The following is a 56,281-nucleotide window of genomic DNA, read 5'->3' as shown; positions in this document are numbered from 1 at the left end:
ACCGACCGCGGGAACCTCGCCTACCGGGACCTCACCGGACTCGCCGACGGGTTCGCCCAGATCCTCGCCGGCTGCCACACCCTCCTGCGCCCCGGTGGGGTCGTCGTCGTGACCGCCCGACCGTGGCGCAAGCACGGGGAACTGGTCGACCTTCCGTCGGCTGTCATCGGCGCCGGCGTCCGCGCCGGCCTCACCCCTGTGGATCGGTGCGTGGCGCTGCTCGCCGCCGTCCGCGACGGCGGGCTCGTGGCCCGGCCGTCGTTCTTCCAACTCCAAGCCGTCCGTAAGGCGCGGGCCGCTGGCACCCCGATGCACCTGATCGCACACGAGGACGTCCTCGTGTTTGTCAAGAGCCAGGAGCTGGAAGCCGGGGTGGTGGCGTGACCGCACCTACCCACCGCTACCTGTCGCTGGGTGCCGGTGTGCAGAGCTCCACGCTCCTGCTGTTGGCTGCCCAGGGCAGGATCCCACCGTTCGACGCTGCAGTCTTCGCCGACACGTCGTGGGAGCCGGCCGCCGTCTATCAGCACCTGGACCGGCTGTCCGGGATCGCGGAGCGGGCCGGGATCGAGGTCGTGCGCGTCAGCGTCGGGGACATCCGCGCTGACGCGCTCGACCCGGCCCACCGCTTCGCCAGCATGCCCCTGTTCACCCTCGGGCCGGCCGGCGAGCGGGGCATGGCCCGCCGGCAATGCACCGCCGAATACAAGATCAAACCGATCAAGGCGGAGGTACGGCGCCGGCTCGGCTACCCGCACCCCAGGCGGGTGCCGGCCGGTGTCGCCGCGGAGATGGCGATCGGGATCAGCCTGGACGAGATCGGCCGGGCACGCAGCGCCGACGTCGCCTACATGCGGAACGTCTTCCCACTGCTGGACCTGGGGTGGCGGCGCGACGACTGCCTGCGGTACCTGCGCCGGCACGGTCTCGGGGACACCCCGAAGTCGTCGTGCGTGGGGTGCCCGTTCCACGACGACGGCTTCTGGGCCGCCCTGCGGGAGGACAGCCCGGCCGAGTGGGCGGACGCGGTCGCCTTCGACCGGGCGATCCGCCACGGTTCCGCCCGCGCGAACGCCGCCGGGCAGCCGCTACGCGGCCAGTTCTTCCTGCACCGACAGCGGGTGCCACTCGACGAGGTGGTACTGCGTCCACGCCCGCGGAAGGCGGACTCGCCGAGCTGCGGGCCGTGGACCTGCCCCCACGACACTCCCGTGCCCGGCGGCGCTGACCGTGGGGAGGTGGCGTGACCATTGCCCACCCAACCTCCCCACGGATCGGATCGCTCTGCACCGGCTACGGCGGCCTCGACATGGCCGTCGAGCTGGTGCTCGGCGGCCACCTCACCTGGTACGCCGAAACCGACCGGCACGCCACCACCGTCCTGGCCCACCACTGGCCCCACGTGCCCAACCTCGGCGACATCCGCACCCTCGACTGGAGCAGCGTCGCACCCGTCGACATCCTCACCGCCGGATTCCCCTGCCAGGACATCAGCAACGCCGGCAAACGCGCCGGCATCACCGGAGAGCACTCCAGCGTCTGGAACCACGTCGCCACGGCCGTTCGCATACTTCGACCCCGGTTGCTCTTCGTGGAGAACGTCGCCGCGCTCCTGCGACGCGGGTTCGACGTCGTCCACGCCGACCTGGCCCAGATCGGGTACGACACGAGCTGGACATGCCTACGCGCATCCGACATCGGCGCAGCCCACCGCCGGGACAGGCTATTCCTGCTGGCCACACCCACCGTTCGGCTGGGAGGGGGTGCGGACGCTGCCGACACCGTGCGCCCGTGATGGGAAAGGGCCCGGTCACCAGTACGGGCTGCCTGACCTGATCGAGGCGTCCGGCTCCACCCGTGGCCTGCTGCCCACCCCGAGGGCCAGCGACACTGGTACTCCAGGACGGCGAGCGGGGGCCGGGTTCCGGCCCCCGCTGTCGCAGGTCCTGCTGCCCACCCCACGGGCCACCGATGGAACGAAGGGCTGCCCCGCGCAGCGCGGCTCACACGGCGACCTGACACTGCCTTCGGCGGCCGTGCGGGTACCGGCCCGGACCCTGCCCACCCCGCGCGCGTCCGACGCGCGCGGGCCTGGCCAGCACGGCGACGGCGGTGCGGATCTACGCACCACCGTCGCCGGGCTCGGCCAGCCCGACGCAGGCCGGTGGGGCGTCTACGCCGCCGCTGTGGCCCGCTGGGAGCTGCTGCTCGGCCGGCCCGCGCCGGAACCCACCCAGCCGGGCCAGCACGGCAAGCCCGTCCTGGCGCCGCGGTTCGTGGAATGGCTCATGGGCCTCGACGAGCACTGGGTCACCGACCCCACTCTCGGGCTGCCGCGCACGGCCGCGCTACGGGTCCTCGGTAACGGTGTCGTTCCCCACCAGGCTGCCACCGCGTTGCGGCTCCTGCTGTGCCCCCTGCGGTGAGACGTGCCCGCGTGACCAGCGGTCGCCGCAGGTGGAACACCCTATGAGGAGTTCTCCGCCTGGCCTACCTGCTCGGTGCTGTTCTCAGGTGGTGCGCCCAGCCAGGTGCGGACCGTCGCGATCTCTTCGTCGGAGAACGTGATCTCGGCAGCGTCGGCGCGGTTGAGAACGTTGCCGACGAACGCTGCTGCGATCTCGTCGGCTGTCGGTGGGGGTTGGCGGTGCAGAGGGCAACCGCCGAACGATGTGCCCCGCACGACAAACCCGACGGCGTTGCGGCTGATAGGCAGACCCTGTTCGCGAAGCTGGTCACGGGCCCAGCTGGTGCATTGCGTCCAGTTGAACCGCTGGGATCGGGCGTATTCGGCGAGTGTCCGGTAGATCGCCGGCCACCAGGGTTGCGGCATTCGCGGCAGATCGAGCTGGTGGCCCAGGCGCTCGACGGGATCCGGCAGGGCGACGCGTTGCGGCGTCGCGGTGGCGGTCGTCGGAGCCCGGTGGCGGCGGGTGTCCCAGAGCAGATGCTGCGACATCCGCAGGTTCGACAACGTCAGGCTCGCCACGGCCCGGGCGAAGCTGCCGAAGCCGAACCAGTTGCTGTCGCTCACCGAAGGACCGAGCTGCGTCCGCAGCCGGGAAGCGAGCGAAGCCATGTTCATCGGCTCGGTCGCTGCGGTGTACTCGTAGGTCACGATCGACCGGAAGGCCTCGTACGCCTCGCTCTGACCAGCGTCAGGGGTGTCACCGTCGGCGAGGTTCACATGCTCGTCGAACCTGTCCTCCACCTCGCTGTCGGCCTCGTCGTCGAGGTCGACCGACTCGCCCTGCACCAGTGCCAGCAGGTGCTGGCTGTCGAGAACCTGGTCGGCGATCGCGGTGAAGGCCTCGGCCGCGTCGGCCGGTGACACGATCATGGTTCGCCGGTCGGAGCGGCGTAGGCGTTGCAGCAGCGGGGTCATGTCGGAGTCGCCGGAAGCGATGACGAACTCCTCATAGCGGGTGTCCGCGGACAGCGCGTCAACGGCGTCGACAACGATCCTGATGTCGGCCGCGTTCTTCGTGCTGCTGTAGCGAGGGCAGTCGATCACATCGAAGCCGGCGCGGACGAACGACGGCCGGAACTTCGAGAAGTACAACCGCGTTTGCTCCCCATCCGGGTCTGCGCGGTACACCCAGCCCGCGGGGTTGAGGTAGCAGCGCAGGACCAACCAGCGCCGTACGCCATCCGTCGTGGCCGTTGTCGCTAGCCGGCGCAGCCATCCCCCCGGATCTTCGGCGAAGTGAACCGCCACGTCCGGGTCCAACTTGTAGAGACCGCTGAACACGTTGTCGAAGTCGAGGTAGAGCGCCGCCCGAACGTGATCCACGAGCGCAACCTACCAACGCTGAGCAACGACGCCATCACCCCGCCTTCACGGCAGTACATGTGATGGCGGGGTGATGGCGTCGTTGCGAGCGAAGTCCGCACCTGCCCGACCAGACCTCGCTCTCCTTTCCCCTTCGAGACTCGGGAGTTATCGCCGTGACCACGCACGACATCGATCCCACAGAACCGTCCAGCACCCCCGCCAGCGGTGGCGGGGTGTGGACCGAGGAGCGCATCCGCGCGCTCGGCGCGATCACCGACCTGCCCACCGCCGGACGTGTCTTCGGCCTGGGACGCGCCCTGTCCTACGACCTCGCCCGCACCGGCGACTTCCCGGTGCCGGTCCTGCGGGTCGGCGCCCGATACAAGGTGCCCGTCGCCGGGATCCTCACCGCCCTGGGTCTGTCGCCGACGTCCGGCGACTTGACCCTGGGCGGGATGCGAAGCGTCGATCACCAGGACGAAATCAGCAGCATCGACCCGCCGTACACCGGCGGCGACAGGAAGAAGGAACCGTGACCCGCACCCGCAGCCCCGAAGGGGCCCTCACCAAACGCTGCACCTGCACCGACCCCGACACCGGCAAGAGGCTGGGGAGCCGGTGCCCGAGACTGCGCCGGCCGGGCGGCGGCTGGCACCCCACCCACGGGGTGTGGGGCTACCAACTCGAACTGCCCGTCCGACCCGCGCGGCCCCGCCGGCAGCTACGCCGGTCCGGCTTCGACAGCCGCGACACCGCCGCCACCGAGTTGCGGCACGCCCGCGCGCTGCTCGATGTCGCCGACGGCGACACCCACGTCGCGGCGCAGATCGGAGACCTGCTGCACTCCTGCCAGCCCGGCACCCCGCTGCCCGACCGCGACGCGGTTGCCGCCCGTGTCCGCGCCGGCGTGCCCGCCTCCGTGCCGACCACCACCGGCGAGTACCTGAATGCGTGGCTGGACGGACGGCGGGGACTGGCGGAGAAGACGGTGCGCGGCTACTCCGACCACATCCGCCTCTACCTGATCCCCCACCTCGGTGCCATCCCGATCCAGAGCCTACGGACGGCCCACATCGAGGGCATGTTCACCGCCATCGCGGTCAAGCAGGACGAGATCCGCGCCGCCCGCGCGAGCAGCGACCCCGAGATCCGGGCGAACGTGAAGGGCGTCCGGCCGATGGGCGCATCGAGCACACACCGGCTGTACGCCACGGTGCGCAAGGCACTCAACGACGCCGTCGTCCGCGCAAAGCTGATACCCACCAACCCCGCCCTCGGCGTCGAGTTGCCCACCGCGAAACGACCCAAGGCGCGGGTCTGGACCGCCAAGGCGGTCGAGCACTGGCAGTCCACCGGCAGGCGTCCCAGCCCGGTCATGGTGTGGATGCCGCAACAAGCCGGACAGTTCCTCGACCACGCGCAACGCCACGACATCGTCCTCTACGCGATGTTCCTGCTCATCCTGCACCGAGGCCTACGCCGCGGCGAGGCCTGCGGTCTCCGCGACCACGACGTCGACCTCGACGCCGGCTACCTCACCGTCGTAGAACAGATCACCACCGTCGGCTACACCCCCATCGTCCGGCCGGTGAAAAGCGACGCCGGCGACCGGGTCATCCCCCTCGGCCCGAAAACGATCACCGCCCTGCGCTCCTACCTCGACATGCGCCGCCGCTGGCAACAGGTCAACGACACCGGATGGCCCGACAGCGGCCGATTCTTCGTCCGCCCCGACGGCAAAGCCTGGCACCCCCAGACAATCAGCGACCGCTTCGACCACCTCGTCGCCACCGCAGGCCTGCCACCCGTACGGCTGCATGACCTGCGGCACTGCGCCGCCACCTACCTGCGCCACGGCGGCGCCGACATGAAGGAGGTCCAGGAGACCCTCGGTCACTCCACCATCGGCCTGACCTCCGACACCTACACCACCGTCATCCTCGAACTCGAACGGGGCAGCGCCGACGCCGTCGCCGACCTCATCCCGCGCAGCGGCACGGCCGCATAGCGTGAGAGACGCACGTCCAGTACACCGACGCCCTACGAACTCGCCCGGTTGAGGGGCCTATGCGGCTTCCTTGCCCGCCACCCCCCGGCCTGACAGCATCTGCGCATGGGCATCTTCGACTCCGTCGCACGTGGCATGGGTAGCCTCCGCCCGCTGTCCGACGAGGAACTCGAAGACGAGCGCGAAGCGCTACGACAGCGCTACGTGTCCAGCAACAATGTCGGCGAGGCGTCGAACCTCTACAACCAGCTGCACCGCTACGACGAAGAGATGACGCGCCGCGCCAACGAGGCGTACGAGCGCGACAACCCGGACGCAACGACCAGGCGCCGCGAACACGGCTGGTACCTGCCCAATGGCGACTAGCGATCGCCCTGCCGGGCCTCGGCCCCGTCGATCTCGGCCATTGGGGCTGTCTCGCTAACGGAGACCTCTCTGCTGCCAACGCCCTGACACAGAGAGGTGCCGTCAGATCCACACTCCCCGACCGCCCACCTGTCAGGTTCAGCGGGGCTTGCGGCCGGTAGTGGAGGCGAACTGGTAGCCGCGCACCAGCACTGCCGGGTCGGCCATCAGCTCGGCGAACCGGTCTAACTCTTTGTGGGCCAGGTCCTCGGCGAGGAGCCGGTCGCGTAGCTGGGTGGCGTTGTCGGCGTACAGGCGGCAGCCGGCGCTGCCGCCGGCCCAGGTCTCGGCGACCCAGCGGGTGTGGACCTGCTCGAAGCCGTTGGCGAGCAGGACGGAGGGAATCTTGTCGCCCCAGTGCAGGTCGACCCCGCGGCCGGCGAGGATGTCGAGGATGGTGTGCACGACGCGGGTGATGAGTTCGTTGTCGCTGTCGGCGGGGGCGTGCGCGGACACGGGCGCGTAGACGATCTCTCCGAGGACGAGGTGCCCGCCGGGGCGCAGCGCGTTGATCATCTGGTGGAGCAGCAGGTGCCGGTTCGGTAGGTGTTCCAGGACGCAGCGGGCGGTGGCGATGTCGATGGTGCCGGGTTCGACCGGCAGCGGCTGGGTGCGCAGGTCGCGTTGGTAGACGTCGAGCACGCCGGTGGGGTTGAGCATGCTGGTGTCGATGTCGACGGCGATGACCTTTCCGGTGCGGCCGACGAGTTCGCACAGGTGCTGGGCGATGGAGCCGGCGCCGGCGCCAACGTCGAGGGCGGTGTGCCCGGGGTTGACGCCCAGGCGGGTCAGGTCGTCGAGGGTGACCGGGTCGAGCATCTCCTGCAGGGGGTGGAGCTGGTGAGGGCTGTTGCGGAACTGGTAGCGCTGCGTGGGTGCGGTGGCCGTCATGGAGTGACTCCTTGGGTCGTCGTGGTGAGGCAGGGCAGGGGCGTTGTCAGCAGCCAGTGCTGTTGCAGCCGCGGGTACAGCGGTAAGGACGGCGTGGCTGGCCGGGGACGGGCGGCGGGTTCCCACCAGCGGCGGGTGGCGTGGCTGTGGGCGAGGTAGACGAGGTAGGTCTGCGCTCGCCAGCCGAAGGGACCCAGGTGGGCGGATTCGTAGGCGAGGACTTCCCCGGTGTCTGGGTGCAGGACGAGCAGGGCGCGTCGGTCGCCGCTGGTGGCGGCGACCGCGATGCCTGGGCGGCCGGAACGGTCGACCACGCGCCGGTAGTAGGTGAGCTGGCTCAGGCCGGCCAGCAGATCGAGGGTGGCGGCGCGGCCGTCCCGGCGAGGGCTGTACCAGGTCGACAGGTACGCCAGGTTCGTCAGCACCTCGGTGGGGTCGGCTGGTGAGGGCTCATCGATACGCAGGTCTTCCCGCAGCACGTCGGTGCGGGTGAAGGGGTCGATCAGCCCGACGCTGTAGAGGTCGCCGGGTTGCCACCAGTCGTGGGTGACCGGAACGACGCCGGTGGGGTGCTGGGTGGCGAGTTGGCCGCCCGAGCGGTCATCGCCGCGCCAGCGGACCACCTCCCGCACCGCCGCCCCGGAGCGGGCGGGGTTGTTCCACTGCCGGTAATGCACGAGGTCATACCGGCCCGCAGCGGTGTCGCACGCGCTGGCCCGCAGTCGTGCCGCCAGCGCCAGCAACGGAGCACGCGCCGGCTGCGGGTACGCCACCTGAGTTCCCTGGTGACCGGTGCTTCGATGCGCCGCTGCAAGCATGGGCTGCGGCGCCGCTGAGGTGGGACAGTGCACGGAACTGGGCTGGGCGGGGATCGGTGCTGGCGTCGTCACGGCGGGTATGGCGGTGGCGGCGAGCACCACCAGGGCCGCCATGGTCGCGGTGGTGGGGGTCACCGGTGTGCCTGCCCACGGTTGGGCAGAGCGGGTGAGACCAGGGCGAGGTGGTCGCGCAGCGCCTGCTCGGCCTGTCCGTCGCTGGTGGCGATGGGTCCGGTGAGGCGTCCGTCGGCGAGGACGTGGACGGTGTCGCTGAGGGTGGCGGCGGCGCGGGCGTGCGGCACGGCGGCGAGGATGGTGACGCCGTGGCGGGGCAGGTCCCGTAGCCCGTGGGTGACGTGTGCGGCCACGGTGGGGGCGAGTCCTTCGGTGGGTTCGTCGCACAGCAGCAGCCGGGGCGCGGTGCGCAGGGCGCGGGCGATCGTGAGCATCTGCTGCTCCCCGCCGGAGAGCTCGTGGCCGCGGTGACGCAGCCGGGCCGCCAGGGCCGGGAACATCTCCAGCAGTTCGTCCACCGCCCAGGCCCGGCTGTCCGGGCGGCGAGCGGTCGGGCGGGCGACGGTGAGGTGCTCGGCAACGGTCAGCGACGGCCACAGCCGTCGTCCCTGCGGGGCGAGGGCGACCCCGGCGCGGGCGGCGCGGACGGGCGTCCAGCCGGTCACGTCGCGGCCGTCGAGCAGAACCCGCCCGGTGGTGGGTCGCAGGTGCCCGGCGAGGGTATGTAGCAGGGTGGTCTTACCGGCGCCGTTGGGCCCGGCCACGGTGTGCACGGCGACGGCCGCCAGATCGACGGTGATGTGGTGCAAGACGGGGGTGTCGGGGCGGTAGCCGGCGGCGAGGTCACCGATGCGCAGCATCGTCACCCCCGGTGCCGAGGTAGAGGGCGGTGACGGCGGGGTCGGCGCGCACGGTGTCGGTGGGGCCGTCGGTGTGGCGGCGGCCGTGGTGCAGGACGGTGGTCCAGTCGGCAAGGGCGGCGACGACATCCATGTGGTGCTCGACGAGCACGACCGCCATCCAGCCGGGTAGACGCCCGAGGATGTCGAGCAGGCGGGTGGTGTCGGTGTCGGTGAGGCCGGCGGCAGGCTCGTCGAGTAGCAGCACGCGGGGTTGCCCGGCCAGGGCGACGGCGAGGTCGAGCATGCGGCGGTGCCCGTGCGACAGCGCGGCGGCCGGGTAGTCGGCGTACCCGAGCAGGCCGACGAGGTCGAGGGCTTCCAGAGGTGTGCGTTCGGGTTGGTGGCGGTGGTGCCAGCCGCCCATGCGCACGCAGTCCAGAAGGGTCAGGTTCGGGTAGACGCGGGGGTGTTGGAAGGTGCGGCCGATGCCGGCGCGGCCTCGCCAGGCCGGGCCGCGGCGGGTGACGACTTGGCCGTTGTAGGTGATGGTGCCGGCCTGAGTGCGGGTGGTGCCGGCCAGGATGTTCAGCAGGGTGGACTTGCCGGCGCCGTTGGGGCCGATGACGGCGTGGCGGTCGCCGGGGGCGACGGTGAACGTGTCCAGGTTGAGGACGGTCAGCTGTCCGTAGGCGTGGCGCAGGCCGGTCGCGACGAGGCCGTTGCCGTGGGCGCGGTCGATGTCACCCGGTTCGCGCTGCGACGGCACGCCGTCGGGGCTGATGCGTTGGACTGTCCTCACGGGGTGCTCCTGGTGACTGGCTGGGCCGGGCCGTCGGGCATGTGAAGAGCGGGACGGCGCCGACCGTGACGAGGAAGGGGCAGGCTGGCCAGTCGCGCGGGAAGAGCGGTCAGGCCGCCGGGCAGCAGGTACACCGCGGTGACGAACAGGGCGCCGAGGAGCAGGGGCGCGTGACCGGGCAGCCAGGCACCCACGACGTCGCGCACGGCGAGGACCGCGATTGTGGCGGCGGCGGCGCCGGGCAGCGACGTGGCGCCGCCGATGACCACGGCAAGCAGCGCGAGGGCGGCGGTGGTGAAGCCAACATCGGCCGGAGTGATCCACCGGTGGGTGTGGATGAGCAGAGCCCCGCCGATCCCGGCGAGCGCGCCCGCGCCGGTGTGCGCCGTCCACAGGTAGGCGGTGACGTGGTGGCCGCTGGCGCTCGCGCGGACCTCGTTGCCGCGCACGGCCGCCAGCAGCGTCCGCTGGCTGCCGCCGAGCAGTGCTACGGCGGCGGCGGTCGCGGCGATCGCCACGAGCGTGGCGTAGAGCAGCACCGTGCGGTCGGTAGTCAGCGGCGGCAGGCCGGGCAGCAGACGAGGGGCGGGGATCCCAGCGAGCCCGTCGGTGCCGCCGCTGACCGTGCGCCACTGGGCGGCGGTGATCGCGGTCAGTTCCGCGACGGCGAGGCTGAGCATGAGGAACACCGTGGCGCGGTAGCGGACGAGCACCGCGCCGACCGCCCCGGCGGTCAGTGCTCCCGCCCCGGCCGCCGCCAGCAGGTGCAGCGGGGCGAGGTCGGTGCCGGCGAGGGCGAGCCGGGCGGTGGTGTAGGCACCAGCCGCGTACGGGGCGACCTGGCCGAGCGTGGGCAGTCCCGCGTGGCCGGTGACCACCGCGACGCTGACCGCCAGCACCGCCAGCGGCAGCATCCGCGCGGCGGTGGCGTGCAGGTACGGAACCGGTGACACCGCCACCGCGCCCACCACCGCCGCTGCCAGGCCGAGCGCCGACCACGGGTGCGCGCGTCGTGCCAGCGCGCGCACGACCGTCGCCGCCATGTCGTGCCGTGGACCGCTCACGCCGACGCCCCTGTGGGGAGGCTGGTCCGGCGGGCCAGCAGCACCACGGCCATGGCGCCGATCAGCAGGTACGGGGCGACCGCCGGGAACGACGTCACGCCGACGGTCTGCACGACGCCCACGGCGAGGGCAGCGGCGAGCGCACCGGGCACGGAGCCGAGGCCACCGCAGACCACGATGATCAGCGACAGCAGCAGCGCGGTGTCGGCGGTGTGCGGGCCGACGCCGAGGATCGGAGTGGTCAACGCCCCGGCCAGGCCGGCGAGAGCCCCGGCGGCGACCAGGACTGCCGCGTCCACCAGGCGGGGGTTCACCCCGATGCCGGCAACCATCGCCCGGTCGTCAACCGTGGCGCGGATCAGCCGTCCGGCGCGGGTGCGGTGCAGCACCACGTAGCCTCCCGCGACGACAGCGACAGCGACGCCCAGCACGGCGAGCCGGTCGACCGGATACCGGTGCCCGGCAACCCAGACGGTCGCCTCCAACACCTCAGGCAGGCGAGGTCGCAGCGTGTCGGGGCCGTAGGCGGTGGTGAGCAGGTCGGCGCCGATGAGCGCGACACCGAAGGTGAGCAGCGCCTGGTCGAGGTGCCCCCGACCCCGCAGTGCGGCGGTCGCGGCGGCCAGCACCCCGCCGCCGGCGGCTCCCACACCGGCCGCCAATGCGACCGCCGCGGCAAGGCTTGGCCAGGTCCCCGAACTGGTGGCAGCAGCGACGTAGCCTCCGGCGGCGATCAGCGTGCCGTGCGCGAGGTTGAGCACACCCCCGGCGCCGAACGCGACGGTCAACCCCGCGGCGGCAATGGCCAGGAGCAGCCCGTAGGCGACGCCGTCGACGGCGGGTATCAGGTAGGCGTCCACGCGCACCGCACCCCCTTCTCGTGTGCTTGGTCTGGTCAGCTGGCGGGCAGGGTGGTGAGGTCCTGCACCAGGACGTTGGACAGCACTGGGCCGTCGTTACGGACCTCGCGCAGGTACCAGCGCTGCACCGGGCGGTGCTCGGTGGGGTGGAACTGCCAGTCCCCGCGAGGGGAGACGACCCGCCCGACCTTCCCGATCGCGGCGTTGAGCTTCTCCCCGGTCACCTCGCCGTTCACGGCGGTCAGCGCCCGGTCGAGGACGGCGGCGGCGTCGTAGGAGGCCATCGCGAAGGTCGTCGGCTGGCCCGGATGGCCGGCGGCGGACCAGGCGGCGACGAAGTCCTGGTTGGCCTGGTTGGCGAGGGTGGGGCTGTAGTTGAGGACGTTGCGGATGCCGGTGGCCGCCGGTCCCTGCGCGGTGAGCACGGACCCTTCGGTCAGGAAGCCGGCGGCGTAGAGCGGGACGTCGGCAAGGTCGGACTGGGCGTACTGCTTGACGAACGCCACCGCCGCGGCCCCGGCGTAGAAGGTATAGACGGCCTTCGGTTTGGTCTCCGCGGCCTTGTTCAGGTACGGCAGGAAGTTCTCCGTCGCCGGGAACGGCGTGAACAGGGTCTTCCCGTCGGGGTTGGCGAGTTTCCCGCCGAGGCGGGTGAAGGTGTCGGTGAAGCCCCGCAGTTCGTCGTAGCCGCCCTGGTAGTCCGGGCCGATCGCGTACACCTGACCGTCGCCGACCTGCGCCTTGACGTACTCGGCGATGGCGATGCCCGGCTCGTCTGAGTTGTAGGAGGTGTGCCAGGTGTAGGCCAGGTCGCGGGGCTTGCCGCCGACGGGTGCGAACGCTGGCCGGGCGTTCGCGCCGAGCAGGGGCATCTTCCGCTGCGTGGTGAGGGTCTGCACCTTGTCGACCGTCGCGCCGCCGACCAGGCCGGTCAGGGCGACCACCTGGTCGCGTTCGAGGAGCTTCTGCGCGGCGGGGACGGCCGTGGCGGGGCCGTCGCCCTCGTCGGCCACGACCAGGTCGATTTTCCGGCCGCCGAGTTTGCCGTCGTGGGTGTCGAGGTAGAGGCGGAAACCGCGCTGCATGTCCTCGCCGACGGCGGCGTAGGTGCCCGACAGTGAGACCAGCAGCCCCACACGGACCGTGCCGGAGTCGGTGGCGGTGCTGCTGCACGCGGCGCCGGTCAGCAGGAGACCCACAGCGGTCAGGGCGGCGAGCCCACGTCGCAGGCGTGGTCGGGGATCAGACATCGAAGATGCTCCTTCGTCAGGGGTGAGGGGCGGGTTCTGCGGGCGCTCAGGGCTGAGCGACCGCCGAGCGGGGCGTGGTCTGGGTGATGACGTGCTCGATGAGGGCGATGAGCAGCCGGCGGACGCTGTCGCGGTCGCGGGCGTCGATGTCGACGATCGGCACGTCCGCGGCCAGGGCGAGGGCTTCACGGATGGCCGATGCGGGGTAGGAGCGGGCACCGGGGAACTGGTTGACCGCGACGACGTAGGGCAGCCGGACGTGGTCGACGTAGTCGAGGTGCCGGAACGAGTCCTGCAGGCGGCGGGTGTCGACCAGGACCACGGAGCCGGCGGCGCCCCGGACGATGGCGTCCCACATGAACCAGAAGCGGTGCTGGCCTGGGGTGCCGTAGACGTAGACGGTGACGCCGTCGACGTCGAGGCGGCCGAAGTCCATCGCCACCGTGGTGGTGGTCTTGGCCGGCATGAGGGTCGTGTCGTCATCGGCGTTGCCGGCGGACATGCGGACCTCGGTGGTGACCGGTGCGATGTCGGAGACCGCGCCGACGAGGGTGGTCTTCCCGACGCCGAACGGCCCGGTGAGCACGATCTTCAGGCTCGGCGGCCCGCCGGCGGGTCGCCGGACGGTGAGGGCGGGTGCGGTCATCGCCGGCCGGCCGCCGCGGTGGTGGTGAGTGTGCCGGCGAAGGCGGGGGTGAGCTGGTCGCCGACCTGCTCGGCGAAACGGCCGAGTTCCTCGGTGACGAACGCGAGGTCGGCGTCGCGGGTGGCCAGGGTCAGCAGCGACGCGCCGGTGCTCACCGCCACCAGAATCAGGAACCCGTGCGCCAGCTCGGTCAGGTTGCCCCGCACCGCGCCCGCAGACAGGTCGCGGGCGGCGCCGTTGAGCAGGCTGTTCATTCCGGCCGCCACCGCGGCGAGGCGCTCGGCGGCGTCCCGGTTGAGCCCGTCGGTCCAGGCCAGCAGCAGCCCGTCGGCCGACACGGCCACGGCCTGGCTGATCCCGGGCACGCGGGCGACGAGGTTGGTGTTCAGCAGGTAACTCAGATCGCTCATGACTGGCCCTTCGACTGGGGAAAGCGGCGGTCGAGGCCGCGCTGGTAGGCCCCCGCCGTACGGGCTAGGCCACCCATTGAGCGGACCGGCGCGTCGGCAGCGGGCAGGGGCGGGGGTGTGAACGCGGACATGGGCTGCCGCTTCGGCAGGCCGTTGGCCGTGGTGGCGTCCTGTCCGGGCAGCCCGCGCGCAGGGGTGGAGGGCATGTGCACCGTGGCTCCCTCGACGAACCACGCCGGAGCCGGCAGGTGTCGGGCTGTCTCGTCGTAGGCCGGCGTCGACTCCGACTCAGGCGCCCGGCGGGGCACCGGAATCACCGGCAGCGCCTGGGTAGGGCCGTCTGCCGCGCTCGGGGTGGACGACCGGCGCCGGGTGGGCAGCGCGGCCGAGCCGCCGCGCCCGGCCGGTGCCGCCGTGGGCGCGGGCAGGGTAAGGGTGGACGCGGGCGTGCCGCCGGGAGCACGCCGGCCGGCGATCGGGCCGGTGGGCAGCGCGGCCGGCTCAGGAACGCTGATCAGGAGTTTGTCGGCGGGGATCTCGACTTCCGCTACCGTGCCGTGCGGCTGTCCCGGCAGCAGCCGCACGCGTAGCCCGTGCGCCGCGGCCAGCAGCGCGACGGTGGCCAGGCCCTGGCGCCGGATGTGCTCCACCTCAATCATCGGCGCGGGTTCGGCCAGCTCGGCGTTGAGCCGGACCAGCAGGTCCGGCTTGATGCCGGGCCCGGTGTCGGTGACCTGGATGATCACCCGGTTGCCCAGCAGATGCCCGGTGACCACCGCGTCGCCGGGGCTGTAGCGAGTCGCGTTGTCCAGCAGCGACGCCAACAGATGGACCAGGTCGTCAATCATGGGTGGCGGCACCAGCACCCGCTCGTCGATCACCCCGAGCCGCACCCGCCGGTACTCCTGGATCCGGCCCTGCGCCGCCTGCGCCACCGTCACCAACTCCGCCGGCTGCGGATGCACCGCCCCCAACGACCGTCCCGACAGCACCAACAGGCTCTGCGTGGCGTGCAGCAACTGCGCGGCGAGACTGTCCACCGCGAAGAACGTCGCCAGGGTCGCGGCGTCCTTCTCATCACGCTCGGCCATGTCCAACTCGCGCAGCAGCCGATGCGTCATCCCCTGGCACCGCCGACCCACCGCCTCCACCGCGCCGGCCGCCACCCGCCGCTGCCGCGCCAGATCCGTCGAGATCCGGTACGTGTTCAACGCCAGCGTGTCGAACGCGGCGGCCACCTCGTCCACCTCGTCCCGCGCCGGATCGGGTGCCAGCGCGGCAGGCGGCGGCGGAACCGACGCCGGGTCGGCAGGATCCGCCGCGTCGACCCGGCGGACCAGGTCCGGCAGGTCCCGCTCCGCGACACGGGTCACCGCGTCACGGACCCGCCGCAGCCGCCGCGCCAACGCCCGACCCTGCCGCCACGCCAGCACGGCGGCGGCCACGGTCAGCGCCACGGCGACCGCCGACAACACACCCGTGGTCATCCACTGCTGTCGGCGTTGCCGCCCCACCTCGGCGGCGATGTCCGCGTCGACGCGGGTCTGCACCTCGTGCAGCCGGTCGCGCCGCTCACTACTGGCCGCAGCCCACCGGGACGCGTTCACCCGCAACCGCTGACCCACCTCAGTACGGGCGACCTCGTCGTCGAGACGCTGCGCCGCGAGGACCTGCGGCCCGGACAGCGCCTGGTCCAGCCACGACCGCCACCGCGCCGGCGACCGCTGCGACACCGCCAGCAACGCCTCGTCATACCCGGCACGGGTCGCGGCCAGCTCCCGCTGCACCGCTTGCGACACCACGGCACCCTTGTTCGCGACTACCGCTGCCTGTTGGATACCCGCGTACTGCCCGGCCTGCGACAACGCCGCCGCCACCCGCAACTGGTCGGCCACCGCACCGTCCGCACCGCCGACCTGACCCACGGTCTCCCGCACCGCCAGCCCCTGCGCGAGCACCGCCCGATACCGCACCAGCACCGCCGTCAGCGACGCTGACCGCGCCTTGACCTGCTCCCGAAACACCGGAAGCAACCGCAGCTGCTCGTCGAACGGCCCCACCAGCCGACTGACCGAATCCGAAGCATCGAGCTCGCCGCGGCGCTGCCGGTAGGCGTCCACCGCCCGGTCGGATGCCGCGACCTGCTCGAGATAACCGTTGAGGCCACCCGCCGGATCACCGACCAGCCCGCCGGCGACCTGCCGCTCCCGGTCGAGTTCGTGCAGCACCTCACCCACCGCGGCCGACACCGCCACCAGCGACTGCAGGCGGTCGGCGCTGCGCGCCTGACGGCTCGTCGATGCCACACCCCACGAGGCGAAGACCAGAGTCGCCGCCAACGGGATCAGCAGCAGGAGCGCAAGCCTCCGAGCGACAGGCACAGCAGTCCTTCCCACAGTCCGGCGAATTGGCGCGGTCCTCCGCGCTACGGTCTTGCTCTGCAACGGGCCGGGGCATAACCCAGGCATCGTCGGCGACGAGAGTGACTAAAGGCGAAGACCGTCGATGTCGGTAAGGCTCGCCGTGCACGTCTGACAATTCGCCGACAATCCGCCCTTACTCGATGGCGGCCAGCGCGCCTGGGATGGCCGGCGAACATCGCCTACCGACGCGCTGCACCGCGGCTTGACCCGTCGAGGCCGCCCAATGTCCGGGCCGGTCAATGTCGGAGCTTTGTCAGAGGTCAGGGCATCGGGTTATCGACATCCGCGCACGCGGCCGTTAATGGGGCATCACCGTGAGCGCCAGCGGCGCGGACATCGGTGACGGGCGAGCCGGCCGCCGGCTGGTTCGCCTGCCTGTGCCCAACGCTCCCGTAGGAGGGATGTGCCATGGCCCCACGAACCATGCCCGAACCGGCTGAGGTCGGTCGCCGAGCCGCCGAGATCCTCGACCTGATCACACGCCACTCGTCGTCCGAGCGGCTGCGCAGCTCGTCGATGAAGTACTCCAGCTGCTGGGCGACGTTCACTGGGTACCCGGCGATCAGCCGGTGGTCCCTGGAACGGGACGCCGGCCCGCTGCTGACCGAAGCGATGCGGGTCCTCGCGCTCAAGGCCACGGTGTTCGAGCTGTCCGGCGGCGACGAGGAGGCCGCGGAGCTGCTGGTGCCGGCGCCGGTCGACGAGATGATCCACGCCGTGCTGGCCCAGTTCACCCTGATGTCCCGGATGCAGCGCGACCTCGGGGTCACGTTCCCGCACGCCACGGAGCTGGAGGAGTTCACCTACACCCGCGGCTGCCTGACCGACGCGTACTACGCCGCCGCCGGCTGGGGACCGCAGCCGCTGCGGTACTGGCTGGACTCCGCCGAGGTGACCCGCCGCCTGAACCAGCTCAACGCCCACTACCAGGCCGCGGGCCTGGGACGTGACGGACGCAGCCACGACTTCGACTTCGACCAGCCGGACCCGGCGACCGCGCCCGTCGGGGTCAGCGGTTAGCCAGCTCCACCGACAACACCCGCCGCATGGCCGCCACCACCTGCTTCGGGTCGAATCTCTCGCCGGCGAGGCGCTCGGCGCGGGCGACGGCACCGAAGATCTGCTCCGACGGGGCGTCGCGCAGCACGGCGACGAGCCAGCCTTCCAGATCCACCAGGTCGGCAGGAAGCACCAGGGAGGCAGGCGCCGGCGCCGGTCGTGACGCCTGGTCGGGGACAGGCTCACCGCGTGAGGCGTATCTGCCCGGTGGCAGTCCGACCCGGTACGGGTGCACACACACCGCGATGCCCTCGGCGGTAACTCGCCATCCGATGTCCGGGTTGTAGGCGAACTCGGGTCCGGGCCGGTCGACCACGTCGAATTGGCCCGGCCCGAGCTGCTGGGCGGGACACACCACGCACGTCTGCTCACACCACTGCGGTAGCGGCCCGGACATGGCGCCGATGCTACGGCAACCAGGAGGTATCAGGCCATGACCGTCTTATCCCCTCCCCGGGCCGCCACCGTCGACCGCGCCCTACGCGACGCCCAGCGATGGTGCACCGGACACACCATCGACGACCGCCCCGCCTTAGCCCACGCGGTCCGGGTCGCCGTGACCATCGGCGAACATGTACTACACCCGGACCCGGATCTGATAGCTGCAGCGCTGCTGCACGACATCCCCGACTTCGCGCCCCGCACGCCGGACATCTACCAGGTCCTCGCCACCGCCTACGGCCCGCAGGTACCGCGGATCATCGCCGCCCTGCACGCCGAGCACCAGGCCCTCGACATGCCGGACCCGCCCATCCGCGTTGACGACCTGCCGGTGCTGCTGGCCTCGACCGCCGACAAGATCGTCGCGCTGACATCGCTGCTGCGACGGGCGCATACCAGCGGCGACGTCACCGACTTCCTCCGCAGGCGCCCGGCGCTACTCACGTTGCTGCCGCACTTCCGGGCCTTTCACCAGGCAGCCCACCCCCGGCTGCCGGCGGGGATGTCGGCACGCCTCGACACCGCGCTGGCGCTGCTCGAGCGAGCCGCCGCCGGTATTCAGGCGGCGAGCAAACCATGATCGCCATGGATGCCGCGTTGTCGGACCAGCTACGCCGCGACCTGCTCACCGCCGCCGGCCATCAACAGACCGGTGGGCAGGTCATCCAGGAGTGGGAACTGTCGACGGTGCAGCGGCTGTACCTGAGCGACGGCAGCAGCGTGATCTGCAAGCTCGCCACATCACCTTTCACCGGCGAAGCCGCCGTGCTGCGGCACCTCAACGAACACGGCGCCGCCGTGCCCCACCTGCACGGCTACACGCTACGGCCGCACGCACTGGGCATGCTGATGGAAGACCTCGGCGACCCCATCCGGCCGCCCACCACGGCCGAGGCCGCAGCCGCCGCCCGCGCGGTCCACACCATCCCTGCCATGCCCACGCTGCCCGCGTTCGGTCAGCAGACCCTGGCAAGCCTTCCTGAACAGGCGCTGGCCGCACTCGACGCGCTACACCGCCAAGGGCGTTTCCTCAACACGGGCACGATCGAGGACCTGCTACGGCGGCTGGAAGCCGTGGCGGGTCGGCGCGCCGACGGTGCCGAACGAGAGCCCTTCGGCTGGTGTCACGGCGAGTTCCACCGCAGCTCGCTGCACATCAGCCGCACGGGATGCCGCCTCGTCGACTGGGCGAAAGCCTTCACCGGACCAGGCCTGCTCGACCTCGCCACCTGGTTCGGCACCCGCAACGCCGCAGACCCCGCCCAACTCACCCGCCTGATCCGCGCCTACGTCGCGGCCGGCGCCAGCACCGACGCCCACTCCGACCGCGGCGGCCTGCCGGCAGCTCAATGGGCGCTGGGATGGCACCGCGTGTGGGCAGCCTGGTGGTTCCTGACCACAGCCGCCGCAGGCCACCACCAGCCCCACACCGATGGCTCTCACGCCCAGGTCGTGCACCGCCAACTGCACGCTGCCGCGCAACTGCTCGACGCCGCCCCGTTTGGCGCGTCCGAAGTTCATCTCACTACCGCGGGAAGACCCACATGAAGCGCCTCATCGTGGACACCCACGCCTCGCCCTGCTACTTCCGCACCTCCGTCGGCGGGGACGGACGCAAGGCGTTGGTGCAAATGACTCATCGGCGCAACCTGCACGACGCCCACTGCTATTGGCTGCTGGCTCCGGGCAAGAGGTGAGCAGTCTGTTCATCGCTGTCGAGGGGCCTAACGGGGTTGGCAAGAGCACCGTCGCCAGCCTCTTGGCCGACCGCCTCGCCGCACTCGGACCGGCCGGGGCCCACCTAACCGGCGAGCCCACCCGCACGCCCCTGGGCCAACTCCTGCGCCGGCAGGAAGCCTTCCTGCACGGCAAGGCGCTGGCCCTCGCACTGGCCGCCGACCGGGCCGCGCACATCGAAACAGAGATCATCCCCCGCCTGGATGACGGCCTGCACGTCGTCACTGACCAGTACGTCGCCTCCTCGCTGGTGCGGCAACGCATCGACGGCCTCGACCTCGGCGAGATCTGGTCCTACAACCGCTATGTCCTGCCCGCCACCGTCATCTACCTCGAAGACCACCCAGAGGTCATCCGTACCCGACTGGCCACCCGGCCGCATCTGACCAGGCTGCAACTCGCCGGCTCACCCGAGAAAGAACTCGCCCTCTATCGGGACGCCGCCGTGCACCTGCGCCGACAGCAGTGGCGGCAACATGTCGTCGCCTGCGATGGCCTCACCCCTGATCAGGTCGTGGACCTGATTCTTGCCCGGCTACCCGCCGATCGCCCTGACGAGCGAGGCTCACCGTGAGGCAAGTGCCCCCGCCACGCCGGCACTGTTCTGAACGCGTGTCAGCATCGATGCCTTCTCTGCTCATCGTCGCCTGCTGCCGAAGAGGCGAGCAGAGCGGAACGGAAGGCTAAGCCTCGTGAGGGGATAAAACCGGAATGCCACCGCACCTCTCCCTACATAATCCGACTAGAGTAGTGACGGTAGGTCACCTGCGATCTTCATGTCTCGATGGCCTGTCCCGCTCGTTCTCCTCGGAGCGTGATCGTGTCCGTTGCCCCGCCGCCGGAACTCGCCCAAGCCAGGGCTGACCTCGGCAGAAGACTTGCCGAGGTACGTAAGGCCGCCGGCTACACGCAAGAGACGCTGGCGCCGCTGACGCACTACGTCCGCAGCACGATCGCGAACGTGGAGCGCGGTCGCCAGAGCATCGGCCGAGACTTCTGGGCTCGTTGCGACGAGATCCTGCATACCGGCGGTGAGCTCGCAGCGGAGTACGACCGTCTTCGAGTATTGACAACGCGCAACGCCTTGGGACACGTCGGCGGTGGGCACGCGCACGGGGGTACCTTCGCCACTCGCACTGAAGCGCTCGGGCCAACGGCGCTCTCACTGCTCGCGCCCCAGGTAGCAGAAGGCGATTTCGCCCCCCAGACGTACGCGGTTGACCTGTGGGCACCCGATGGCAGGTTCTTCCCTGGACTGGCGATACCGGCCTTCGTTCATCCCGCCACCGCCGACGACGGCCGAGTTCTCGCGGCTGTACCGGCCGGCTACCGCGACGACCGGCTCTTGCGGACTCCGCGACGGAGCCTGGTGGTAGGGCGGATCGAGACCGGTCAGGGTGTCCAGCTGTTCGGCTTGGACGCCCGCCACGCCCGCCAACGCCTCGCCCAGGCAGACCCTGACGCACGGCTCGTCATCCCGCAGGCGTACCAGCTCGACGAACTGGTCCTCGCACTGTTGTGGGCTGTGGCGAACCTTGACGAAGCGCTGCTGGCCGACGATGCGCTTCTTGAACAGGCCACCGCTGAACTGGCCTCCTACGAGCAGATGAGCCGATCCGCGGTCAGCCACGACCTCGCCGCGGATCTCACCGACGTCGGCAGGATGTGGCTCGGGTCGGCCTTCTGCGCCGGACACATCCACCGACACGCCGAGGCGCTCACCTCAGCCCCCGCCTACTGGACCCGCGAACAGCGTGGCGAGGAAGCGAGCACCTGGCTGCTGTTTGCCCACAAGCAGAAGTACCTGGACGTCACCGCCGCGCGCGCCGGGAATCACGGCATAATTCGCGCCTTCTGCATTCCTCGCGCGGCAGTCGACGCCTCCCCTCGCGGCGAGCGGATTCTCCTGCTGTTGGCGGTGGCACTGATGGAGTCGTACGGCATCAAGGTCGTCATCACCGACGAGCCGGAATACGCAGGCACGCCCGGCTTCGTGACTGATCGCGACCGTCACGCAGTGCTCGCGAACTGGGTCGGCGCCCAGGGCATCTGGCACGTTGATGTCACCGACGACCACCGCACCGTGCGCCAGTACGGCGCGGCCATCAACCACGCGAGCGACCGGTCGATCATCGCCGCTGCGTCCCCGCCCGCACGCCTGCGTGTCCTGGCCGAGTACCTAGATCTGAACTGGGAGACGCTAGCCAGGCGTTGCCGAGACCTCGCCGACCAGGGATGCGCCGCCGTTGTGCAACCCCGCAGCAGACATCTGTCCACCGCCGGCATCGACCGCGCATGCCGCTACCTCGCCGACGCCGCTGCATTCACCGACTAGTCTTCGGACAGCGATGATCGTCGCGCTGTCGGGAGGCCGGAGCTTTGTCGTCAGGAAAGCGGGTGTCGCCGCGGGTGACCGTGTTCGGGCTTGGCGGCACTATCGCCATGACCGCGTCAGAGGGCGGCGGCGTCGTCCCCGCACTGACCGCCGGTGATCTCGTAGCCGCAGTGCCCGGCCTTGCCGATACCGGCATCGCTGTCGACGTCGTCAGCTTCCGTAGCCGCCCCGGCGCGTCCCTGACCTTCGCCGACCTGGCTGACCTGAGCCAGAGCATCCACCAGGCGGCAGCCGCGGGCGCCTCCGGCATCATCATCACCCAGGGCACGGACACCCTCGAGGAAACCGCCTACTACCTGCACCTCCTGCACACTCAACCGCAGCCCATCGTCGTCACCGGCGCCATGCGCAACCCCACCCTCGCCGGACCGGACGGGCCCGCCAACCTTCTCGCCGCCACCCTGGTCGCCGCCAGCCCTCAAGCCCGCGACCGAGGCGCTCTCGTCGTCATGGCCGACGAGATCCACGCCGCCGACCGTGTCCGCAAAATGCACTCCGTCAGTACTCACGCATTCACCTCGCCCAACGGCGGACCAATCGGCCACGTCATAGAGGGCGAACCCCGCTTCCTCAGCCCAACCGCACCCCGCCACGCCCTACCCACACCCGCCCGCCACCCCCGCGTCGGCCTCTACACCGCCACAGTCGGCGACGACGAGGCTTGCCTGTCCGCAACGGCAGCCCGCCTCGACGGTCTCGTTATTGCGGGCTTCGGCGTAGGGCACGTCCCGGACACCTGGGTCTCCACCCTCACCGCGCTCGCCCAGCAGATCCCCGTGGTCCTCGCCTCCCGCATCGGTGTAGGGCCTGTACTCACCAGCACCTACGGCTTCCCCGGCTCCGAACGAGACCTCACCGCACGAGGACTCATCCCCGCAGGCTTCCTCGACCCCTACAAGGCCCGGATCCTGCTCCATCTCGCCCTGGCCGCTGGCGCCGCCACCCGCGAAACAGCACAGGCGTTCCGCGCCATGGCCTACCCGGGCGAGCCCTGGCCATGGCCCCAGCAGTCCGCCTCCCACGTCCCAACCGCCTGAAGGAGCCTCCTTGCGCAGCCGCGAAGTCGTCCCCGGACGCACCATCGTCGCCGTCTTCGACCACGGGGAAGACTTCTACGACGCCCTCGACCGCACCTGCCGCGCCCACAACATCCGCCAGGGATACATCCCCACCTTCATCGCGGGCCTTGCCACTGCGGAGATCGTCGGCACCTGCGAACGCCTCGACAACCCCGACGCCCCCGTCTGGTCGAAGGTCCACTTGAGCAATGTCGAGGCCCTCGGCGGCGGCACCCTCGCCTACAGCCCTGACACCGACACCATCGAGCCACACATCCACGTCACCGTCGGCCTGAAGGCGCACAGCGCCACCGCCCACACCAGCCACCTACTCGCCGCGACCGTACAGTTCCTCACCGAAATGGTCATCGTGGAGATCGTCGATCCGCCGATGCGGCGTATCCGCCAACACGACCTCTACAACGTGCCGCTCCTGCAATTCGCCGCAGACCCCAGCAGTCAGGACGTCACCAACTGATTCCTGCGCCCGCTGTTCGCGCTACCGCTAGAAGCATCAGTAACGTCCGTCGGCTAGACGCATAACACCTCGCCAGGAGGCCCTTAGGTGCAAGTTCTGACAAAGAACCTCCACCTTCAGAAGATCAGCTTCCCCTGATCAAGCCGGTACATAACCTTGGTCGAGGCAACTGACACCCCCAGCTGGCGGTAAAAAGCCTGAGCCTCGATATTGTCCCGGTCTGTCGTCCATTCGACTCGGCTGCAGCCGAGATCGTGGGCGATGCGGCAAATCTCAGTCATCATTTGGCGCCCAAGCCCTTGCCGCCGGTGGGTCTTGCGTACGTACAGTTCCTTGAGGTACAGGGAGGCGGTAACGCCCACTGCTGGCCACAGGCGTGAGTAGCTGGCGAGTCCAACGACATCCGCGCCGTCTTCGGCAAGCAGGACGCGGCCGGCGGGCATTGGTCCAAACAGTGCCGCCTCTATCTGCTGCTGACGGACGTCTGGTGACGGAAAATCCGTGGTGCCATAAAACCGCTCGAGCTCTTCGAGAAGACCGACGAGGGCGGACAGGTCTGCTTGTATGGCGTGACGCAGGTTCAACTTTCCAGCTCCTTTTTGGTGCTAGCAAAAGACGGTAGCAGGTCGTCGATGTCTCGAAGTTCGGGGGCCTTTCGTTGGCTTTCGGGAACTTTGTTGAGAATCTCGCGAGCGCGGTTGGAAAGAAGCCCAATGCGTTGGTCCGGCCCGACCTGCTTGAGCACATCGGCGAGTTGCTGGGCAGCGGCCTGCGCTTCGTGCAGGTGAAGCAAGCAGACGGCTCTGTCAAGTCCGATCAGTGATCGGTCGAGGTAGTCCTCGGGTGGGTAGAGTTCGAGGGCTCGGTCTTGGGCCGCCCAGGCCCCAGCGGTGTCACCGAGGTAGGTAAGAGCGTTACCAGCGTGGAACCGTAGCTGCGCCTCGTCATAACCGAAAGCTGAGGGCTCGACATGTTCTGGCCCCAAGCGGCTGAGCGTGGCTTCTGCGACGACGATCGCGCCCTTGGCGTCGGAGTGCGTGTGAAGCGCGGCATGCGCACGCGCTTCCAGGGCCGCTGCGAGCGTTCCTCCAACGGTCGCCAGTCCTCCGGCAAGCTGCTGCGCATGCCGCGCCACGGCGACAGCTCCCGCATGGTCGCCAGCGTAGAAGTGCCAGTACGCATCCTGAGCCCATACCCATGTGCTGGTGGCAGGATCCTCGGCCTCGGTCGCTGCGGCGCGAGCCGTGCGCGCCCACCGTCGGGAAGAAGGAAGATCGCCCAGCTTCAGCAAGGTCAAGCTGAGTAGGCCAGCGGTCTGGGCAATGAGGCGGGTAGTGCGGCGCAGTGTCATCGCGGTGTGGGACCTGCCCAGTAGTAGCTGCAGGTCTTCGACGTCTGTGAGGAGATCGACCAGTAAGGTTTTCGGCGCGCGGAAGCGAGCGGCCCGTCCGTGTCCGGCGATAGCCTGCTCACAGCTTTCGAGATACCCGGTGGTGACATCGTGTCGTGCCAAGTCAACCTCCAGATGCCGGCGCACCCGGTCTTGACGGGACAACGACGCTTCTGCGGTGTCGGCCAATGTTGCCGATGGCCGAAGCGAGGTCGCGGTCTTCATCACCGAGGCACGGCGCTGCTGCCGCGCATACGCCACTATGCGGTCGTACTCCTGAGCGAGGACACCATCGGTCTGCAGGATCGCATCGCAGCGCGTCCAGAACGCGCGGTCAGGTTGCTGACGTCCGGTCTCTGTATTCGCCACTGAACTGCGGCCATACTGGACGAGGCGCGCGAAGACGTGCTGCGTGTGCCCGGCGGCCGTACGCAGCTCAGCGAGCTGATGCCCGAGGCCCCGCCAGGCCTCCGTGATCTCGTTGCTGTCAGCCATCGCCAATTCCTCATCGACGGACGCCGCGATAACACCGTGTCGCGACCATACCCGCTACCGGTGATGGCGGCGGTTCTCTTCCGGCTCCCTCACCGACCGAGCCGTCTTCGCGGCACTGGCGTATCTCAGCAGGTCACAGTGCTGCTGCTCCTGAGAGACCGTGTTCCCTTGCGGCGATTCCCGGCCAATAGCTCGTGTTGTCAAAGTTTTGTCGGAGTTGGTTCCGACATCTGCCGACCATGTCGTGGTCTGTCGCTGCGGGCGTACAGGCAGGTGGCGTCCTACGAGCAAAGCATGTCCTCCGAATGCTTCACCTTCGCGGCCGAACAGCATTGCACGCAGATGGTTGACGGCATCAGGGAGCCGCTAGCCCGATGACGTGCTGGGCCGTTGTCTTCGAACTCGAGAGGTGGCTGGCCGCCTAGCAGATGGCTGGAGAACCGCCGGAATTCAGTAACGAACTAACGGCGCCCACCACTGCCGCTGGGTCGAGACTCTTGAGCACCAGGTCAGGTTTGTACGATGCCAACTCCTGGCCTCCGATCCGGTGGGCGACGACAGCGACATAAAATCCGGCGTAACGTGCGCACGCAATGTCGTTCGGCGCATCCCCGATGACGATCACTCGAGCAGGATCGAGCGGACCGCCGTAGATCGCGGAGTAGCGCTGAGCTACGACTGCCGGAAGTTGAAGACGATCGCGAGCGTCTGACCCGAAGCCGCCAATCCGAAGATCAAGATATTCATCCAAACCCGAGACTTGCAGCTTCACCTCGGCAGCCGAACGTAGATTGCCAGTCAGCACGGTCTGGACGAATCCACGGCCGTGCAACCCCGCGATGCTCGCCGCAGCACCTGGATACGGCGGCTGGACTTCAGCCAACTCCTGCCTACCCTCTTGCGTGACCGCGACAATAGCCTCGCGGAAGGCTGGTATGCCCGCCTCCGCAGCTGAAGGGTCCACGCCCGAAGCAATCGCCGCGTCGATAGCAATCGACTCGTCCGTATACCCATGCACCTTCCTGTCAGGAAATACGAGCTCACCCTCCGCAATGCGGTACGCACGGGCGACCGCGCGCGCCAGCCAGCGCAAGTCGGCAGGGATGAGGGTCCCGTCAACGTCCCATACGACCAAGCCGGCGCTGCCGTGGTTCATAGGAACATCGTCACACGGGCGCGGGGCAGATGGCGCACACGGCGTGACCAGATCATGGCTGCCACGCGCCGTCGAGGCTCTGAACTGGGCCTCAACGCTGGTCGCCCGGATGTCAACGGATTGTCGGAGCTGACTGACAGGAGTTACCGACACCAGCTATCTGCTGGTGAACTTACCTCACGAATCTTGGCGGCCTGCCGCCGCCAGTTGAAGCCACCAGGTTCGAAGTTGTCCTCGCTGTATCGGCTAGACGCCGCGCGTGTCTCGCCGGCGTAGTCCACCCGCGTCGCCGCCGAGGGCGTCGATGCCGGCTGAGAGAGGTCGGAGGCTTGGCTCAAGCATCAGCACCGCAGGGTAAGGCCAGCACATCAGGGCTGTTCATCTGCCTCGAAGGGATCGACGGCGCCGGCAAGACGACCGCTGTTGGCTACGTCGTCGAGGCGTTGCGCCGTCGCGCGACTCCCGCCGTCGTCTTCGACAAAAAACGCACACAGTTCGGCTCCGACTACGTGCGCCGCCATGCCCGCGAGCTGCGGGCGTTGATCTGGGAGCATCCCGCAGACGACCCGTATCTAGAGCTCGGCGACATGCATTGGGTCTACCTGCAGGCCGCCTGGTATTCGGCGGCGGCTCACTGCGCGATCCGGCCGATGCTTGAAACGGGGCAGGTCGTGGTGACGGACACCTGGACCTACAAGTTCTTGGCGAAGTTGGCGATGCGCCCGGATGTGGACGTGACGGCGGCGGCAATGGTGTTCGACGGGATACCGCAACCGGACCTTGTTGTCCGTCTGGCCCTCGACCCCTTGACGGCGGCGACGCGCAAGGCAACGTTCGGTATCAGTGAGGCCGGCAACCACGAGGGTGCTGTTGCGCTGACTCGGGAGGCCTTCGTCGGCTACCAGAGACGCTTGGCGGAGGTCCTCGACAGGTGGACGGACGAGCGCGGTTGGACGCCCCTGGACGTCAACGCCATGTCGCCGCAGCAGATCGGCGAGGCAGTCGCCGACCTGGTGATCGCTAACTTGAACACACGCCGCAGGCAGCCAGCGCCTGCCGCCGCGGTCGGGCGATGATCGGCATGTGGCGCATTGGCAAACGGTTCTCCTTCGATGCCTCGCACCAGCTACCGGGCCTGCCTGAAGGGCACAAGTGTGGTCGCCTGCATGGGCACACCTACAGCGTCGAGGTGGTGTTGGAAGGCGACTCGCTCACTGGACCGGGTTTCGTGACCGACTTCGGTGACCTGGCCCCGTTCGGCCAGTACATCAACAGTCACCTCGACCATCGGCACCTCAACGACGTCCTGGGCGACATCGCACCCACCAGTGAACGGCTGGCATCGCACCTCGCGCAGTGGCTGAAGGACCACCTGGCTGAATCGCTGGGCGGCCGGCTGGCTGTCGTCCGAGTGTCCGAGACGCCCAGCAGCTGGGCCGAATACGTCCTGGACCTGACGTGAGCACCGTGCTCCCGCCGATGTCCGACCCACGGCTGTTGGTGGCAGACGTGTTCGGCCCGACGTTTCAGGGCGAAGGCCCATCGACTGGCCAGCAGGCGATGTTCGTCCGGCTGTCTCGGTGCAATCTGCGCTGTCCTGGCTGCGACACCCCCTATACGTGGGACACTCGCCGCTACGACCTGCGAAAACACACGGTGGCCGCATCCGTCGAGGCCGTCGCGGAGCAGGTGCTCGCCGCACCGCCGACCCTGGTGGTGATCACGGGTGGGGAGCCGCTGCTGCAACAACCCACCCTGACCGTGCTGGCTGAGCGGCTCGCCGCCGCTGGGCGCCGAGTGGAAATCGAAACCAACGGCACGATCGTCCCGGGTCCCGCGCTGACCGCCGTGGTAGATCGGTTCAACGTCTCGCCGAAGCTGCCATCGTTCGCCGCCGACGGTGACCAGCCGATCAACGCCGCCGCGCTGGCCGCGTTCGTCGCGACGGAACGGGCGGTGTTTAAGTTCGTCGTCACTGAGCCGGGCGACTTCAACACTATCGGCGACCTCACCGACCGTTATGGGCTGGCGCCGGTGTGGGTGATGCCGGAGGGCGCCCAGTCCGGGCAGTTGGTCACGGACCTTCGCGTGCTGGCGGACGAAACACTGCGGCGTGGGTGGAACCTGACCGGTCGACTGCATGTGCTGCTGTGGGAGGACGCCCGTGGACGCTAACCTTGGCGCACCCCGCCTGGTCGTAGTCGGTGGTGTCTCCGTCGACCGCATCAGCACACCGCTACGGCACGGGGTGCAGGTCCTCGGTGGGGGCGGCCTCTACGCGGCGCTGGCCGCTGCGACCCGCACCACGGTCGGCCTGGTGGGGATCAGCAGTGACCACCCGCTGGCCGCGGGCAAGCCATGGCGACCGGTGGTCAGCGACGCCGGGCTGATCACCCTGCCTGGCCGTCGCCTCACCTTCGACATCAGCTACGACGGCGACGGCCGGGCCACCTACCGCACCGACCACGCCGGCGATGAGCAGTATCTGCTCCCCGGCGAAACGCCGCCGGTCTACCGGGGCGCCGCCGGGTTTCACCTGTGCGCCCTGGGCGATCCCGGCGTCCAGCTGAGGTACGCGAATGCCCTGCGCGCGATGTCCGGCGCCCGGCGTGCTCGGATCAGCGCTGGCACGTTCCTGGCGCGTATCGCCGCCGACCGCAATTCGGTGCTGCGGATGCTCGACACCTGCGACGTGTTCGTGTGCTCGGCGCCGGAAGCCGCCGCACTCGCCGCCGTAACGCACGTGGCAGATGCGCTGACGTGGCTCTCTCAGACGCTCGATGGGTCAGGGCGGGCGGTGGTGGTGACCGACTCGGCCCGTGGCTGCCACGTCTTGGTCCACGGCACGATGCGCAGGATTCCGACGTTTCCACGCCCTGCCGTGGACCCCACTGGCGCTGGCGAGGCGTTCGCCGGCGCGCTCGCGGCGTGCCTGGTCGAAGGTGACGAACTGTTGAGGGCGGCCGGGTACGCCTGCGCAGTCGCGTCCCTGGTGGTGGAGGACTTCGGTCCGGCGGCGCTGCTGCACCCCGACCAGCGGGTGCTGGCCACGCGTGTTGCCGCCCTGCACCGGTCGGTCATCGAGGTGGGGAGCTGACGATGGGCCTGTTCGTAGCGGTGGAGGGCATTGACCACAGCGGCAAGACGACCCTTGTCGAGAGCCTGTGCCGGACGTTGACCGACCGAGGTGTCGTCGTTGAACGGCACAAGGAGCCCACCCGCGCACCGATCGGGACCCTGCTGCGGAGCCTCGCGGTCGAGGAGCCTGCCTGTCCGGCGGCGCTCGCGTTGTTGTCCGCTGCTGATCGGCACCACCAGCAGCCAACGTTGCAGGGACAGCTACGCACGGCGCAGGTCGTGGTCGCCGACCGTTACTACCTGTCCGGGCTGGCGTACCACCACGCCGACGGCATCGATCCCTCCTTCTACGCCGCCTGTGCCGGCGGGGTGCGGATGCCGGACGTGTACCTGTACCTCGACGTGCCGGCACCTGTGGCGGCGACCCGTGTGGATCGGCCGCCGGACAGCCGCTGGGAGACGCCGGAGTTCACCAGCCGACTGCCGAGCACCTACCGCACCTGCCTTGCTCTGCTGCGCGGCCAGGGAGCCGACGTCGTCGTTATCGATGCGCAGCAGCCCGCACCCGCCGTCCTGTCCGCCGCGTTTGCGGCGATCAAGGACCGGCTCTCCGCCCCCACGTCGAGAGGCAACGCCGCATGACAACCCTGCGCTGCACCGCCCTGATCCTCGGTTCCGGACCGGCAGGGCTGTTCGCCGCCGACGCCCTACTGCGCGCCGGGGTCACCGACATCGTGATCGCCGAGCGAGGCCGGCCGATGACGCGGCGCCTTTGCCCACCCGGACCTGGCTGCGAGTGCCGCACCTGTCCCGTGCTGGAGGGCGAAGGCGGCGCTGGCTCCTTCTCTGACGGGAAGATCACCCTGTCCGCGGTGCGCGGCACGCACTCCCAACGCCTGTTTACCGACACCCAGGCAGAACAGCTCGACACCATCGCCGCAGCCGTTCGCCGCAACGTCAACGACGCCGTCGACTACGCGCCCGTACCGGAACTGGCCGCCCTTGCCGGGCACGAGAACCGGCTGCGCGGCGAGTCATACCCGCTTCTGCACGTGGGATCCGACGGCATCCGCGAGTTCGGCCGCCGATTCAGCACCGAGCTCCAGGACCGGGGTGTGCGGCTGCTCACGGGCGTCGACGTCACCAAGCTGCGCATCATCAACGGCCAGGTCATCGGAGTCGTCGCCCGCGACCGCTCTGGTCCGCTCACCATCGACGCCACGGCGGTCGTCGCCGCGGTCGGCATGGTCGGCACGCCCTGGCTGGAACAGCAGCTCACTGCAGTCGGCGTCACGCTGGAGACTGGACCGGCGGACATCGGCATCCGACTGGAAACCTCGGCCGCCGCCCTCGACCCGCTGATCGGCCAGTTCTACGACTTCAAGGCTCACCACACCAGCCCAGGCGGTATCGATGTGCGCAGCTTCTGCGTCAACGGCCACGGCTACATCGTCAACGAATTCCACCGCCCACTGGACATTCGCGGCGTCAACGGCCACTCGTTCTTGCACCGGCGCAGCGACCTGTCCAACCTGGCGATCCTGGCCACCATCACCGAGGCATCCACCCCCGACCCGAAGGCTTACGTTCGGGACACGGCCCGCGCCATCACCGCTTCCACCGGTGGCTACCCGGTCCGGCAGCCCCTCGCCGGGTTTCTTCCTGACGCGGCGACCGGGCAGCCGCTCGGCGTAGCCGCGTCGAACCCGAAGACGAGAGCCGGTGATCTCCGAGCGGCGCTACCGCCGCGGCTGGCGGAGGCGTTCGCCAGCTACATCACCGCCCTCGGCGCCGCACTACCGCCGGTGCTCGCCCCAGACACCGTCCTGTACGCACCCGAGATCAAGTACTACAACTACCGCGTCCCCATCGACCCGACCACTTGGCAGAGCCGCGACATCGCCGGCCTGTACGTGGTGGGCAACGCCGCCGGCTACACCGCCAGCCTCTCGGCCGCCGCCCTCAGCGGCCTGATCGCCGGCCAGGCCATCGCTGACCAAGCCCAGGTGGCGAGCCTGCGATGAGTACCGCCACCACAGTCAGGTTCGACCTGCCGTTCACCACACCACCAGACCTGGACGCCACCATGGACATCCAGATCCCCGCCCTGGCCTGGCAGCCCGATCCGGCAGGCGGCTACCGCCGCGTGCTGCACCTGGACGGCCGCCCGATCGTCGTCACCGTCCACGAAGGTGACGACAGCCTGCGCGTCACCGCAAGTCAGCCTCACGACGATTTGCCCGGAGTGCTGCGGCGGATGTTCCCGGTCCAGGTCGCCGACCTCGACCTCGGGACGAACCCGATCTGGGCCCAGTTGCAGGCCCGGTATGGCGGTGTGATCGTGATGTGGGCGCCACCGTTCGAGGCGCTGGTCGTCACCGTGCTGTCGCAGAACCGGACCGGCGAGATCGTCCGCCGTGTCTACCCCGCACTCGATCAACTCTGCGATGGTCTGACGCCGCAGAGCCTGGCCGCCCTCGACCGCGACGTGCTGCGCGCCGCCATCCGCTCCGCCGGGCCCTACAAAGCGGACCGGTTGGGCGAGCTCGCCGCACTGGTCGCCGTCGACGGCCTCGAACGGTTCGACGAGCGCATCATGCAGGGCCCGACCGCCGACGCGCTGACCTACCTCGAGGCCTTGCCCGGGGTGGCGCACAAGACCGCCGCCTGCGTGCTGGTGTTCTCCGCCCGCACCACCACGACCATGCCGGTCGACGTGCACCTGTTCCGCGTCGCCCACCGGCTCGGCCTGGCCCACCACGACGGGAAACTCACTCCCGCCGTGCGCGACGCCGTGATCGCCCAACTGCTCACCCACGGCGCCGACGTCGCGCTGGCGCACTTCGTGTTCCTTCTGGTCGGCCGGACCACCTGCACCGCCGGCACACCCGCCTGCGCCGCCTGCTTCCTACGCCGCGACTGCCGCCACGGCGCCCCTGACCCAGACGAGGAGAACCAACGTTGATCGACGTCGCGGTCATCGCCAGTACGCCCCACCTGGCCGACCTGTCCACAGCCGGCAGCATCGACATGGCGCTGACCCATCTCGTGCTTACCGAACCCGCCCACGCCGCGCACTTCGCCGCGCGCGCCCAGGCCGGGATCCGGGTCGTGCTCGACAACAGCGCCTACGAGCTGGAGGAAGCCACCGGTCAGGGTATGGGCGCCGAGGCTGTCCTCCGCGCCGCGCACCTGATCAACCCGGCGGTCGTCATCTGCCACGACGTGCTCTACAACGGCCCTGCCACCGTCGACGCCACCCGCCGGTTCCTGGCCGAAGCCGCCGACCTGGCCGAACCCGGACATTTCATTTACATGGCCGTGCCGCAAGGATCCACCCGCCACGAGTGGCTCGACTGCCACGCGCGGCTCGCCGACCTGCCCGGCGTCGACATGATCGGGCTGAGCAAGCTCTCCGTACCCCGGTGCTTCACCGGCCCGGTCGCCGAAGCCCGACTTGACTGCCTGGCCGCACTCACCAGCGACGGCGACCCACCGCTGCCGCTGCACCTGCTCGGCGGCGACCGATCCCTGATCTGGGAGCTACGCCAACACCACGAGCGCGGCTACGACACGTTCATCACCGGCAACGACTCGTCGTTCGCTTTCTGGTATGCCGCCCACGACCTGCCCGCCGACGCCAACACGGGCCGGGCTGAGCGGCAAGCCCCGGACAAACCGAACCTGCACGACCATGTCCTCGACCCGACGCGCTTCGCCGCCGCACACCGGCACGTCGCTCTGCTGCGCGACGCGGCCGGACTCCCGCCCCTACCCGCCGAGGAACCCAGTGAGCAGGAGGCGGCATGGCACTGACCCGCCACATCCACGTCACGACCCAGGTCGAAGGGCTGCACCGGTGGCCGGACGCCGGCCCTCCCGACGGCTACCTCGCCTCGTCTCACCGGCACCTGTTCGTCGCCTCGGTGGAGATCTCCGTCGCGCACGGCGACCGCGAGCTGGAGATCAACGCGGTCGCCCGCTGGCTCACCACGGTCCTCGGCTCGTTCGCTGATGCGCCCGCCCGTCCGGACGCCCCGGTGGACTTTGGTGCCCAGAGCTGCGAGCACCTGGCCGAACGGCTGGTCGCCGCGATCACCGAGCGGTACGGCACGCACCGGCGGGTGCGCTGCACGGTGGCTGAGGACGGCATCCTCGGCGGTGGAGTCCAGTGGGAGCCATCCCCAGCGGAGGCCGGCCAGTGAACTCGTCAGGCCAGAGCACCCGCGGCTGCTGTCAGATGCCCACGCATCAGAATCCCATCCCGGCGCAGGCCCCGCTCAACGTCCAGCGCCGGGTAGCTGGCGACGCCGGCGTCGTTGAGGATCTGCATCACCGTCGGGTGCGGCTGCACCTCGTCCACCGATGCCTGCACCACCCCGTCAACATGATGCCCGCCGGCGGTCACCCGCGTCGCGGTGCCGGCGCGGAACGCGAACATCACGAAGTGGTAAGAGCCGTCCTCGGCGCGGATCTCGTACACCCCGGTCGGCGTCAGATCACCGACCTCGAAGCCGGACTCCTCCACCGTCTCCCGGCGGGCCGCGTCGTGCGCCGACTCCCCGAACTCCACCTTGCCGCCCGGCAACAGCAGCCACCCCGCGTACGGGCCGCGCTGCTGCCGCACGAACACCACCTCACCCGACGCGGTGGATACGACCGCCAGCGCGGCGATGGTCGGCTTCGTAGTCACAATCACCGGCTCCCGACAAGTCCAACAGCGCCAGCACCTCGCCTCAGCGGTCAACGACCGGGCGAGAGGCACCCGTGGCACCCTACCGCCGGTCTCCTACGCGCTCTTCACGACACGCACCAACGAACCGTGCAGAAAGGCGAGGGTCGATGACACGCCCCGCCGCCGGCCAGGCGCTGCTGCTCATCGCTGACGCCGACCTGCTCCACCACCCCCGGGCATTGCGCCCGGACGAGCCGATCACCGTGGTCACCGTGCCCACACCGCCACAGCCACAGCCACCGCACACCATCATCGCCAGCTTCAGCGACGACCAGCTCCTGCCGGTGATCACCCGGACCCACGACGGAACCCGCCAGAACACTCAGCAGATCCCGGCCGGCGCCCTGCTGGCCGGTCTGCACCTTGGCTGCGCGCTCACCGATGCGCTGACCACGATCGGCGGGGCTGACCCGCGTGGCCACACACCGCTGTACTGTGCCACCACCCACTCCGACGGATGGCACACCTACAGCCGGGTGCACCTACGCCCCGACGCCGGATGCTTCATCCGCACGTCCCCTACCCCCACCGGTGACCCGACCGATCCCGTCGCATGGATACCTGACGCGGTCACCCGCCATGGGGCGCGCGCCGCGCAGCTCAACAGCCTCGACGGTGCCATCACCCAGGCGCACGTCGGCAAGGAAATCGAAACCAAGTTCACCCTGCCGCGTGACACCCCCCTGTGGCCCCTCGCCGTCGACCTGCACGACCGCGTGGCCGCCGGCGCGTTGCCCGAGATGGCACCCCGCTTCCGCGACCCTCTCGAAACGTGGGACTTCGCCAACACCCTCTTCGAGGTCCACGGACCAGGCCCGCAGCGCGGCTACGTCTCGTTCCTCTACACCCAGCCCGGCCTTTACCAAGTCAAACGCAAGAACTACGACACCGACGCACTGGTCCGCCACGAGCACGTCGACATCGACGTCACCATCACCGAGCCCCTCGACAGCTACGTACGTGACACCCTCGGGCTCCTCGCCCGGCCCATGCCAGGGTTCCGCCGCATGCGCTACGACATCAAGTTCGAGTCGCTGCGCACCGGCCACCACTACGGCATCTTCGTCGACCGCTGCGCCCTGCACGCCGACCCGACCGAAGCGCTCGCTCAGGTCGAGGTCGAATACCTGCGCAGCCGAAGCGTGCTGCCCTTGGACGAGCCCGCCGTCTTCGCCGAAGTCGAGCGCATCACCGACTGGGTCGCCGGCGTCCTCGCCGAGCACGCACTGCCCGCCCAGCTCGGCTACTACTCCAAGCTGTCCTTCCTCCGCGACGTCGTGGCGCGGCGTCCGCACCTCCTGCCCCCGGTCGACAAGGACACCCCATGACCACCGACCTCAGCACGGTCACCGTCCCGCCGGACCTCGAGTCCGCGCGCGACGCCGCCACGCAGCTCCTCAAGGCACTGGGGGTGGACATCGACGCCCCCGCCACCACCAACACCCCGACCCGGATGGTTGCCGCCTACGCCGAGCTGCTCACCCCGCGCACCTTCACCCTCACCACCTTCCCGAACGACGCCGCATACGACCGCCTCGTCACCATCCGCGCGATTCCGTTCCACAGCCTCTGCGAGCACCACATGCTGCCGTTCCGCGGCACCGCCGACGTCGCCTACCAACCCACCGACAAGATCGTCGGGCTGTCGAAGCTCGCCCGGCTCGTCGAGCACACCGCCAGACGCCCTCAAGTCCAGGAACGTCTGACCCAGCAGATCGCCACGTACCTCGCCGAACACCTCGCCCCAGCCGGCGTCGGCGTCCTCGTCCGCGCCGAGCACCTGTGCATGACCCTGCGTGGCGCCCAAGCGCCAGGCGCCGAGACGATCACCACCGCGCTACTCGGCACGCTCCGATCCGACACGGCACTGCGCGACGAGTTCCTGCACTCCGCCCGGTGAGTGATGAGATGACGCGGACAACATCGCAGCCGTCACTGCCCACCGCCGCCACCGACGGTGCGGCAACTCCGGTCGCGGTCCTGCAGGTGCCACTGCCGTCTCGAACCGTGCGGTTGCGCCTCAAACTCGAAGCCGCAAACCGGTACGGCTCCGTCAAGGCCCGCACCGCCCAAGCCTTGCTCGACTCCCTCGTCGCTCAGGGCGCTCTCCGACCCGGTGGACACGTCGTGGAGTCCACATCCGGGAACCTCGGCATCGCTCTCGCCGGCCTGTGCCGCGAGCGCGGCTACCGGTGCACCCTCATGGTCGACGCCACCACACCCGCCTACAGCCTGGCACGGATGATCGAACTGGGTGCCGAATTGGTCACCGTCGACACGCCCGACCCGATCCACCAGGTCCACGCGCGCATCGACGCCGTCCACACCTTCCAGCTCCACCACCCTGACGCCGTATGGACCGACCAGTACGGCAACCCCGCCGGCCCGGCAGCCCACGCCGCCACCACCGGCCCAGAGCTCCTCGGCCCGGCTGCGCTGGGGCCACCCGACGCCGTCGCCGTCCCAGTGTCGACCGGCGGCACACTGGCAGGCGTCATCGCACACCTACGCCGGCACGCCCCCACTGTCCAGGTCGTCGCCGTAGACGCCGTCGGCTCGACCGCAATCGGCGGACCACTCCGGCCGCGCCCCCGCAAACTACCCGGCTTCGGCTCCGGCCTCGTCTCCCAGCTCCTCCGACCCGACGACTGCGACCGCGTCATCCACGTCACCGACGACGACGCCGCACACACCTGCCGCATCATCCGAGCCCGCACCGGCCTGTCCCTCGGCGGCTCAGCCGGCGCCACCGTCACCGCCGCCACGCGGCTGGCCCTCGACGACCCCACCATCAGCGACGTCGCCTGCCTCTGCCCCGACGGCGGCGACCGATACCAGAACACCATCTACGCCACCACGGGGCCAACGCCGACGACCAGCGACACCGACGCCATCAGCGCCCTTTACAACGCCGCACTACCGCAAGGAACCATCTTCCATGAGCCTTGAGCCGCTGCTGTACCTCAGCGAGGCCGACGTCACGAAAATATGCCAGTCTTTCGATCCCCTCGCCATTGTCGAGGACACCTTCCGCCGGGTCGCGCAGGGGACCGCAAGCGTCACCGCTGAGGCCGCGCTGAGATGGACCGCACCCGACGGCACCGCCGCCCGTAGCCTCGTCCTACCAGCCAACTCCGGCATCAACCACGGCTGCAAAATCATCAACTCGTGCCTCGGCAACCTTGATCGCGGCCTGCCACGAGCCCACGGCCTCATCGTGCTGCACGACCATGAGACCGCCGCGCCGACCTGCGTCATGGAGGGCGGAACCATCAGCGCGCTTCGTACAGCGGCCGTCTCCGCCGTCGCCGTACGTGCGCTGCGCGATGTGGCCGCGATCCGCACCATCGCTGTCCTCGGCTGCGGTCGACAAGCCGCCACCCAGCTCAACCTGCTGACACCCCTGTGCGCCAACCTGCGACGCATTCTCGCCTTCGACCTCAACGTTGAGCGCGCGAAACGACTCACCGACAGCCACAGCCACCAGGCGGAAATCCATGTCGCTGACGACGCAGAAACAGCGGTCCGAGGTGCAGAGCTAGTCGTCGCGGTCACCACCACGACGACCCCGTACGCACAACTCGACTGGCTTCAGCCAGGCGCGACATTCCTCAACGTCTCCCTCGACGACGCCACCGAGGAACTTCTGCTCGGCAGCGACCACCTCGTCGTCGACGACTGGAACCTCGTGCGAAACGACCGGCACCGCCTACTCGGCCAGCTCGCCCAGGCAGGCAAGGTCACAGGACCCACCGATTCACCCACGGCCAACAGACGCAAAATCGACGCCGACCTAGCCACCGTCGTGTCGGGCCGCTACGAACGACCAGTTCAGCCCCACCACCGCGTCGTCGTTAACCCGTTTGGTATGGGAGTGCATGACATTGCGATCGCCGCTGAAGTACAAGCCGCAGCAGCCCGATCAGGGAAGGGGACTCTCCTGCCTCGATGACCGCTACCTGTTCGGCTGGGTGCGGACTGCGACCTGCCTCTGATCGGCATCACGTCGCCGTGTCGCATACCGATCCCAGCTACGTCGCCGACAGACCATCACAACGGAACGGCGGCCCGCTGAGTCGGCGACCGTTGTAGGCGTCGTTGACGTCGCAGTCTTGATCACCTCTGACTTGTATCAGGCGAGGGGAGCCACTCAATGAAGGTCTGTGTTGTCGGCACCGGATACGTCGGTCTCACCACCAGCGTCAGCCTGGCCTTCCTGGGCCACGACATCACCTGCATTGACCTCGACCAACGCAAGATCGACATCCTCCGTGCCGGTAAGTGCCCCATCTACGAGCCGCACCTGGAAGCGCTCCTCGATCAGGCGTCCTCCCACCTGACCTTCACCACCGACTACGCCGTTGGCGTGCCCGACGCCGACGTCGTGTTCATCGCCGTGCAGACCCCGCAACTGGACAACGGCAACCCCGACCTGCAGTACCTGCGATCCGCCGCCGAAAGCGTCGCCGAACACCTGCGTGGCGGCTTCACCGTGGTGGTGAACAAGAGCACCGTCCCGATCGGCTCCGGCAACTGGGTCGACGCGATCCTGCGCGAGGCGTACGAGCGCCACCACGGCCGCCGCCCCGACCAGCAATTCGCGGTCGCGTCGAACCCAGAGTTCCTGCGCGAGGGCACCGCGCTCGCCGACACCCTCTACCCGGACCGGATCGTCATCGGCTCCGACAACCAGGCCAGCCTGGACGTCCTCAACCAGCTCTACCGACCCATCCTCAACCAGTCCTTCACCCCGCCCACGGTGCTGCCGCGCCCTGCCGGCATGAGCGCCGTGCCGCTGGTCTCCACCGACCTGGCCTCTGCCGAGCTGATCAAGTACGCGGCCAACGCCTTCCTCGCCCTCAAGATCAGCTACATCAACGAGATTGCCGCGATCGCCGGCAAGGTCGGCGCCGACGTTCGCGAGGTCGCCCGCGGCACCGGCCTTGACGCCCGCATCGGCCCCCGCTTCCTGAACCCCGGCATCGGCTGGGGCGGCTCCTGCTTCGGCAAGGACACCGCAGCGCTCATCGCGACCGCCAGCGAGTACCACCTCGCCATGCCGATCGTCACCGCCGCCCGCGACGTCAACCACCGCCAGCGCACCAAGGTCGTCGACCGGCTCCTCGACGAACTCCACATCATCAAGGGCCGCAAGATCGGCATCCTCGGTCTCGCGTTCAAGCCGGACACCGACGACCTGCGTGACTCACCGGCCATCGACATCGCGAACCTGCTCCTCGAACGCGGTGCCCGGATCACCCTGCACGACCCCGTCGCCGCCGATCGCTTCCGCCGCGAACAGCCCACCCTGGCCGAGCACCTCGCCGACCGCGTCGAAGACGTGTTCGACGACGCCGACGCCATCGTGGTCGCCACCGAGTGGTCGCACTACCGCGACCTCGACTGGGCCAAGTTCGCCCCCACCATGCGCGCACCGCTCGTGCTCGACGGGCGACACTGCCTCGACGCCGACAGGCTCACCGAAATCGGCTACCGATACCTGACCATGACCGCACCTGCCATTCCTCCGCGCTCCCAGGCCTGAGTGTCCGCAGCTTCTTGGCGAAGTTGGCGGAAGTACGTCTCTGCCGCGGGCCTGCGTGTCGCGCTCATGTTGCAGCTGGCCGCAGCGTGAGCGGGCGACGCGTAGCCGTGACGCCCAGTAGGCGGTCGGCAATGTCCGCCTGAGCCGTCATCCATTTCATGACGAAGCGTTCATCGCCCGCGCGATGCGAGGGCCGACAAGCCGCTCAGCCACGGAGAGGGGGTGCCACGTTGCACCTCGCACCTCCGATTCTTGGATGAGCCCCACGTCGGCCTGCGTGGTCAGGAACGAGTAGCCGAAGTCGAGATGCAAGTGTTCCGGCTCGTCCTTCGTCGGCCGCGCCGGAACTCTGCCGTACTCGACGTAGACCGGCATCGGCGATGCTGGGACGAGTTCGCTGGGATCAACACCGGTTTCCTCTACCAGCTCACGCACCGCCGCGCTGATCAACGTGGAGTCGGTCGGCTCCAGGTGTCCTCCGGGCTGGAGGAGGATCCCGTAGGCGAGATGATCAACAAGCAGTACCTCGGCGCCGCGGCGGACCAAGAGAGCGCCGACGGTCACATGCATCGGGAAGGTTCGGCGGGAGGCGAATCCCTCTCCCTCAGCCAGCAGCTTCACCGGCTCAGACAGCGGCACGGCGTCGTCCGGATAGCACTCAAGGTAGGCCAAAAGAACCCTTGAGATGTCCGAGTTACTGATCGCCACGACCTGCCTCCGCTTCAGCGCGTTGGGGGCCCTGTCCGTTCAGGGGCGCGGTTGCCCGTGTCGACCATCGGTAGGTGTGGTGCTCCCGGTGGAGGGCGATCAGTGACACCTCGCTGATCGTCGCTGTCACGGCGGGCATGTCCCGCAACTCGGCCAGCCGGGCGCGGATGGGGGCTGTGGGTGCAGGTACCCCGCTGTAGGCGATCGTGACGTGGGGCCGAAACCCGTCGGCTGGTTCGGGGACGGTCGGTCGCACGGCGGCGATCGCGGCCCGGATCTCGCTGCGGAGCCTTTCGATGGCGCTCCAGGGCTGGACGAGCAGACCGATTCCTTCGGCGTCGGGGTCGACGGGGCCGAGAGACAGATCCAGCGGCGGCAGGCCGGCGCAGCGTTGCCGCGCCTCGGTGATGATCGCTTCGATGTCGCTGTCGGACGTCTCGTCGGTGAAGCCGAGGCCCTGCATGGTCAGGTGCAGGCCGTCGATCGGCACCAGGTCCAGTCCGGGGAACTGGAGCTGGTGTTGAAGGTCGGTGACGAGGCGGTGGAGGTCGGGCTGTTCCTGGAAGGTGAGGTGCCAGGTGTAGAAGTGGCGGCCGGCGCGCCAGCCGGGACGCCAGTACCAGTGCTCGGTGAGTGCGGCCAGGTCCCGGTAGGCGGTCCACCGCTGCCGCAGGCTGGCCAATTCCCGGCTGCTCATGTCGGCGATCGTAGGCCCGGTGGTGGCGGGCTGCCGGGATGCGTCAATTCGGTGAACAGGTCCGCGACATCCTGTAGTCGCGAGTGACGGCCGAAGGGGCGGGCGGCGGCGAGGAATTGACGAGCGCGTTGGTAGACCGATTCGAAGCGGTACTCGGCGGTGAGGCTGAGTGCTTCCAGCGCCAGCCCAGCGGCGTGGTCGAGGTCGCCCGCCCACGCGTGGGCCGTGGCCAGATCGAGGCGGCAGAGCGCCTGCGGACCGCGCAGCTGCGCCGCGTCGAACGCCGCGACAGCGGCGGTGAGCTGGTCAACGACGCCGGTGGAGTCGCCGAGAACCAGGTAGGCCGTCGCCGCGTTGGCGGCGGCCCGGGCCGGGCAGTACGGGCCGAGGGTGAGGCTGGTGCTGACCTGCCCGCCCGTTGCGTGTTCGGGTATCAGGGCGAACGCATGGTCCACGGCTTGGTGGACGCCCCGGCGGTCGCCGAGGTGGGCGAGCGCTCGTGCTTGCCCGTTGATCGTGAGGCGAATGCGGTGCGGGCCGGCGCCGGCATGGCGCAGGCCGTCTTCGGCGTAGGCGAGTGCGTCGCGGTGCTTGCCGGTGTAGTAGGCGACCAGGCTTTGGGTGGCGCGGGCCCAGGCCTGCGTGTCGGGTTGCCCAGCGGCGTGGGCGAGGTCGAAGGCTTCGGCGGCGTAGGCGTGGGCGACTGGGAAGGCTCGCAGGTCCAGGGCGAGGGCGGCGAGGAGCCCGGACAGGTGGGCGGCGGCGGTGTAGAGCCGGGCGCGTTGCGGTGGGTGCTGCCGGGCGGCCATCAGCTGGTCGACGCTGACCCGTAGGGGACGCAGCCGGGCCACGAGCGTGGCCGGCGGGAGTCGTTCGTTGTCACCGATCGCTTGCCGTACTTCGTGCTCCAGGTGCGCCAGCCGTGCGTCGTCATCGGCCGTAGCGGTCAGCGCGGACCGGCGGGCGGTGATGCGTTCCTCGTGCTCCCACCACACGGCTCCCGCGTCGGTGGCAGAGCCGGGGCCAGCGGGTCCGGGCGCCGGGCGGTGGCGGTGTTGGTGGTCCAGGTCGGCGATGCGGTCGTACTCGGCGGTCAGCACGCCACCGGTGCGCAACACCGCGTCGCAGCGGGACCAGAAGGACCGCTCGGGATGTTGGCGTCCGGTCTCGGTGTTCGCCACCGAACTGCGCCCGTACTGCACGAGCCGGGCCAACCCGTGCTGGGTGTGGCCGGCGTCCTTCCGCAGGTGGGCGAGGTGGCGGCCGAGCGCGCGGCGAGCGGCGGCAATCTCGTCGTGGTCGACCATCGCTGCCACCCCCGGTGCCGCAGTCACGATGAGCCGACACCGTAGCTGCTCCCGGTGACACTTTTGCACCCTGGGAACTCCCTTCTGCGGTTGCCTGCGGGTGATGAATGTCCAGATCACGGCGCTGGCTGCCACGGCGGGGGGCCGTGGCGCGGACGGGGTGGATGTGGTGTCGGAGTTGTGTCGGCATCTGCCGACAATGTCGGCGCACGGCGCTGCGGGCGTGTCGGCCGGCCGGCGTCCTACGGTCCCTGCATGCCCTCCGAACGCCGCGACGTCACCGCTGGCATGCCCCGCAGGCGGATGGCCGCCGGACTGTTGATCACCGACGCGGATGAGCGGGTTTTGCTGGTCGAGCCGGTCTACAAGGCCAGCTGGGAGATTCCTGGCGGGTACGTTGAGACTGACGAGTCGCCGTACCAGGCTGCGATCCGGGAGCGCCGGGAGGAACTCGGCCTTGACCTGGCACCGGGTCGGTTGCTGGTGGTGGACTGGGTGCCGGCCTGCGCCGGGCGCGCCGAGGGTGTCATGGTCGTCTACGACGGCGGCACCCTCGAACCCCGCGTGCACGAACGGATCGTGGTGCCGCCCGGCGAGTTGAAGGGCTGGGCCTTCTCCGACCCGCCAGAGGCCGCCCAGCGGCTACCGCCGTTGCTGACCCGCCGGATCACCGAGGCGCTGCACGCCCGTGCGGACGGGTGCAGCTACTACCTCGGAGACGGCGTCCGAGTCACCCGACCGTAGGCCCACCGACCGGGACGCCTCCCGGACGGGCGAAGCGTCGGGTGCGCCAGCCGGGAACGCCAACGGGACACCTCCGCTTCCGCCGTTCGCATCGAGACACCACCGCCGCCCACCGTGCTCACCTTCGGGAGGTACCGCCATGCCGAGAACCGACCACCCCGACCGAACGCCCGCCCGTACGGCGCCACCGCAGCGGGATTCGGTGTTGCCGGAGCTGCGGGAGGTGTGGTGGGAGACCGGTGTGCGGGCGCGAGCGCAAGCCGGCCTGTTCGCCGTCTTCTCCGAACTGCCCCGCCTGGTCTGGGCCGCGCTCGTCGTGAGTTGGCGCGCCGACCGGGCGCGCACGTCGGTGGTGGCGGCGACGACGGTGGTGGCGGGGGTGATGTCCGCGTTCGGGCTCCTCGCGGCGCAGCGGGTGCTGGTGGAGCTATTCGCCGGCGGGCCGACCGCCGACAAGGTGGTGGCCGCGCTGCCCGCGCTGGCCGCGCTCGCGGCGGCCACCGCGCTGCGCGCCGGCATGGCCACCGCCATGGGGTACGCGCAGAACGGCCTCACCCCGAAGGTCGACCGAGAGGTCGAACGGGGCCTGTTCGAGGTGACCACCGCCGTACGGTTGGAGGCGTTCGACGCCGACGCGTTCGCCGACGACATGGAACGCGCCTCCCGCGGCGCGAACTCCACCACCTCCCTGGTCCAGGCGTCGATGAACCTGCTCGCCGGCCTGGCCGGCGTGATCGCCGTCGCGGTCGCCGTGGTGGTGGTCCACCCGTTGCTGCTGCTCGCCCTGCTGGTGGCGACCGTGCCGAACGGGTGGGCGGCGCTGCGGGCCGGGCACCTGCGCTACCAGACCTACGCCGCCGGGTCGGTACGCCGCCGCCGGCTATGGCTGCTGCACAGGCTGATGGCCGAACGCGACTCCGCCCCCGAACTGCGCACCTACGGGCTGCGCGACTTCCTGCTCGACCAGTACGACCGGGTCATGCACGTCGAGACCCGGATTCAACTCGCCCTGGCCCGCCGGGTCACCACGACGACCACCGTCGGCGCGATGATCGGCGGGATCGCCACCGCCGTGGTCTACGTCCTGCTCGGCCTGCTGCTCATCGACGGGCAGATCCCGCTCGCCGCCGCCGCGACCTGCGTGATCGCCGTCCAGTCCGCGCAACGCTCGCTGGCCGTGGTCACGTTCCAGGTCGACCGGGTCTACACCGAGGGGCAACACTTCCGCGACTACACCGGCTTCATGACCCGGGCCGCCGACCACCTGCCACCACCCAGCGACCGGACCGCCGACGCGCCGGTCGCGGAGCGGCTGCGGGAGATCAACGTCGACGCGGTGAGCCTGCGCTATCCGGACCGCGACACCCCGGCCGTCGACCAGGTCACCCTGACCGTCTCCGCCGGGCAGACCGTGGCGTTCGTCGGGGAGAACGGCTCCGGCAAGTCCACCCTGGCCACCATGATCGCCACCCTCCGCACCCCCACCAGCGGCGCCATCCGCTACAACGGGCGGTCCGGCGACGACTGGGGCACCGACGCCCTCCGGGCCCGGATCGGCGTGGTCACGCAGGAGTACCACAAGTGGCCGTTCACCGCCGCCACCAACATCGCCATCGGCGACATCACCACCACGACGGAGCAGGACCGGATCGAGGCCGCCGCCGCCCGCGCCGTCGCCCACGACATGATCACCGACCTGCCCCACGGGTACGAGACGCTGCTCGACCGCACCTTCGCCGGCGGTCAGGACCTCTCCGGCGGCCAGTGGCAACGCATCACCGCCGCCCGCGGTTTCCTGCGCGACGCCGACGTGCTCATCATGGACGAGCCGTCCTCCGCCCTCGACCCCCGCGCCGAGGACGCCCTCTTCCAGGCCATCCGCGACCGGCAGGGCACCGGCATCACCATCCTGATCACCCACCGTCTCGCCAACGTCCGCCACGCCGACCGCATCTACGTCCTGCACCACGGCCACCTCGTCGAGACCGGCACCCACGACCAACTCATGACCGCCGACGGACGCTACGCCGAACTGTTCACCCTCCAAGCCGCCGGCTATGACAGCCCCACGACGCTGCCCCGCCAACCGGCCTCCGCCTGAAGGACCACCAGATGAACAAACCGCACACCACCGATCTCGCACCAACGCTGGTGATCATCCGCGGCAACTCCGGCAGCGGGAAGACCACCGCCGCCCGCGAGGTCCGGCGCCGCTACGGACGGGGGGCCGCTCTCCTGGAGCAGGACTACCTCCGCAGAACCCTGCTTCGCGAACACGACAGCACCCACATCGACCCGGTAGCCCCGACGTTCATCACCGCGACCGCCCGCACCGCCCTCGACCTGGGCTACCACGTCATCCTGGAAGGCATCCTGCACACCGAACGCTACGCCACCGTGCTGCACCAACTCATCGACAACCACCCCGGTCCGGCCGCCGTGTTCTACCTCGACGTCTCCATCGACGAGACCATCCGCCGCCACCTCAACCGAGACGAACCCATCCCCGTCACCCCCGATGAGATGCGCCGCTGGTACACCCACCGAGACGTACTCAACGTTCCCGGCGAAACCATCATCCCCGAACCCCACACCCTCGAGCAGACGGTCACCACGATCCTGCACGCCAGCAGCCTCATCAGCGCCACACCGCAAACGCCCTGCCCACGACGCTGCCGGCATTGCGCCCGCAAGGCCGACACCTCTCCCGCCGCTGCGACGAGCAGCTGACCAAGCAAGCCCACACATGTCGTCCCGAAATCCCGATACGAATAGCCGTCCTGCGTCACGTTGAGGCGCACGCCACCAGAGAGGGCCACGAACACTATGAGCGAAATGACCGTGCCTCGACGCGCGGCCGGGGTCACCAGTCATTTCTTGATCGGCGGCGTCCCCGGACACCTGATGACAGCCGCAGCAGCCAGCGGCGCCCTCACCCACGTCGACCTGAGGATGGGAAAACACGGCTCCACCCTGGCCGGACTAACCGACGCCCTGTCCACGGCGATCACTACCGGTCTGCGCGGCGGAACACCGACAGCCGTGTTCGTCGACGAGCTACGCCACACACGCTATGTCCCCGCCGGCCCCACCAACGACCCCGAGCTTCCGCACGCGACATCGTTGGGCGATTACCTCGCCCAACACCTGCACCTCAATCACCCTCAGCCGATAGAACGACCGTGACCACCTGGCCCACCAACCGTCGTGACGGTTGAAGGCATCAGGCGCAGTGGCGGCCGGCGCACTCTGGCGCGGATCGACACACCGCTGACGCCCCTCGGTTGGGCCAAAGCTCGCGACGGAAGCCGCTGCCGCCAACGGCGCGTAGACGACCTACGCAGGCGCGACCGCACGGTAGGGTAGCGCATTACATCGAAAAACGCCTTTGGCTGGCGCCCGGTCACCTCACTCCGCCAGCCGAGGTGCGATCGCCGCGGGGAGGCGACGGTGGCAGATCCGCAGGAGTTAAGCGAAGCGTGGCGCGGGCTTGGGCAGCAGTTGGCCGCGTACCGCAAGGCGGCCGGTCACACCCAGCACTCACTGGCACCCAGGATCCTTACCGGCCGCAGCACGATCGCGAATACCGAAGTGGGACGCCAGCACCCGGACCGGGCCTTCTGGAAACGCTGTGACGAGGTCCTCGACACTGACGGCGCCCTCACTGCCGGGTACGACCAGGTCGTGGCCGTTGAGCAGAGGTACCGCCGGGCCAGGGGAACAGCGGCATTTACTACCGCTCTAACCGCGGCCGGCACCACCTTGGTGACCGATACGAACGGCCAGTCCGCAGGGGAGGCGGATATCTTGGTGACTGTGGCAGACGGGCGAGGACGGCACGTTCAGGTCAGCCGCCGGGCTCTCCTGCAGGCGGTCCCCGGCAGTGTGGTGGCGTCCCTGGCGAGTGCGGAACCGCTGCCCACAGCGACACGGGCGGCGCAGGTTGATCCGGCCGTCGTGGAGCACTTCGCGGTACTGCGGTCGGTGCTCGTAGAGTCCGACAACCGGGTCGGTGCCGCAGCGATCCTCCCCACGGCCCGCCAGCAGCTCGGTCACATCGCCGACTACCGCCGAGCCGCACGAGGCAGCCTGCGCGACGCGCTGTTGAGTACCGAGGCCCGGTGGGCAGAATTCGCCGGCTGGCTCAGCGACGATATGGGCGACCGGGACGCCGGCGAATGGTGGCTCGCCCAAGCGTTGACCATGTCTCAAGAAGCCGGCGACATGGAGTTCACCGCTTACGTCTTCGCTCGCATGGCCCAGCGGGCCACCGACGCCGCCGACCAGGACCGCGTACTCGGACTGGCACGTGCTGCCGAGCGCGCTGGTAGCACGCGGGAGCAGGTGCGCGCGTTCGCGGCGGTGCAACGCGCGCACGGGCACACGGTCGAAGGTGACGCCGGCTCGTTCCGGGCCGCCATCGACGAGGCCCACCACCTCGCTGTCGCCGCCGGAACAGACGGCGGTGGGCTCGGTGCGTTCTGCACCGGGGCGTACATCAGTGCGCAGGAGGGCGAGGGCTGGCTTCGGCTGGGCCGCCCCGGCGCCGCCGTCCGGTGTTTCGGCCAGGCTCTCGACGCATGGCCGGAAACGTACCGACGTGAACGGGGCCGCTATCTGGCGCGTACCGCCGTCGCCTACGCCGCCGCCGATGAACCCGAGCCGGCCGCTGCCGCCGCCCTCGCCGCGCTCAACCTGGCCAACCTCACCCGCTCGGTACGAATCCAACGCGAGGTCGCGATCGCGGGCCGTCAGCTCGCGGCGTTTCCCACCGAGCCCGCAGTGCAGCAGTTGCGTGCCGCCCTGGTCGCGTCCGCGGCGACCTCGTGACCGACAGCAGCGGGGTCGGCGGCAGGGTCGATGCCGCCTTCGTCGGCCGGGCCAACATCGACCTGACCATCCATGTACCCCACCGTGCCCGACCCGGCCGCACCGCCATCGGCTCGCCTCTGACCGCCAACGCCGGAGGCAAAAGCCTCAACCAGGCCATCGCCGCCGCCCGCCGCGGAGGGCGCGTCGCCCTGATCGCCAACGTCGGCGCAGACACCTGGGCCCACCAGATCACCGCAACACTGACCGACGCCAGGGTCGACACCCGCCACGTCCGGCTCGTCCCCGACGCCACCACCGGCGCGGCCATCATCGAGGTCACCCCCGACGGCGAAAGCTACATCACCCTCGCACTCTCACCCGCCACCGAACTCACCACCGACGACATCCACCGCGCCACCGCCTGCCTCACTGCGGAAGCCGTAATCGTTCAGCTCGACCTGCCACCCGAACCCGTAACCACACTGCTAAGCCACCGCCGCGCACCGATCATCCTCGGCAACCTCGTCCCCCACCCCGACCTCGACCCCCGGCTGCTCGCGGAACTCGACGTCCTCGTGGTCAACCAGCACGAAGCCACCGCCATCCTGCGCACCACCGCTCGCAACCCGCTCGACGCCGCCGCCGCACTGCAACGCCTCGGCCCCCGTACCGTCATCGTCACCGCAGGCCCCAACGGCGCCGCCTTCGCCCACCCCCACGGGTCCGGCACCCTGCCGGCACTTGCCGTCCCGGTCGTCGACACCACCGGAGCCGGCGACGCCTTCCTCGGCTCTCTTGCCTTCGACCTCGCCCGCCACACCCCACTACCGGACGCCCTCACCACCGCCATCCAAGCCGGCTCCCACACCGTCGGGCACAGCGGCTCTCACGACCTGACGCGCTGAATAGGCTGACGAAAACACTCGTTCGAGGTCAGCGACTCAGCCGCTGACGCAGCCACCGGTAATGAGCTCTCGTGTGCGCCGCCGCACGCATCTACGATCGGCGTGAACGAGCCTCCTCATGTCATCTGCCTGTCGCCTGGGTCCGCGATACCGAACTGGCGTCTTCGCCACGACCTCGGTCGCCGCACCCGAACCATCCGGTCCACCAGGCGCTCGCCTGCCCACTGACTGCCGGCAGGCCGCTTGCTTGATGACGGCGCCGGACGGCCAGTTCAGGGAATTCCGGTGGGGTTAATCCGGATCGCACGGGCGCCGGTGTCGGCCACCTTGGGGATGTCCGGCGCCGATGGCCAGGTCTACTGTGACGACATCGTTGGGGCAGGGCAGCTCCCCCCGTGGTCGCCCTGCCCCAGGCAAGAGCCCGGGATGCGCCAAGTGCGCCACCTGTCGAAGACCCACGCAGGCCACGCCCCAAACGCCCGCCTATGCCTCGTGGGACGAGTTCGCTCCCGCACGGTCGAACCACCGGACGGAGATCCCCGTCGCTGATTGGTACGTTTCGATCGGGAGAGGATCGGCCACGCGTCGAGCTGAGTCCGGGCCCCGCAAGTCCGAGAGATTCGCCTTGCGTGCGTTGCGATACTTCCTTCGTGTTCCCCTCCGGGCCTGCCTTCCACTTTCCGCCCCGCAGTCTCGACGAGCTACACGACGCGGTCGGCTGGTGGACCCGTGCTGACGATGAGCCGTGGAGCGGTGTTGGAGCGGTAGCGCTTCCCCTCGCCGTGTCGGAGGCGCTGAGCTGGATCACCGGGTCCTTCGATGGCAAGCGGAAGCAACCTTGGAAGTCGGCGATGGACGACCTCCGTCTCGCCGTCGGCAGGTGCGGCTCCCATCTGCGGTCGGAGTTGGGCCAGGATCTAGTCACCGTGGACGATCAGGCCCGGCAGCTCATCAGCATCGTCTCCCAAACCGGGAATGTCAGCAATGTGGTGAACGGGTGGAAATCTACGGTACCGATCCCCGCTGCCGCGTTGGAAAGGCTGCTGGCCCGCCTCGCGGAGCCTGCGGTGATGGTGGCGGCGTGGCGTGACCTGGTAGACGCCTGCCAGGGAACGGCGGTCTCGTCCGACGACCTAGGCAGTCGCCGCGATCTGTTCCGGTCGCTGCTGTCCAGTGCCGAGCTCAGCCCGCGGGACGCCGGCCGAGTGTTGACCGGCGTCCTGCACGACAGTGCCACCTTCGTGACCGAGGCCCGTGTCCTTCTTGGTGATCTCGACCGAGACGACATCAGCACCTGGCCGGGCCCGGACGAGGCCGCCGGGCTGGACGATGCCGCCCGCCTTGCACTGTGCGAACGCTTGCTCACCACCCCTCCCCGCGACGGTCACCACGTTGTATGGCTCGTGTTCGGTCAGGCTCACCTCGGCGACGCCTCGCACTTCAGCGTGGGTCCGGTCACCTTCTACATCGGGCCCATGTTTCAAGGCATGGTCGGCCAGACCGGCGCCGACAAGGAGTGGGTGCCCGCCGAACTCAGGAATGCCGATGGGTGGCTGCGCTCCGAGGACATCCCCACCGACGACTATCTCGTCTTCGCCCGTGTCGATCTGGGTCACGGGCGCTTCGCGGACCCGGTCGGCCGTGCCACTGACCTCGCCCACGCGATCGTGTCGATCGCGCGATTCGACACGGATACCAGCAACTGGGTGCCGTGGAACGGATCTCTGCACGCGGTCGACGACCGCGTCACGGGCATGCCCCTGTTCCATGCGCCATCGCTGCATCCTCATCTGGTGCCGACGGAGGATCCGACCGGTCACGTGTTGGAAGGTCTATCCGGCATGCTTGGGCCGCATCTGTCCCCGGTGCCGGACACGCTGCGCGCGGCGATCGACGTGGTGCGCTGGTGGCAGGAGGCGGGAGACCAGTCGAACCTCCCCCGCGTCGTCCTTGACGTACGAGTTGTCGAGTGGGTCGCGTCGCTCATCGGCGGCGACGAGTGGCACGAGTTTCTCGGGCAGACGTGGAAGCAGCACTGGATCAGGAGCCAGATTCACCAATGCTTGTTCAACACCTGCGCCGAGGCTGCCAGCCGCCCGGGCGCGGTGGCACCCGAGCATCGTGCCCAGATGGAAAGAGCCCATTCCAAGATCCAGGTGCGCAAGGGACCTGGCACCTACGCCCTGCATCTCGATCGAGCGCTGGAGATCCTTCCCGGCCTACGGGCGATCTACCCGGTTCACACCAGGATCGGTCGCCGGTTGGACACCCTCTCCGCCCGGCTGGCCGCCCCAGCAACGGTCGAGGCGTGGTGCGGCGAGTTGGAGGTGAACTGGACCTCGCAGGTCAATCGGCTTCGGCGGCTGCGCAATGCGCTCACTCACGGCGGTCCGGCATCGGCGGGTGCCGTTGAAACCGTCGGGGCGTTCGGGCACAACATCGCCCGCGCGGCGCTGCGCGTCACCTTGACTGGTCTCGTCGACGGCCGCGGGCCGGTTCTGGCCCACGACGAGATCAAGGCTAACGCCGACTCCTGGCGTGCCAGCGTGCCGGACGCGCCCGATGTCGCCACCGCCTTGTTCGCCTAGACGAGCAGACCAGGCCCGGCCCGGGTTCCTCGTTGTCCACGTTCGATTCACGGCGCGACGAGCAGAGGCTACAAGCCTTGGTCACCGTGACATCGGCCGGAGTGTGATGGGCGTTGCTCGCGGCACCGGCACCGTCGGCTCACGGTTAACCCCGGACCTGTTCGGCCTCCGAACCCTGCGCACATCGGTCGACCACGAATGCGCGCGACACGGCCCCCGAACCACCAGCCCGCGGGAACCCGCGAACACCAGCGGACCCATTACCGACAGTTATGGCACAGAACGACGCAGAGCACCACCGAAACAGAGGAGCACCAACGGAGCACCAAGCGTCCACATCATGGAAGATCGCATCACATACTGGAACAGGATCAAGGCCGTTACCGGCGTTTCCGCTGGTAACGGCCTTGATCCTCAAGTGCGCCCGAAGGGACTCGAACCCCTAACCTTCTGATCCGTAGTCAGATGCTCTATCCATTGAGCTACGGGCGCCCGGTGCTCGGCCAGTCTACACAACCGGCTTTCGCGCGGAGACTCCGGGATTCGAACCCGGGAGGGGCTTTAAGACCCCAACCGCATTAGCAGTGCGGCGCCATAGACCAGACTAGGCGAAGTCTCCCCGGTGACCCGGAGGCCACCGCGCCCGAGAATACAGGTCCACACCCGCCGGGGGCAAAGCGACTACCCGTACCCCGTCGAACGCCGTGTCTTCGCCGTGTGCCAGGTCACGTCCACGACTACGCTCCATCGATATGCAGGAGCAGCCGTCGAGCGATCCCCCCCGTCGCGAGCCCGCCGTCAAGGCCCGGCGGAGCCGCTCCCCCCGACCGACCTTCAGCCCACCGCCGGCTCCCGAGCCGGCGCCGACGGACGCGACGGACGACGCGCCGCCGCGCAAGCGAGCGCGCCGGGCCGCGCCGACCGTCCTGTTCCAGCCGCCCGAGCCGGCCGCCGACGCCCCGCCGGCTCCGCGCCCACGCCCGGCCGTCGAGCCGTCCGCGCCCCTTCCGGGTACGCCGGCCGGCGAGCCGTCCGCCGGGACCTCCCCGACCGATCCGGGTACGCCGGTCGCCGTGCCGTCCCCGGACGACCCCGGTCAGCCGGTCGCCGCGCCGTCCTTGCCCGATCCCGGTAGCCCGGCCGGCGGCGCCGAGCCTCGACCGGCCCCCGGCGATTCGGCGCCCGCGCCGAGCACGTCTCCCGTCGTGGCGGCGTCCGCCGGTCAGGCGTCCACGGACACACCGGTCCGACGGTCCCCCGCCGAGGAGACGGCAGCCGCCACGCCGGCGACGGCCACGGAGGGTCCGGCCGGCGAGGGACCCCCGCCGCAGGCGCGGCGCGTCCCCGCCGAGAAGAAGACGGCCAGGAAGGCCGCGCGGAAGGTTCCCGCCACGCCCCGGAAGACTGCCGTCGCGCCCGAGTTCACCGCACCGACCGGGGTGGATCCGGCCCTCGGGGATGCGGCCGGCGGAGCGGCGGAGGAGACCGGCTCCACGCCTCGGGCCCCGCGGGCCCGCCGGAGCACCAAGGCCGCTCCGGCGGCGAAGACCAGCCCGGCGAAGCGCATCGCCAAACGGGCACCCGTCGGACCTCTGTCGGACGAGACGGCCGGCCACCAGCCGAAGATCCGGCCCGCCGCGAGCCGACGCACCGATGCCGCCGACGAGCAGCCCGAGCCCGAGCAGCCCGCACAGACGCCGCCGCCCGGCCACGAGCAGATACGGCACGAGCAGGCCGAACACCAGCAAGCCCAGGAGCAGGCCGAACACCAGCAAGCCCAGGAGCAGGTCGGCGTCGAGCCGGCCGCGAACAGGATCGCGGCGGTGACGCGTACCCCGGTGGAGGGCTGGCGGGCGGTGGGGCCGCGCCTGCGTGACCACCCCGGGTTCGCGCCGGAGCTGCTGGCCCTGGCCGCGGTGGACGCGCTCGGGCCGCGGGCCCGGAGCTGGGTGGAGCAGGTCCGCGGGGCCTACCCGCAGGCGGACGCCGACGGGGTGGCCCGGTTGGCGACGCGGCGGTTCGTCCGGATGGCCGGTACGGGCGGCGCGCTGGCGGCGGGGGCCGGGCTGTTCGCCCCGGCGGCGGAGCTGGCGGCGGTGCTCTGGACGCAGGCGAACCTGGTGCTGCACGTGGCCGCCGCCTACGGCCACGACCCGGCGGATCCGGACCGGGCGGCGGAGTTGCTGGTGCTGACGTCGGTGCACCCGGACGAGGGCGCCGCGCGTGCGGCGCTGGCGGCGGCCCGGGAGGCCGGCGAGCCGGCGGACGGGCCGTGGGGCCGGGTGGCCGAGGCGGCCTGGCGGCTGGCCACACCGGTGGCCGCGCAGGCGGGCGGCTGGCTCGGGTTGCGGCTGGCCGCGCGGTTGCTGCCGGGCGCGGCGGTGCTGGCGGCCGTGACCGGCGGTACGGCCGCCGCGGAGCGGGTCGCCGGCCGGGCGGTCGGCCGATACCGACCATGATCGACACCGGCTCGGGGAGGTAGCGGGGTCCAGAGGGCCGGGATACCGCCACCTCGCCGAGCTGGCGGGCCTTGGGCCGAGCTGGCGGGCCCCCGCCGAGCTGGCGGCCGGGCGGCGCTGGACCGGCAAAGCGGGTCAGAGCCAGCCGAACCAGGACTTCGGCAGCAGCGCGTAGCCGACGAAGGCGACCACGTCGAGCAGGGTGTGCGCGACGATCAGCGGCGCCACCCGGCGGGTGCGCAGGTAGACCAGCCCGAAGATCACGCCCATCACGGCGTTGCCGACGAACGCGCCGAAGCCCTGGTAGAGGTGGTAGGAGCCGCGCAGCAGGGCGCTGGTGGCGAGCACCGCGCCGAGCCGCCAGTTGAGCTGCCGCAGCCGGGTCACCAGGTAGCCGACCACGATCACCTCCTCCAGCACGGCGTTCTGCACGGCGGCGAGGATCAGCACCGGCACCGCCCACCAGAGGTCCGGCAGCGCGGCCGGGACCAGGGTGGCGTTCACGCCGAGCTGCGCGGCCACCCAGAACAGCGCCAGCCCGGGCAGGCCGATGAGCGCGGCCAGGCCGGCGCCCCGGGCCAGGTCCGAGCCGGGCCGGGTGAGGTCGACGCCGAGCGTCCGCGTCGGGTCGCCGGGGTCGCGCGCCAGCAGGTGTACGGCGAGCAGCACCGGAAGCAGCGCGAAGACGATCCCGAGCAGCTGGTAGGTGAGGTCGAGGTACGGCCGGGCCGAGGCGGACGTGTTCAGCGCGGCGGTCTGCTTGGACAGCCCGCCGGACGCGGTCAGCTTGGCGATCAGCGAGACCAGCGCGTACACGGCCGACTGGCCGAGGGAGAGACCGAGCACGAGCAGCGTCTCGGTGCCCAGCACCCGGCGGGAGACCGGGCGGGCCAGCTCGTCAACCGTCACCGGACCATGAAACCACTCCCGGCGGCAGATGAGTCGATCGCACATTGTGTGCGACCACTCGACACGCTCCGTGGACATTCTATCCGGGCCGATCCGCCCGTCCCGGAGAAGGAGCGTGCCCTGTGGAGAACGTCGCGCGGCTGTTGAAGGAGAGCTGGGCCCTGGTCGAGGAGCACAGCGAGCGGCTCTGCGGCCACTTCTACGCCCGGCTGTTCCTGCTCGACCCGGAGCTGCGCAAGCTCTTCCCGGTGCAGATGAGCGGCCAGCGCGACCGGCTGCTGGAGGCGATCGTCACGGCCGCCCAGACCATGGACGACCCGGAGACGTTCGACGACTACCTGCGCGGGCTGGGCCGGGACCACCGGAAGTACCACGTGACGCCGGAGCACTACGAGACGCTTGGCGTCGCCCTGCTGGACGGGCTGCGCAGCGTCGCCGGTGACGGCTGGAACCTGGAGTACGACCAGGCGTGGCGGGACGCGTACGCGAGGATCAGCGGGCGGATGCAGGTCGGCGCGGAGGCCGACGGGAACCCGCCGTTCTGGCACGCCGAGGTGCTGACCCACGAGCGGCACGGCCCGGACACGGCGGTGCTGACCGTGCGGGCCCTGCAGGACCCGCTCCCCTGGCAGGCCGGCCAGTACGTCAGCGTGGAGGTTCCCCGCCACCTCCCGTGCACGTGGCGGACGTACTCGGTGGCGAACGCCCCGAACGAGGAGAACGTGCTGGAGTTCCACGTCCGCACGCCGAACGGGGGCGCCGGCTGGGTGTCCGGCGCGCTGGTCCGCCGGACCAGGCCGGGTGACCTGCTGCGGCTGGCCGCGCCGATGGGTTCGATGACCCTGGACCCGGACTCCACCCGGGACATCCTCTGCGTGGCCGGCGGGGTGGGGCTGGCCCCGATCAAGGCGCTGGTGGAGGAGCTGACCCGGGTCAACCGGACCCGCTGGGTGCACGTCTTCTACGGCGCCCGCCACCCGGACGAGCTGTACGGGCTGCCCGGGCTGGACGAGCTGGTGGCCACCTACCCCTGGCTGTCGGTGACGCCGGCGTGCAGCGAGGAGCCGGCCTTCGCCGGGGAGATCGGGGACGTCGCCGAGGTGGTCACCAGGTACGGCCCGTGGACCACGCACGACTGCTACGTCTCCGGCTCGGCCGCCATGGTCCGGGCCACCCTGCGGGCGCTCGCCGCCGACGACGTCCCGCCGGACCACATCCGCTACGACACGTTCGGCGCCCTCTAGAGCCTTACTCCCCCCGAGCCGGGGGGGGGGGGGGGGGGCCCCCCCCCCCCCCCGCCCCCCCCCCCCCCCCCCCCCCCGGGAGGGAGGCAGGTCTCGTGGACTATGACGTCTCGGCGAGCGTCACGGTTGCCTTCT

56 protein-coding genes, 2 tRNA genes and 1 pseudogene (1 of these 59 running past the window's edge) are annotated in these 56,281 nt (G+C 69.9%); 37 read left to right on the top strand and 22 right to left on the bottom strand.

What is annotated here, in order from left to right; genetic code table 11:
- The 4 genes from ACGFI2_RS19545 to ACGFI2_RS19530 all read left to right on the top strand — a co-directional run.
- Positions 1 to 384 carry the 3' end of a TRM11 family SAM-dependent methyltransferase gene (locus ACGFI2_RS19545; RefSeq protein WP_393518761.1) on the top strand. 588 nt of this gene lie to the left of the window's left edge, so only the last 384 of its 972 coding nucleotides appear in the window; its start codon lies beyond the left edge, outside the window; its stop codon occupies positions 382 to 384.
- Positions 381 to 1,247 (top strand): hypothetical protein, encoded by an 867-nt coding sequence (locus ACGFI2_RS19540; protein WP_393518758.1) that lies wholly within the window; start codon positions 381 to 383, stop codon positions 1,245 to 1,247. Before ACGFI2_RS19545 ends, ACGFI2_RS19540 begins: the two co-directional genes overlap by 4 nt.
- A complete protein-coding gene (locus ACGFI2_RS19535; RefSeq protein ID WP_393518755.1) occupies positions 1,244 to 1,795 on the top strand; it encodes a DNA cytosine methyltransferase in 552 nt (183 codons plus the stop codon). Before ACGFI2_RS19540 ends, ACGFI2_RS19535 begins: the two co-directional genes overlap by 4 nt.
- Before the next feature lie 241 nt (positions 1,796 to 2,036).
- Positions 2,037 to 2,426, top strand: coding sequence for a hypothetical protein (locus ACGFI2_RS19530; protein ID WP_282263784.1), 390 nt, complete (start codon positions 2,037 to 2,039; stop codon positions 2,424 to 2,426).
- A 41-nt stretch (positions 2,427 to 2,467) separates the two neighbouring features.
- Here the strand turns inward: ACGFI2_RS19530 and ACGFI2_RS19525 are convergent, their stop codons facing one another.
- Positions 2,468 to 3,793 carry an NYN domain-containing protein gene (locus ACGFI2_RS19525; protein ID WP_393518753.1) on the bottom strand — a complete coding sequence of 442 codons (1,326 nt, stop codon included), beginning with the start codon at positions 3,791 to 3,793 and terminating at the stop codon, positions 2,468 to 2,470.
- Positions 3,794 to 3,948: 155 nt separating this feature from the next.
- Between ACGFI2_RS19525 and ACGFI2_RS19520 the strand changes: the two genes are divergently transcribed.
- The 3 genes from ACGFI2_RS19520 (at position 3,949) to ACGFI2_RS19510 (ending at position 6,149) form a co-directional block, all read left to right on the top strand.
- The gene (locus ACGFI2_RS19520; RefSeq protein WP_393518751.1) at positions 3,949 to 4,311 is read left to right on the top strand and encodes a hypothetical protein; all 363 of its coding nucleotides are present in this window, start codon (positions 3,949 to 3,951) and stop codon (positions 4,309 to 4,311) included.
- Positions 4,308 to 5,783, top strand: a complete 1,476-nt coding sequence (locus ACGFI2_RS19515) for a tyrosine-type recombinase/integrase (RefSeq protein ID WP_393518748.1) — start codon at positions 4,308 to 4,310, stop codon at positions 5,781 to 5,783. The genes ACGFI2_RS19520 and ACGFI2_RS19515 overlap by 4 nt, the downstream gene beginning before the upstream one ends.
- Before the next feature lie 105 nt (positions 5,784 to 5,888).
- On the top strand, positions 5,889 to 6,149 hold the full coding sequence (locus ACGFI2_RS19510; protein ID WP_393518745.1) for a hypothetical protein: 261 nt from the start codon (positions 5,889 to 5,891) through the stop codon (positions 6,147 to 6,149).
- 138 nt (positions 6,150 to 6,287) lie between these two features.
- On the opposite strand, the gene ACGFI2_RS19505 is transcribed toward ACGFI2_RS19510, so the two are convergent.
- Genes ACGFI2_RS19505 through ACGFI2_RS19460 form a run of 10 tightly spaced genes read right to left on the bottom strand, consistent with a single transcriptional unit; the run spans position 6,288 to position 16,089 of the window.
- Complete coding sequence (locus ACGFI2_RS19505) at positions 6,288 to 7,079, bottom strand: class I SAM-dependent methyltransferase (protein WP_393518742.1); 792 nt, start codon at positions 7,077 to 7,079, stop codon at positions 6,288 to 6,290.
- Positions 7,076 to 8,032, bottom strand: coding sequence for a hypothetical protein (locus ACGFI2_RS19500; RefSeq protein WP_393518739.1), 957 nt, complete (start codon positions 8,030 to 8,032; stop codon positions 7,076 to 7,078). Before ACGFI2_RS19500 ends, ACGFI2_RS19505 begins: the two co-directional genes overlap by 4 nt.
- Complete coding sequence (locus ACGFI2_RS19495) at positions 8,029 to 8,772, bottom strand: ABC transporter ATP-binding protein (protein ID WP_393518736.1); 744 nt, start codon at positions 8,770 to 8,772, stop codon at positions 8,029 to 8,031. Before ACGFI2_RS19495 ends, ACGFI2_RS19500 begins: the two co-directional genes overlap by 4 nt.
- Positions 8,756 to 9,553 carry an ABC transporter ATP-binding protein gene (locus tag ACGFI2_RS19490; RefSeq protein ID WP_393518733.1) on the bottom strand — a complete coding sequence of 266 codons (798 nt, stop codon included), beginning with the start codon at positions 9,551 to 9,553 and terminating at the stop codon, positions 8,756 to 8,758. The genes ACGFI2_RS19495 and ACGFI2_RS19490 overlap by 17 nt, the downstream gene beginning before the upstream one ends.
- Positions 9,550 to 10,617, bottom strand: a complete 1,068-nt coding sequence (locus tag ACGFI2_RS19485; protein ID WP_393518730.1) for a branched-chain amino acid ABC transporter permease — start codon at positions 10,615 to 10,617, stop codon at positions 9,550 to 9,552. Before ACGFI2_RS19485 ends, ACGFI2_RS19490 begins: the two co-directional genes overlap by 4 nt.
- The gene (locus ACGFI2_RS19480; RefSeq protein WP_393518727.1) at positions 10,614 to 11,483 is read right to left on the bottom strand and encodes a branched-chain amino acid ABC transporter permease; all 870 of its coding nucleotides are present in this window, start codon (positions 11,481 to 11,483) and stop codon (positions 10,614 to 10,616) included. The genes ACGFI2_RS19485 and ACGFI2_RS19480 overlap by 4 nt, the downstream gene beginning before the upstream one ends.
- Before the next feature lie 29 nt (positions 11,484 to 11,512).
- Positions 11,513 to 12,727, bottom strand: a complete 1,215-nt coding sequence (locus tag ACGFI2_RS19475; protein WP_393518724.1) for an ABC transporter substrate-binding protein — start codon at positions 12,725 to 12,727, stop codon at positions 11,513 to 11,515.
- A gap of 46 nt (positions 12,728 to 12,773) precedes the next feature.
- Positions 12,774 to 13,373 (bottom strand): ATP/GTP-binding protein, encoded by a 600-nt coding sequence (locus ACGFI2_RS19470; RefSeq protein WP_327023059.1) that lies wholly within the window; start codon positions 13,371 to 13,373, stop codon positions 12,774 to 12,776.
- Complete coding sequence (locus ACGFI2_RS19465) at positions 13,370 to 13,783, bottom strand: roadblock/LC7 domain-containing protein (RefSeq protein ID WP_393518721.1); 414 nt, start codon at positions 13,781 to 13,783, stop codon at positions 13,370 to 13,372. Before ACGFI2_RS19465 ends, ACGFI2_RS19470 begins: the two co-directional genes overlap by 4 nt.
- A complete protein-coding gene (locus tag ACGFI2_RS19460) occupies positions 13,780 to 16,089 on the bottom strand; it encodes a nitrate- and nitrite sensing domain-containing protein (RefSeq protein WP_393518719.1) in 2,310 nt (769 codons plus the stop codon). The genes ACGFI2_RS19465 and ACGFI2_RS19460 overlap by 4 nt, the downstream gene beginning before the upstream one ends.
- A 525-nt stretch (positions 16,090 to 16,614) precedes the next feature.
- On the opposite strand from ACGFI2_RS19460, the gene ACGFI2_RS19455 reads away from it, so the two are divergent.
- Positions 16,615 to 17,226 (top strand): hypothetical protein, encoded by a 612-nt coding sequence (locus ACGFI2_RS19455; RefSeq protein ID WP_393518716.1) that lies wholly within the window; start codon positions 16,615 to 16,617, stop codon positions 17,224 to 17,226.
- Here the strand turns inward: ACGFI2_RS19455 and ACGFI2_RS19450 are convergent.
- Positions 17,216 to 17,662, bottom strand: coding sequence for a hypothetical protein (locus ACGFI2_RS19450; RefSeq protein ID WP_393518713.1), 447 nt, complete (start codon positions 17,660 to 17,662; stop codon positions 17,216 to 17,218). The two genes, ACGFI2_RS19455 and ACGFI2_RS19450, sit on opposite strands and share 11 nt — an antisense overlap.
- A gap of 36 nt (positions 17,663 to 17,698) precedes the next feature.
- On the opposite strand from ACGFI2_RS19450, the gene ACGFI2_RS19445 reads away from it, so the two are divergent.
- The 6 genes from ACGFI2_RS19445 to ACGFI2_RS19420 all read left to right on the top strand — a co-directional run bounded on the left by ACGFI2_RS19445 (position 17,699) and on the right by ACGFI2_RS19420 (position 23,374).
- Positions 17,699 to 18,286, top strand: a complete 588-nt coding sequence (locus ACGFI2_RS19445; RefSeq protein WP_393518711.1) for an HD domain-containing protein — start codon at positions 17,699 to 17,701, stop codon at positions 18,284 to 18,286.
- Entirely contained in the window at positions 18,283 to 19,254 is a 972-nt protein-coding gene (locus ACGFI2_RS19440; protein WP_393518708.1) for an aminoglycoside phosphotransferase, read from the top strand. Before ACGFI2_RS19445 ends, ACGFI2_RS19440 begins: the two co-directional genes overlap by 4 nt.
- Before the next feature lie 145 nt (positions 19,255 to 19,399).
- Positions 19,400 to 20,017: a hypothetical protein gene (locus tag ACGFI2_RS19435; protein ID WP_393518705.1), complete on the top strand. Its 618-nt coding sequence runs from the start codon at positions 19,400 to 19,402 to the stop codon at positions 20,015 to 20,017.
- Positions 20,018 to 20,257: 240 nt separating this feature from the next.
- Positions 20,258 to 21,778 (top strand): helix-turn-helix domain-containing protein, encoded by a 1,521-nt coding sequence (locus ACGFI2_RS19430; protein WP_393518702.1) that lies wholly within the window; start codon positions 20,258 to 20,260, stop codon positions 21,776 to 21,778.
- 74 nt (positions 21,779 to 21,852) lie between these two features.
- Complete coding sequence (locus ACGFI2_RS19425) at positions 21,853 to 22,875, top strand: asparaginase (RefSeq protein WP_393518699.1); 1,023 nt, start codon at positions 21,853 to 21,855, stop codon at positions 22,873 to 22,875.
- A 10-nt stretch (positions 22,876 to 22,885) separates the two neighbouring features.
- Complete coding sequence (locus ACGFI2_RS19420) at positions 22,886 to 23,374, top strand: PPC domain-containing DNA-binding protein (RefSeq protein ID WP_393518696.1); 489 nt, start codon at positions 22,886 to 22,888, stop codon at positions 23,372 to 23,374.
- 116 nt (positions 23,375 to 23,490) lie between these two features.
- Here the strand turns inward: ACGFI2_RS19420 and ACGFI2_RS19415 are convergent, their stop codons facing one another.
- The 3 genes from ACGFI2_RS19415 to ACGFI2_RS19405 all read right to left on the bottom strand — a co-directional run bounded on the left by ACGFI2_RS19415 (position 23,491) and on the right by ACGFI2_RS19405 (position 26,415).
- Positions 23,491 to 23,958: a GNAT family N-acetyltransferase gene (locus ACGFI2_RS19415; protein ID WP_393518693.1), complete on the bottom strand. Its 468-nt coding sequence runs from the start codon at positions 23,956 to 23,958 to the stop codon at positions 23,491 to 23,493.
- Positions 23,955 to 25,259, bottom strand: a complete 1,305-nt coding sequence (locus ACGFI2_RS19410) for a helix-turn-helix domain-containing protein (protein ID WP_393518690.1) — start codon at positions 25,257 to 25,259, stop codon at positions 23,955 to 23,957. The genes ACGFI2_RS19415 and ACGFI2_RS19410 overlap by 4 nt, the downstream gene beginning before the upstream one ends.
- Before the next feature lie 421 nt (positions 25,260 to 25,680).
- Positions 25,681 to 26,415 (bottom strand): HAD family hydrolase, encoded by a 735-nt coding sequence (locus tag ACGFI2_RS19405; protein ID WP_393518687.1) that lies wholly within the window; start codon positions 26,413 to 26,415, stop codon positions 25,681 to 25,683.
- Between the two features lie 329 nt (positions 26,416 to 26,744).
- Here ACGFI2_RS19405 and ACGFI2_RS19400 point away from each other — a divergent pair, with 329 nt between their 5' ends.
- The 9 genes from ACGFI2_RS19400 to ACGFI2_RS19360 are packed head-to-tail and all read left to right on the top strand — an operon-like array spanning position 26,745 to position 33,698.
- On the top strand, positions 26,745 to 27,491 hold the full coding sequence (locus ACGFI2_RS19400; RefSeq protein WP_393518685.1) for a hypothetical protein: 747 nt from the start codon (positions 26,745 to 26,747) through the stop codon (positions 27,489 to 27,491).
- Entirely contained in the window at positions 27,488 to 27,877 is a 390-nt protein-coding gene (gene queD / locus ACGFI2_RS19395) for a 6-carboxytetrahydropterin synthase QueD (RefSeq protein ID WP_393518683.1), read from the top strand. The genes ACGFI2_RS19400 and queD overlap by 4 nt, the downstream gene beginning before the upstream one ends.
- Positions 27,874 to 28,590 (top strand): 7-carboxy-7-deazaguanine synthase QueE, encoded by a 717-nt coding sequence (locus ACGFI2_RS19390; protein WP_393518681.1) that lies wholly within the window; start codon positions 27,874 to 27,876, stop codon positions 28,588 to 28,590. Before queD ends, ACGFI2_RS19390 begins: the two co-directional genes overlap by 4 nt.
- Positions 28,580 to 29,512, top strand: coding sequence for a carbohydrate kinase family protein (locus tag ACGFI2_RS19385; protein WP_393518679.1), 933 nt, complete (start codon positions 28,580 to 28,582; stop codon positions 29,510 to 29,512). Before ACGFI2_RS19390 ends, ACGFI2_RS19385 begins: the two co-directional genes overlap by 11 nt.
- A gap of 2 nt (positions 29,513 to 29,514) precedes the next feature.
- Complete coding sequence (gene tmk, locus ACGFI2_RS19380) at positions 29,515 to 30,135, top strand: dTMP kinase (RefSeq protein WP_393518677.1); 621 nt, start codon at positions 29,515 to 29,517, stop codon at positions 30,133 to 30,135.
- On the top strand, positions 30,132 to 31,517 hold the full coding sequence (locus tag ACGFI2_RS19375; RefSeq protein WP_393518675.1) for an NAD(P)/FAD-dependent oxidoreductase: 1,386 nt from the start codon (positions 30,132 to 30,134) through the stop codon (positions 31,515 to 31,517). Before tmk ends, ACGFI2_RS19375 begins: the two co-directional genes overlap by 4 nt.
- Entirely contained in the window at positions 31,514 to 32,458 is a 945-nt protein-coding gene (gene nth, locus ACGFI2_RS19370) for an endonuclease III domain-containing protein (protein WP_393518672.1), read from the top strand. Before ACGFI2_RS19375 ends, nth begins: the two co-directional genes overlap by 4 nt.
- On the top strand, positions 32,455 to 33,309 hold the full coding sequence (locus tag ACGFI2_RS19365) for a hypothetical protein (RefSeq protein WP_393518670.1): 855 nt from the start codon (positions 32,455 to 32,457) through the stop codon (positions 33,307 to 33,309). The genes nth and ACGFI2_RS19365 overlap by 4 nt, the downstream gene beginning before the upstream one ends.
- Complete coding sequence (locus tag ACGFI2_RS19360) at positions 33,300 to 33,698, top strand: hypothetical protein (RefSeq protein WP_393518668.1); 399 nt, start codon at positions 33,300 to 33,302, stop codon at positions 33,696 to 33,698. The genes ACGFI2_RS19365 and ACGFI2_RS19360 overlap by 10 nt, the downstream gene beginning before the upstream one ends.
- Positions 33,699 to 33,703: 5 nt before the next feature.
- On the opposite strand, the gene ACGFI2_RS19355 is transcribed toward ACGFI2_RS19360, so the two are convergent.
- Positions 33,704 to 34,186, bottom strand: a complete 483-nt coding sequence (locus ACGFI2_RS19355) for an NUDIX hydrolase (protein WP_393518666.1) — start codon at positions 34,184 to 34,186, stop codon at positions 33,704 to 33,706.
- A gap of 149 nt (positions 34,187 to 34,335) precedes the next feature.
- On the opposite strand from ACGFI2_RS19355, the gene ACGFI2_RS19350 reads away from it, so the two are divergent.
- The 5 genes from ACGFI2_RS19350 to ACGFI2_RS19330 all read left to right on the top strand — a co-directional run bounded on the left by ACGFI2_RS19350 (position 34,336) and on the right by ACGFI2_RS19330 (position 39,773).
- Complete coding sequence (locus ACGFI2_RS19350; protein WP_393518663.1) at positions 34,336 to 35,556, top strand: hypothetical protein; 1,221 nt, start codon at positions 34,336 to 34,338, stop codon at positions 35,554 to 35,556.
- On the top strand, positions 35,553 to 36,128 hold the full coding sequence (gene folE, locus ACGFI2_RS19345) for a GTP cyclohydrolase I (RefSeq protein ID WP_393518661.1): 576 nt from the start codon (positions 35,553 to 35,555) through the stop codon (positions 36,126 to 36,128). The genes ACGFI2_RS19350 and folE overlap by 4 nt, the downstream gene beginning before the upstream one ends.
- Positions 36,125 to 37,177 (top strand): pyridoxal-phosphate dependent enzyme, encoded by a 1,053-nt coding sequence (locus ACGFI2_RS19340; protein ID WP_393518659.1) that lies wholly within the window; start codon positions 36,125 to 36,127, stop codon positions 37,175 to 37,177. The genes folE and ACGFI2_RS19340 overlap by 4 nt, the downstream gene beginning before the upstream one ends.
- Positions 37,167 to 38,180 (top strand): ornithine cyclodeaminase, encoded by a 1,014-nt coding sequence (locus tag ACGFI2_RS19335; protein WP_393518656.1) that lies wholly within the window; start codon positions 37,167 to 37,169, stop codon positions 38,178 to 38,180. Before ACGFI2_RS19340 ends, ACGFI2_RS19335 begins: the two co-directional genes overlap by 11 nt.
- A gap of 201 nt (positions 38,181 to 38,381) precedes the next feature.
- A complete protein-coding gene (locus tag ACGFI2_RS19330; RefSeq protein ID WP_393518653.1) occupies positions 38,382 to 39,773 on the top strand; it encodes a UDP-glucose dehydrogenase family protein in 1,392 nt (463 codons plus the stop codon).
- 156 nt (positions 39,774 to 39,929) lie between these two features.
- Here ACGFI2_RS19330 and ACGFI2_RS19325 read toward each other — a convergent pair whose 3' ends face one another.
- The 3 genes and pseudogenes from ACGFI2_RS19325 to ACGFI2_RS19315 form a co-directional block, all read right to left on the bottom strand.
- Entirely contained in the window at positions 39,930 to 40,481 is a 552-nt protein-coding gene (locus ACGFI2_RS19325) for an NUDIX hydrolase (protein ID WP_393518650.1), read from the bottom strand.
- Positions 40,468 to 41,178 (bottom strand): 2'-5' RNA ligase family protein, encoded by a 711-nt coding sequence (locus ACGFI2_RS19320; RefSeq protein WP_393518647.1) that lies wholly within the window; start codon positions 41,176 to 41,178, stop codon positions 40,468 to 40,470. Before ACGFI2_RS19320 ends, ACGFI2_RS19325 begins: the two co-directional genes overlap by 14 nt.
- 629 nt (positions 41,179 to 41,807) lie before the next feature.
- Positions 41,808 to 42,485, bottom strand: a pseudogene (locus ACGFI2_RS19315) (helix-turn-helix domain-containing protein); the annotation flags it as partial.
- Positions 42,486 to 42,740: 255 nt separating this feature from the next.
- Here ACGFI2_RS19315 and ACGFI2_RS19310 point away from each other — a divergent pair.
- From ACGFI2_RS19310 to ACGFI2_RS19280, 7 genes are all read left to right on the top strand, one after another.
- Positions 42,741 to 43,229 (top strand): NUDIX domain-containing protein, encoded by a 489-nt coding sequence (locus tag ACGFI2_RS19310; RefSeq protein WP_393518644.1) that lies wholly within the window; start codon positions 42,741 to 42,743, stop codon positions 43,227 to 43,229.
- 139 nt (positions 43,230 to 43,368) lie between these two features.
- A complete protein-coding gene (locus ACGFI2_RS19305; RefSeq protein WP_393518641.1) occupies positions 43,369 to 45,330 on the top strand; it encodes an ABC transporter ATP-binding protein in 1,962 nt (653 codons plus the stop codon).
- An 11-nt stretch (positions 45,331 to 45,341) separates the two neighbouring features.
- Positions 45,342 to 45,959 (top strand): AAA family ATPase, encoded by a 618-nt coding sequence (locus ACGFI2_RS19300; RefSeq protein WP_393518638.1) that lies wholly within the window; start codon positions 45,342 to 45,344, stop codon positions 45,957 to 45,959.
- Positions 45,960 to 46,064: 105 nt separating this feature from the next.
- A complete protein-coding gene (locus tag ACGFI2_RS19295) occupies positions 46,065 to 46,415 on the top strand; it encodes a hypothetical protein (RefSeq protein WP_393518635.1) in 351 nt (116 codons plus the stop codon).
- A 264-nt stretch (positions 46,416 to 46,679) separates the two neighbouring features.
- Positions 46,680 to 48,059, top strand: coding sequence for a helix-turn-helix domain-containing protein (locus tag ACGFI2_RS19290; protein WP_393518632.1), 1,380 nt, complete (start codon positions 46,680 to 46,682; stop codon positions 48,057 to 48,059).
- Positions 48,056 to 48,946: a ribokinase gene (locus tag ACGFI2_RS19285; RefSeq protein ID WP_393518629.1), complete on the top strand. Its 891-nt coding sequence runs from the start codon at positions 48,056 to 48,058 to the stop codon at positions 48,944 to 48,946. The genes ACGFI2_RS19290 and ACGFI2_RS19285 overlap by 4 nt, the downstream gene beginning before the upstream one ends.
- A 650-nt stretch (positions 48,947 to 49,596) precedes the next feature.
- Positions 49,597 to 51,534, top strand: a complete 1,938-nt coding sequence (locus tag ACGFI2_RS19280; RefSeq protein WP_393518626.1) for a hypothetical protein — start codon at positions 49,597 to 49,599, stop codon at positions 51,532 to 51,534.
- A gap of 419 nt (positions 51,535 to 51,953) precedes the next feature.
- On the opposite strand, the gene ACGFI2_RS19275 is transcribed toward ACGFI2_RS19280, so the two are convergent.
- Positions 51,954 to 52,026: transfer RNA gene (locus tag ACGFI2_RS19275), tRNA-Arg, on the bottom strand.
- 36 nt (positions 52,027 to 52,062) lie between these two features.
- A tRNA-Ser gene (locus ACGFI2_RS19270) sits at positions 52,063 to 52,153 on the bottom strand.
- Positions 52,154 to 52,286: 133 nt separating this feature from the next.
- Here ACGFI2_RS19270 and ACGFI2_RS19265 point away from each other — a divergent pair.
- Positions 52,287 to 53,993, top strand: a complete 1,707-nt coding sequence (locus ACGFI2_RS19265; protein WP_393518623.1) for a hypothetical protein — start codon at positions 52,287 to 52,289, stop codon at positions 53,991 to 53,993.
- Positions 53,994 to 54,128: 135 nt separating this feature from the next.
- Here ACGFI2_RS19265 and ACGFI2_RS19260 read toward each other — a convergent pair whose 3' ends face one another.
- A complete protein-coding gene (locus tag ACGFI2_RS19260; protein ID WP_393518620.1) occupies positions 54,129 to 54,902 on the bottom strand; it encodes a CPBP family intramembrane glutamic endopeptidase in 774 nt (257 codons plus the stop codon).
- A gap of 122 nt (positions 54,903 to 55,024) precedes the next feature.
- On the opposite strand from ACGFI2_RS19260, the gene ACGFI2_RS19255 reads away from it, so the two are divergent.
- A complete protein-coding gene (locus ACGFI2_RS19255; protein WP_393518617.1) occupies positions 55,025 to 56,146 on the top strand; it encodes a globin domain-containing protein in 1,122 nt (373 codons plus the stop codon).
- Positions 56,147 to 56,281: the final 135 nt, after the last annotated feature.

Source organism: Micromonospora sp. NPDC049282, assembly GCF_043197045.1.
Taxonomy (GTDB): Bacteria; Actinomycetota; Actinomycetes; order Mycobacteriales; family Micromonosporaceae; genus Micromonospora.
This window is presented reverse-complemented; position numbering and strand designations above follow the sequence as displayed.

Bases quoted from the DNA above. Each gene is read 5' to 3' on its own strand.
- ACGFI2_RS19510 (WP_393518745.1), top strand. From the start codon at position 5,889: ATGGGCATCTTCGACTCCGTCGCACGTGGCATGGGTAGCCTCCGCCCG.
- ACGFI2_RS19505 (WP_393518742.1), bottom strand. From the start codon at position 7,079: ATGACGGCCACCGCACCCACGCAGCGCTACCAGTTCCGCAACAGCCCT.
- ACGFI2_RS19495 (WP_393518736.1), bottom strand. From the start codon at position 8,772: ATGCTGCGCATCGGTGACCTCGCCGCCGGCTACCGCCCCGACACCCCC.
- ACGFI2_RS19475 (WP_393518724.1), bottom strand. From the start codon at position 12,727: ATGTCTGATCCCCGACCACGCCTGCGACGTGGGCTCGCCGCCCTGACC.
- ACGFI2_RS19470 (WP_327023059.1), bottom strand. From the start codon at position 13,373: ATGACCGCACCCGCCCTCACCGTCCGGCGACCCGCCGGCGGGCCGCCG.
- ACGFI2_RS19465 (WP_393518721.1), bottom strand. From the start codon at position 13,783: ATGAGCGATCTGAGTTACCTGCTGAACACCAACCTCGTCGCCCGCGTG.
- ACGFI2_RS19455 (WP_393518716.1), top strand. From the start codon at position 16,615: ATGGCCCCACGAACCATGCCCGAACCGGCTGAGGTCGGTCGCCGAGCC.
- ACGFI2_RS19450 (WP_393518713.1), bottom strand. From the start codon at position 17,662: ATGTCCGGGCCGCTACCGCAGTGGTGTGAGCAGACGTGCGTGGTGTGT.
- ACGFI2_RS19445 (WP_393518711.1), top strand. From the start codon at position 17,699: ATGACCGTCTTATCCCCTCCCCGGGCCGCCACCGTCGACCGCGCCCTA.
- ACGFI2_RS19440 (WP_393518708.1), top strand. From the start codon at position 18,283: ATGATCGCCATGGATGCCGCGTTGTCGGACCAGCTACGCCGCGACCTG.
- ACGFI2_RS19410 (WP_393518690.1), bottom strand. From the start codon at position 25,259: ATGGCTGACAGCAACGAGATCACGGAGGCCTGGCGGGGCCTCGGGCAT.
- ACGFI2_RS19405 (WP_393518687.1), bottom strand. From the start codon at position 26,415: ATGAACCACGGCAGCGCCGGCTTGGTCGTATGGGACGTTGACGGGACC.
- queD (WP_393518683.1), top strand. From the start codon at position 27,488: ATGATCGGCATGTGGCGCATTGGCAAACGGTTCTCCTTCGATGCCTCG.
- tmk (WP_393518677.1), top strand. From the start codon at position 29,515: ATGGGCCTGTTCGTAGCGGTGGAGGGCATTGACCACAGCGGCAAGACG.
- ACGFI2_RS19375 (WP_393518675.1), top strand. From the start codon at position 30,132: ATGACAACCCTGCGCTGCACCGCCCTGATCCTCGGTTCCGGACCGGCA.
- nth (WP_393518672.1), top strand. From the start codon at position 31,514: ATGAGTACCGCCACCACAGTCAGGTTCGACCTGCCGTTCACCACACCA.
- ACGFI2_RS19360 (WP_393518668.1), top strand. From the start codon at position 33,300: ATGGCACTGACCCGCCACATCCACGTCACGACCCAGGTCGAAGGGCTG.
- ACGFI2_RS19350 (WP_393518663.1), top strand. From the start codon at position 34,336: ATGACACGCCCCGCCGCCGGCCAGGCGCTGCTGCTCATCGCTGACGCC.
- folE (WP_393518661.1), top strand. From the start codon at position 35,553: ATGACCACCGACCTCAGCACGGTCACCGTCCCGCCGGACCTCGAGTCC.
- ACGFI2_RS19335 (WP_393518656.1), top strand. From the start codon at position 37,167: ATGAGCCTTGAGCCGCTGCTGTACCTCAGCGAGGCCGACGTCACGAAA.
- ACGFI2_RS19330 (WP_393518653.1), top strand. From the start codon at position 38,382: ATGAAGGTCTGTGTTGTCGGCACCGGATACGTCGGTCTCACCACCAGC.
- ACGFI2_RS19320 (WP_393518647.1), bottom strand. From the start codon at position 41,178: ATGAGCAGCCGGGAATTGGCCAGCCTGCGGCAGCGGTGGACCGCCTAC.
- ACGFI2_RS19310 (WP_393518644.1), top strand. From the start codon at position 42,741: ATGCCCTCCGAACGCCGCGACGTCACCGCTGGCATGCCCCGCAGGCGG.
- ACGFI2_RS19305 (WP_393518641.1), top strand. From the start codon at position 43,369: ATGCCGAGAACCGACCACCCCGACCGAACGCCCGCCCGTACGGCGCCA.
- ACGFI2_RS19300 (WP_393518638.1), top strand. From the start codon at position 45,342: ATGAACAAACCGCACACCACCGATCTCGCACCAACGCTGGTGATCATC.
- ACGFI2_RS19295 (WP_393518635.1), top strand. From the start codon at position 46,065: ATGACCGTGCCTCGACGCGCGGCCGGGGTCACCAGTCATTTCTTGATC.
- ACGFI2_RS19265 (WP_393518623.1), top strand. From the start codon at position 52,287: ATGCAGGAGCAGCCGTCGAGCGATCCCCCCCGTCGCGAGCCCGCCGTC.